46 protein-coding genes and 3 pseudogenes are annotated in these 48,114 nt (G+C 64.8%); 23 read left to right on the top strand and 26 right to left on the bottom strand.

The window, feature by feature from the left end:
• Positions 1–707: 707 nt before the first annotated feature.
• From L1892_RS22415 to L1892_RS22400, 6 genes and pseudogenes are all read right to left on the bottom strand, one after another.
• Positions 708–1,316 carry a hypothetical protein gene (locus L1892_RS22415; protein WP_235725991.1) on the bottom strand — a complete coding sequence of 203 codons (609 nt, stop codon included), beginning with the start codon at positions 1,314–1,316 and terminating at the stop codon, positions 708–710.
• A gap of 919 nt (positions 1,317–2,235) precedes the next feature.
• A pseudogene (locus tag L1892_RS25080) lies at positions 2,236–2,484 on the bottom strand (hypothetical protein); the annotation flags it as partial.
• 170 nt (positions 2,485–2,654) lie between these two features.
• Complete coding sequence (locus L1892_RS22410) at positions 2,655–2,918, bottom strand: hypothetical protein (protein ID WP_235725990.1); 264 nt, start codon at positions 2,916–2,918, stop codon at positions 2,655–2,657.
• A gap of 112 nt (positions 2,919–3,030) precedes the next feature.
• Positions 3,031–3,651, bottom strand: coding sequence for a hypothetical protein (locus L1892_RS22405; protein ID WP_235725989.1), 621 nt, complete (start codon positions 3,649–3,651; stop codon positions 3,031–3,033).
• Positions 3,652–3,662: 11 nt separating this feature from the next.
• The gene (locus L1892_RS25110) at positions 3,663–3,752 is read right to left on the bottom strand and encodes a phage upper tail fiber protein (protein ID WP_435948563.1); all 90 of its coding nucleotides are present in this window, start codon (positions 3,750–3,752) and stop codon (positions 3,663–3,665) included.
• A 217-nt stretch (positions 3,753–3,969) separates the two neighbouring features.
• Positions 3,970–6,282 (bottom strand): BamB-related PQQ repeat family beta-propellar protein, encoded by a 2,313-nt coding sequence (locus L1892_RS22400; protein ID WP_235725988.1) that lies wholly within the window; start codon positions 6,280–6,282, stop codon positions 3,970–3,972.
• Positions 6,283–7,129: 847 nt separating this feature from the next.
• Here L1892_RS22400 and L1892_RS22395 point away from each other — a divergent pair.
• Positions 7,130–7,585, top strand: coding sequence for a sulfite exporter TauE/SafE family protein (locus L1892_RS22395; RefSeq protein WP_235725987.1), 456 nt, complete (start codon positions 7,130–7,132; stop codon positions 7,583–7,585).
• A 236-nt stretch (positions 7,586–7,821) separates the two neighbouring features.
• Here the strand turns inward: L1892_RS22395 and L1892_RS22390 are convergent, their stop codons facing one another.
• Positions 7,822–8,655: a hypothetical protein gene (locus L1892_RS22390; RefSeq protein WP_235725986.1), complete on the bottom strand. Its 834-nt coding sequence runs from the start codon at positions 8,653–8,655 to the stop codon at positions 7,822–7,824.
• A 94-nt stretch (positions 8,656–8,749) separates the two neighbouring features.
• Between L1892_RS22390 and L1892_RS22385 the strand changes: the two genes are divergently transcribed.
• The 5 genes from L1892_RS22385 (at position 8,750) to L1892_RS22365 (ending at position 12,219) form a co-directional block, all read left to right on the top strand.
• Complete coding sequence (locus L1892_RS22385; protein ID WP_235725985.1) at positions 8,750–9,193, top strand: hypothetical protein; 444 nt, start codon at positions 8,750–8,752, stop codon at positions 9,191–9,193.
• Positions 9,194–9,250: 57 nt separating this feature from the next.
• A complete protein-coding gene (locus L1892_RS22380; RefSeq protein ID WP_235725984.1) occupies positions 9,251–9,868 on the top strand; it encodes a hypothetical protein in 618 nt (205 codons plus the stop codon).
• A gap of 69 nt (positions 9,869–9,937) precedes the next feature.
• The gene (locus L1892_RS22375) at positions 9,938–11,287 is read left to right on the top strand and encodes a hypothetical protein (protein WP_235725983.1); all 1,350 of its coding nucleotides are present in this window, start codon (positions 9,938–9,940) and stop codon (positions 11,285–11,287) included.
• Positions 11,288–11,313: 26 nt separating this feature from the next.
• The gene (locus L1892_RS22370) at positions 11,314–11,883 is read left to right on the top strand and encodes a DUF2716 domain-containing protein (RefSeq protein WP_235725982.1); all 570 of its coding nucleotides are present in this window, start codon (positions 11,314–11,316) and stop codon (positions 11,881–11,883) included.
• 36 nt (positions 11,884–11,919) lie between these two features.
• The gene (locus L1892_RS22365) at positions 11,920–12,219 is read left to right on the top strand and encodes a hypothetical protein (RefSeq protein ID WP_235725981.1); all 300 of its coding nucleotides are present in this window, start codon (positions 11,920–11,922) and stop codon (positions 12,217–12,219) included.
• Positions 12,220–12,270: 51 nt separating this feature from the next.
• Here L1892_RS22365 and L1892_RS22360 read toward each other — a convergent pair whose 3' ends face one another.
• Positions 12,271–12,564 (bottom strand): hypothetical protein, encoded by a 294-nt coding sequence (locus L1892_RS22360; protein WP_235725980.1) that lies wholly within the window; start codon positions 12,562–12,564, stop codon positions 12,271–12,273.
• Positions 12,565–12,968: 404 nt separating this feature from the next.
• On the opposite strand from L1892_RS22360, the gene L1892_RS22355 reads away from it, so the two are divergent.
• Both L1892_RS22355 and L1892_RS22350 read left to right on the top strand, forming a co-directional pair.
• Positions 12,969–13,400 (top strand): hypothetical protein, encoded by a 432-nt coding sequence (locus L1892_RS22355; RefSeq protein WP_235725979.1) that lies wholly within the window; start codon positions 12,969–12,971, stop codon positions 13,398–13,400.
• Between the two features lie 33 nt (positions 13,401–13,433).
• Positions 13,434–14,084 carry a hypothetical protein gene (locus L1892_RS22350; protein ID WP_235725978.1) on the top strand — a complete coding sequence of 217 codons (651 nt, stop codon included), beginning with the start codon at positions 13,434–13,436 and terminating at the stop codon, positions 14,082–14,084.
• A gap of 4 nt (positions 14,085–14,088) precedes the next feature.
• Here L1892_RS22350 and L1892_RS22345 read toward each other — a convergent pair whose 3' ends face one another.
• The 3 genes from L1892_RS22345 to L1892_RS22335 are packed head-to-tail and all read right to left on the bottom strand — an operon-like array spanning position 14,089 to position 18,484.
• Positions 14,089–16,653, bottom strand: coding sequence for a polynucleotide kinase-phosphatase (locus L1892_RS22345; protein WP_235725977.1), 2,565 nt, complete (start codon positions 16,651–16,653; stop codon positions 14,089–14,091).
• Entirely contained in the window at positions 16,650–18,029 is a 1,380-nt protein-coding gene (locus L1892_RS22340; protein WP_235725976.1) for a 3' terminal RNA ribose 2'-O-methyltransferase Hen1, read from the bottom strand. Before L1892_RS22340 ends, L1892_RS22345 begins: the two co-directional genes overlap by 4 nt.
• Before the next feature lie 56 nt (positions 18,030–18,085).
• Positions 18,086–18,484, bottom strand: coding sequence for a hypothetical protein (locus L1892_RS22335; protein WP_235725975.1), 399 nt, complete (start codon positions 18,482–18,484; stop codon positions 18,086–18,088).
• Between L1892_RS22335 and L1892_RS22330 the strand changes: the two genes are divergently transcribed.
• A complete protein-coding gene (locus L1892_RS22330; protein ID WP_235725974.1) occupies positions 18,483–19,130 on the top strand; it encodes a hypothetical protein in 648 nt (215 codons plus the stop codon). The genes L1892_RS22335 and L1892_RS22330 overlap by 2 nt on opposite strands.
• An 8-nt stretch (positions 19,131–19,138) precedes the next feature.
• A complete protein-coding gene (locus L1892_RS22325; RefSeq protein WP_235725994.1) occupies positions 19,139–19,495 on the top strand; it encodes a hypothetical protein in 357 nt (118 codons plus the stop codon).
• 546 nt (positions 19,496–20,041) lie between these two features.
• Here L1892_RS22325 and L1892_RS22320 read toward each other — a convergent pair.
• The 4 genes from L1892_RS22320 to L1892_RS22305 all read right to left on the bottom strand — a co-directional run bounded on the left by L1892_RS22320 (position 20,042) and on the right by L1892_RS22305 (position 22,073).
• Positions 20,042–20,665 (bottom strand): PIN domain-containing protein, encoded by a 624-nt coding sequence (locus L1892_RS22320; RefSeq protein ID WP_235725973.1) that lies wholly within the window; start codon positions 20,663–20,665, stop codon positions 20,042–20,044.
• Positions 20,662–21,477, bottom strand: a complete 816-nt coding sequence (locus L1892_RS22315) for an ImmA/IrrE family metallo-endopeptidase (protein WP_235725972.1) — start codon at positions 21,475–21,477, stop codon at positions 20,662–20,664. The genes L1892_RS22320 and L1892_RS22315 overlap by 4 nt, the downstream gene beginning before the upstream one ends.
• The gene (locus tag L1892_RS22310) at positions 21,474–21,815 is read right to left on the bottom strand and encodes a helix-turn-helix domain-containing protein (protein ID WP_235725971.1); all 342 of its coding nucleotides are present in this window, start codon (positions 21,813–21,815) and stop codon (positions 21,474–21,476) included. Before L1892_RS22310 ends, L1892_RS22315 begins: the two co-directional genes overlap by 4 nt.
• A 99-nt stretch (positions 21,816–21,914) precedes the next feature.
• Positions 21,915–22,073 carry a hypothetical protein gene (locus L1892_RS22305; RefSeq protein ID WP_235725970.1) on the bottom strand — a complete coding sequence of 53 codons (159 nt, stop codon included), beginning with the start codon at positions 22,071–22,073 and terminating at the stop codon, positions 21,915–21,917.
• A 758-nt stretch (positions 22,074–22,831) separates the two neighbouring features.
• On the opposite strand from L1892_RS22305, the gene L1892_RS22300 reads away from it, so the two are divergent.
• On the top strand, positions 22,832–24,259 hold the full coding sequence (locus L1892_RS22300; RefSeq protein ID WP_372475409.1) for an HNH endonuclease: 1,428 nt from the start codon (positions 22,832–22,834) through the stop codon (positions 24,257–24,259).
• A gap of 152 nt (positions 24,260–24,411) precedes the next feature.
• The gene (locus tag L1892_RS22295) at positions 24,412–25,551 is read left to right on the top strand and encodes a flavin-containing monooxygenase (RefSeq protein WP_235725968.1); all 1,140 of its coding nucleotides are present in this window, start codon (positions 24,412–24,414) and stop codon (positions 25,549–25,551) included.
• Positions 25,552–25,558: 7 nt separating this feature from the next.
• Here the strand turns inward: L1892_RS22295 and L1892_RS22290 are convergent, their stop codons facing one another.
• On the bottom strand, positions 25,559–26,626 hold the full coding sequence (locus L1892_RS22290; RefSeq protein WP_235725967.1) for a helix-turn-helix transcriptional regulator: 1,068 nt from the start codon (positions 26,624–26,626) through the stop codon (positions 25,559–25,561).
• A 189-nt stretch (positions 26,627–26,815) separates the two neighbouring features.
• Between L1892_RS22290 and L1892_RS22285 the strand changes: the two genes are divergently transcribed.
• A complete protein-coding gene (locus L1892_RS22285; RefSeq protein WP_235725966.1) occupies positions 26,816–28,336 on the top strand; it encodes an FAD-dependent oxidoreductase in 1,521 nt (506 codons plus the stop codon).
• Positions 28,337–28,367: 31 nt separating this feature from the next.
• Here L1892_RS22285 and L1892_RS22280 read toward each other — a convergent pair whose 3' ends face one another.
• Positions 28,368–28,868, bottom strand: coding sequence for a hypothetical protein (locus L1892_RS22280; protein ID WP_235725965.1), 501 nt, complete (start codon positions 28,866–28,868; stop codon positions 28,368–28,370).
• Positions 28,869–28,917: 49 nt separating this feature from the next.
• Complete coding sequence (locus tag L1892_RS22275) at positions 28,918–30,126, bottom strand: hypothetical protein (protein WP_235725964.1); 1,209 nt, start codon at positions 30,124–30,126, stop codon at positions 28,918–28,920.
• Between the two features lie 380 nt (positions 30,127–30,506).
• Between L1892_RS22275 and L1892_RS22270 the strand changes: the two genes are divergently transcribed.
• Positions 30,507–32,147 (top strand): DUF6777 domain-containing protein, encoded by a 1,641-nt coding sequence (locus tag L1892_RS22270; protein ID WP_235725963.1) that lies wholly within the window; start codon positions 30,507–30,509, stop codon positions 32,145–32,147.
• 292 nt (positions 32,148–32,439) lie between these two features.
• Positions 32,440–33,186: an MSMEG_1198 family transcriptional regulator gene (locus L1892_RS22265; protein ID WP_268900573.1), complete on the top strand. Its 747-nt coding sequence runs from the start codon at positions 32,440–32,442 to the stop codon at positions 33,184–33,186.
• Positions 33,187–33,200: 14 nt separating this feature from the next.
• Here L1892_RS22265 and L1892_RS22260 read toward each other — a convergent pair whose 3' ends face one another.
• The 3 genes from L1892_RS22260 to L1892_RS22250 all read right to left on the bottom strand — a co-directional run bounded on the left by L1892_RS22260 (position 33,201) and on the right by L1892_RS22250 (position 36,242).
• Positions 33,201–34,916: a plasmid pRiA4b ORF-3 family protein gene (locus tag L1892_RS22260; RefSeq protein WP_235725961.1), complete on the bottom strand. Its 1,716-nt coding sequence runs from the start codon at positions 34,914–34,916 to the stop codon at positions 33,201–33,203.
• A gap of 139 nt (positions 34,917–35,055) precedes the next feature.
• Positions 35,056–35,196, bottom strand: coding sequence for a hypothetical protein (locus tag L1892_RS22255; protein WP_235725960.1), 141 nt, complete (start codon positions 35,194–35,196; stop codon positions 35,056–35,058).
• 131 nt (positions 35,197–35,327) lie between these two features.
• The gene (locus L1892_RS22250) at positions 35,328–36,242 is read right to left on the bottom strand and encodes a manganese catalase (RefSeq protein ID WP_235725959.1); all 915 of its coding nucleotides are present in this window, start codon (positions 36,240–36,242) and stop codon (positions 35,328–35,330) included.
• A 278-nt stretch (positions 36,243–36,520) separates the two neighbouring features.
• On the opposite strand from L1892_RS22250, the gene L1892_RS22245 reads away from it, so the two are divergent.
• Both L1892_RS22245 and L1892_RS22240 read left to right on the top strand, forming a co-directional pair.
• Complete coding sequence (locus L1892_RS22245) at positions 36,521–36,832, top strand: GlsB/YeaQ/YmgE family stress response membrane protein (protein WP_235725958.1); 312 nt, start codon at positions 36,521–36,523, stop codon at positions 36,830–36,832.
• 138 nt (positions 36,833–36,970) lie between these two features.
• Positions 36,971–37,183, top strand: a complete 213-nt coding sequence (locus L1892_RS22240) for a dodecin (protein ID WP_235725957.1) — start codon at positions 36,971–36,973, stop codon at positions 37,181–37,183.
• A gap of 2 nt (positions 37,184–37,185) precedes the next feature.
• Here the strand turns inward: L1892_RS22240 and L1892_RS22235 are convergent, their stop codons facing one another.
• Genes L1892_RS22235 through L1892_RS22225 form a run of 3 tightly spaced genes read right to left on the bottom strand, consistent with a single transcriptional unit; the run spans position 37,186 to position 40,177 of the window.
• Positions 37,186–38,763 carry an FMN-binding glutamate synthase family protein gene (locus L1892_RS22235; protein ID WP_235725956.1) on the bottom strand — a complete coding sequence of 526 codons (1,578 nt, stop codon included), beginning with the start codon at positions 38,761–38,763 and terminating at the stop codon, positions 37,186–37,188.
• A 60-nt stretch (positions 38,764–38,823) separates the two neighbouring features.
• Positions 38,824–39,642 (bottom strand): NAD(+) synthase, encoded by an 819-nt coding sequence (gene nadE, locus L1892_RS22230; RefSeq protein ID WP_235725955.1) that lies wholly within the window; start codon positions 39,640–39,642, stop codon positions 38,824–38,826.
• Position 39,643: 1 nt separating this feature from the next.
• Positions 39,644–40,177 carry a CinA family protein gene (locus L1892_RS22225; protein WP_372475417.1) on the bottom strand — a complete coding sequence of 178 codons (534 nt, stop codon included), beginning with the start codon at positions 40,175–40,177 and terminating at the stop codon, positions 39,644–39,646.
• Between the two features lie 114 nt (positions 40,178–40,291).
• Between L1892_RS22225 and L1892_RS22220 the strand changes: the two are divergent.
• Positions 40,292–40,393: pseudogene (locus tag L1892_RS22220) on the top strand (dodecin domain-containing protein); the annotation flags it as partial.
• A 39-nt stretch (positions 40,394–40,432) separates the two neighbouring features.
• Here L1892_RS22220 and L1892_RS22215 read toward each other — a convergent pair.
• Together L1892_RS22215 and L1892_RS22210 are read right to left on the bottom strand one after the other, a co-directional pair.
• Positions 40,433–42,397, bottom strand: a complete 1,965-nt coding sequence (locus tag L1892_RS22215; protein WP_235725954.1) for an FUSC family protein — start codon at positions 42,395–42,397, stop codon at positions 40,433–40,435.
• 30 nt (positions 42,398–42,427) lie between these two features.
• Complete coding sequence (locus L1892_RS22210) at positions 42,428–43,615, bottom strand: alpha/beta hydrolase family protein (RefSeq protein ID WP_372475416.1); 1,188 nt, start codon at positions 43,613–43,615, stop codon at positions 42,428–42,430.
• A gap of 265 nt (positions 43,616–43,880) precedes the next feature.
• Between L1892_RS22210 and L1892_RS22205 the strand changes: the two genes are divergently transcribed.
• The 5 genes and pseudogenes from L1892_RS22205 to L1892_RS22185 all read left to right on the top strand — a co-directional run.
• Complete coding sequence (locus tag L1892_RS22205; RefSeq protein ID WP_235725953.1) at positions 43,881–44,255, top strand: PLD nuclease N-terminal domain-containing protein; 375 nt, start codon at positions 43,881–43,883, stop codon at positions 44,253–44,255.
• A 72-nt stretch (positions 44,256–44,327) separates the two neighbouring features.
• Entirely contained in the window at positions 44,328–45,167 is an 840-nt protein-coding gene (locus L1892_RS22200; protein ID WP_235725952.1) for an ABC transporter ATP-binding protein, read from the top strand.
• Positions 45,168–45,169: 2 nt separating this feature from the next.
• Positions 45,170–46,354, top strand: a complete 1,185-nt coding sequence (locus L1892_RS22195; RefSeq protein WP_235725951.1) for an ABC transporter permease — start codon at positions 45,170–45,172, stop codon at positions 46,352–46,354.
• A 102-nt stretch (positions 46,355–46,456) separates the two neighbouring features.
• Positions 46,457–46,816 carry a PadR family transcriptional regulator gene (locus L1892_RS22190; protein WP_235725950.1) on the top strand — a complete coding sequence of 120 codons (360 nt, stop codon included), beginning with the start codon at positions 46,457–46,459 and terminating at the stop codon, positions 46,814–46,816.
• Positions 46,816–48,000: pseudogene (locus tag L1892_RS22185) on the top strand (permease prefix domain 1-containing protein); the annotation flags it as partial. The gene L1892_RS22190 and the pseudogene L1892_RS22185, both read left to right, overlap by 1 nt.
• Between the last annotated feature and the right edge of the window lie 114 nt (positions 48,001–48,114).

Genomic DNA, 48,114 nt, shown 5'->3' with positions numbered 1-48,114 from the left:
GAGCATCTACGCGGCATCGCCCTCGGATTCCGCAACCTCGGCCACTACATCTTGCGGTCCCTGATCCATTCCGGACAGCTCGCCGAACGCCTGGATGCACTCTGAATCAGGAAGAGCCGGTTTGAGAAGTAGGGTTCCTGAGCGTGAAAACACCGTCCTCGGCATCGGGTACGACGAAAAGGCGCTTGACTAGAGAATCAGCGTGCTCGTGACCGCAAGGACAATTGACCACCTGGAGCGGGCCCGGGTTCAGCCAGCCGGCCCCTGGCCGTGGGATGCGATCTGACATGTTGAGCGTTCCGCGGATCGATCACGGAGGGGTTGCGAAGCTCCGCATTGGCCGCAGGAGCGAATCGATAATCATCAACTATCGGGCCGACCCCTTCTCCCGATCGGGACCGGACGAAAGCCTCCCGGGCGCCCCGCCGGACCGACCCCGACTGGTCCGGCGGGCTCTCTCTTGAGCTCGCGTGGGTCGGCTCGGATAGCGTGGCGCGGCTACGTTGCTACCGGCCTCTCCGTGATCAGGTCAGGAGTGGTCAGGCTCTGCGGGCGAAGGCGTCGCCAGCAGAAGATCCTGGCGCCGTTCGATCTTCGACACCGCGGCCTGCTCGGCGATCACCGGGTTGACCGTCTCGCGTAGTGGCGCATGACCGAGGCGGCACCTGCCGAATCCCGACTCGGCGAAGGCGGCACCATCCGGCAATTCAGTTCCAGCTCGCCAGGCGGCCCGACTGGGCCCTGTACATCTTGGCGAGTTCGTCCACAACGTCGCTCGGCAGTTCTTGTCCTCCGAAGCCTTGAGCTGACACCGCGACGACGACGCCCCGTGTGTAGCCGCCAAGACCACACAAGATGTTCTTTCCGTGCGACTTCTTGCAGAAGCCTGAGGCGCGTGGGGGCGCATTTTCCAGTTCACGAACAAGTTGCTGATATGAGGGTTCGATGCTCACACAGTTGACATAGTAGGCATTCAGATCCATCCTCTTGCGAACTGACCCGATCTGTATTCTATATTGATAGTCAGGGTTGTCGCTATCCACTTTCACGCCAGCTTCGTAAGTTAACCTCAGGTCGCATTCGGAATTCGAGGGTTCCTCAGCCTGCGTTACCTGTTCGAACGTGTACTCGCCCGCGGGCAGCGGCGGAAGCGCAGAATGCGCGACAACCATATCGTCTGCTATGTAGTCGAGATCTGGCAACTCGTCGTGGTCCACAGGTCGGCCCTCTCCAACCACCGCGACCGGGCCCGCGCCGCTGCAGCCCAGGATCAGCATCGCGGCTATTACCGGTAGCACTAAGGCGAAGTTCTTCACGCCGATAACTCAATTGTGATTCGAGTCCATGCATTGCCCTCGTTGTGGAGTGAGCAACGCTTTTTCGGATATGACCCAAATAAGGATGCAACTCCAGACATCCCCAGCACGTGACCTTGCCTGATTTGCCGTATGCAACTCGACGTGCCCGGCCCGCGCCTCACGACGATCCGAAACCCCCGAACAATGATCCAAGACCGGATAGACCAAAGGTACCCGCCGCAGGGGCATTCTCGGTGAGGTGAGGTGTACCCGAGGACGCGCCGAGCACTGTGACAACCTGCTTGCCATTGGCGAAACTGCTACATGCCCACCACGTCGAGTAGTTGCCGGCCGGAACCCCGGCCACCGTGAAGATCTCGGTCGTCTTCGGCGGAATCCTCTTGCGAGGCGTCGTGTATTTGACGCGGCCGCTCAGGAAGGCCTCGCAACTTCGCACACTGTCCGTCAGATTCGTGATGCGATAGACGATTGTGTTGTTGACCGAAGAACTGATGGTCCCAGACGAGTACGGTGCGGCAGCCGCCGGAGATGCCGCCACGGCCACAGCCGCGCTGACTGAGCACATACCGATTCCGAAGCGAGTCAATGTTCGCATTGCATACCACCTTAAGCGATTTGTGTTGCAGCCCAAGTATTTCAAATACATCATCTCGAGTCCATGTTGCCGTCCGAAGTTCGTCCTAATCGATGACAGCGGCGCGCGGCGCCGTCTGCTCACGCCGGATGAAACCCGTAACTGGATTGGTTATGGTAACGCGAATCCTCTGCGTGGCAACACTACTGACTCGGTTCCGGGTTGTTGCCACACACTGTGCTCCGTCCTTTTCCGTTCCAGGGCCTTGTGTCGTACGCCCCCCGATAACAACTGCACCCCAACGCTTTTATCCGCACAGAGATGTTCGGGGCGAACCCACGCCTACGGGGTCCCCTGCTTGGCCAGACGGCGTGGCTGCCAGTCGATAGCTACCCCCCCATACTTGGTCGACGCATCGGGGCCGGCAGTGGCGCTCACCAGCTTGGCGAAACAGTGATCAGGATCGAAACCCTCTGTTCGGCACCAATTGTTGGCGGCGTCCGGGCCCGGGAGGGTGACCGCAACAACAGTCACCCACCACCGGCGGTAGCTGAACACATTCCACTCGACGCTGTACAGAAGCCGCACTTCTTCGAGGTCCGGGTTGCCGGACAGTCGGCGGTCGCGTTGTTGGGACGAACGAGTTGGTGCCGGTTACCGCCGAGCCAGATGTAGGTGTAGTTGTTCGCGGCCAGTGATGTCATCGGCGCAATCAGTTGTGCCTTGACGTACTGGTTCTCGGTTAGGAACGAACCGCTGTGCTAGATGATGCTCCGCGACCGGGACGTGGCTTGGGACAACGTCTGCATCTGCGTGCGGTTGGAGATCAGTTGCGCCTTGCGGGTATCCCCGGAATATGGCGTCCACGGTGTGCTAATCGGGTTCTCGTTGGCACGGTTGAAGTCGTCGGTGTACAGCGCGCCGGTCCACGAGTTGTCCAAGATCAAATTGGTGCCCCGATACAGTTTACCGATCTCCTGGGTACCGTGAAACTTCCTGCCGACCTGCTGTGTGCCCAGTGCCATCTGTCATCCGTCCCAGGATTCTAAGAGATTGGCCTGCCTGTTGTAGAGGGTCACGACATCTTCAGCCGCGCGAGCACGACACACAATGACAACCATCACACGAGCGATCATTTCACTTCTCCTTCGTCAACTCGAACGACCCGGCCCCGTTGCAATCACACTCCACGGTGCCCTTCAGAAGTCCAGCGTCCATGTACATCTCGAATGTCGCGGTTGGGACATCATCACCGCTTTGACAAGCAAATCGCATGGTGACACGCACCGAATCGTCGTAAGTGAGGATTGCTCCGGGTATCGAACGGGATATGCAATCGTTGTCGCCCCAGTCGAACTGGGCCACCATGCTCACAGAATCGTCGTCCCGCACCACGAAGTCGGTCATGGTCAGTCTGACATTCAGGTCCGAAGAATCTGAATCATCATGCTTCAGCACGCCCCTCCACGTACCGTCCTCGATCTTTGACGAGGGCGACGGCTCGTCCAGGTCATCAAACAGGTCGTCAACCGCGTTCTTCGCTGGGTAATACACGACCAGCCACCACACGAAGCTGATGGTGAGCACGGCAGCGATGACGGCACCGACAGTCGCAAGAACAACCAGGACGATCTTGTTGGAGTCAGGCGGTGGCTTCGCTGGTTTCCTGTTCCAGTTCGAGAAGTCAACCCGATCCGTATGTTCAGGCGGAAGGGCAGACTGGTTCGGGTCTTCGGGCAGATTCGGGTCCTGTTCCACGATTGATCACCTCATAGATAGATGTTGTACTCGGTGGCGGTGTCTTTGGTCCCGATGGCGTCGCACTGCGCTCGCGTCCCGTACCACTGCACGGTGCTCACCGGGGTGCGGTCGCATTCGGTGGATTCACACTGCCCACACCAGCGCCGCCTGTTGGCATCGACATACGCTTTCACCGATAGCTGAGTCGGGATCAGAGACGCGGAATTCGGATACTGATGGCACCTCACGGTTTATCTACGCCATGACAATCCGTGGGCGGGCTCACCACGACGTGCTCCCCCCTTCTTGGCCAGACGGCGTGGCTGTCCTCGATAGTTACCCCCAATACTTGGTCGACGCATCGGGGCTGGCCGTGGTGCTCACCAGCTTGGCGAAACAGTGATCAGGATCGAAACCCTCTGTTCTGCACCAATTGTTGGCGGCGTCCGGGCCCGGGAAGGTGACCGCAGCGACGGTCACCCACCACCCGCGGTAGCTGAACACATTCCACTCGTCGCTGTACAGAAGCCGCGCATCCTTGAACCTCAGACGTAGCGCCAGGAACTCCTCGAGAATGGCCCGGCTGTCCCATGTGCGTCCGTCGGCGAACAGTCCTGGTCGTTTGGAACTGAGTTGAGCAACCCAGCGGTTGTTCAGATTCGCGAGGATGAAGGCGCGATCGGAATCGGCTTGCAGACGCAACGCGTCGATACTCGTCGCCGACGGGTCTGCACCGTCCGGCAACGACGGACCGGTGGCAGCCACCGGTGGCGCGTCCCCTCCCACATCCCGCACCGACAAGCGAGGCGCGACACCGGATGTCACACCTGGGTCGCATTCGACGAGGAAGCGGGTTGCACTGGCACTACCGTTCGGCGGCAGCGTGTCCGGGAGGCGAAAGAACGTACCCGCCGGATAGGTCAGCACGATCGTCGTCGCCGACCCAGCTCCCTGGGGTGGCGGCACCACCACCGGAACCGGCGCGAGGTCGAACGTTCCGGAGGCAACGAGGTGCCCACCATCGGTGATGCTGATCCGGGTGTGCGGCCCGTAGAGGACATCGCCGCCCGGGCATTGCGCGGTGACAGTCATCTCGACGTCCAGTCCGTTCGGCGAAGTCCGAAACGATTGTGGCGTGAAGATCGGCGGTGTTCCGCACGGGGTTACGTACTGATCGCCGCCGACGGCCCCGCCCGAGCCTGCCGATTCCGACCGCGCCGTACCCGGCACGACCGCCGTTCCTCCTGTTGCCGCGAATCCGGTGATGGTGGTTGTGGTTACCGTCACCAGGTGATCGCCGGCGGCAAAGGTGAGCACCGGCCCATGCTCGCTGTCACCGACGCTCGATGCGTTACCGATCGCGGCCGGCGAGCGCACCCACACCGGCGCGCCGGTGGCCAGATCCACGGCGGCCAGCCCGCCATCTGGTGTTGTTGCAATGATGCGTTCGCCATCGGTGACCGCAAAGCCCGACGACCGGTAGCTGTCCGAGATCGGTGATCGCCAGAGTTCTGCACCGCTGGCGGCAGACAAGGCGACGAGGTCGCCGGCCTGCAGATCGACGACGATCAGTTCCCTGTTATCGCCGAGCACCGCTGCGCCGAACCGCTCGCCGGAGGCACTGTCGGTTGTCCACAGTGACCGCCCATCGGTCAGATCGACATAGTCCGTGTCGACCAGGACACGGTTCTGCTGCTCGGGCACGGCCACATGTGGGACCACCACGGAGCCACCGGGCGTGTCATGGACCGTTCCGTCCGGGCGAACCACCGTCACCGTGCGGTTGGTCACCACCTCGTTCGACACCTGACCGGTCACCAGACCGAGTGCGCCATCGAGCAGCCGAGCGACGGTCCAGGATGCGGGCCTGTTGAGTAGTACTCGCCCGTCGTCGGCGGAGATAACGACCCCGTACACCGACGCGCTCGCGACGAGGTCGGCGGTCGCGGTGAACGTGGAGGCGTCGCCGCTGCCCGGAAATTGCTCAGGCAACACCACCGATCGCTGCCACTCCAAGCCCTCGGGGGTCACCTTGTAGAACGTGGTGCTGCGGTCTGTGGACGAGTAGGAGTGCAGGAAGGCCGCCGAACCGTTGTAGGCGATCTCATAGGAGGACTGCGAGATCGGCAGCGAGACAGTTGCTGTCAGAGTCCCGGTGCGGGTGTCGATAAAGTAGACGTCCGAATCACCGCGGCACGCGATGCTGTGCTCGACGATCGTGTCCGAACAGCCGCGCACGGTGCGATCGAGTCGCCACGTCGTGCCGGTCGAGGCGTCGACTCCGAGGACCCGGTGCGAGGGACCGAGCGTGGTGAAGGGACCGCCCACAATGGTTACGATCGTCTGGCCGTCGGTGACCGCTCCGAGGGCGCCGTACTGGCCCTCGGTCGCCAGGCCCGACACGAACCGGTCGCCGCCCATTTGCTCCGCGGTGACCGTCCACGACGGGTTCGGCGCCGTCGGGAACGAACGGGTTAGCTGTCCGGCCAGCAACGAATCGTCTGCGGGCGACGAACGGTGTGTGAACCACACCAGGCTGAGCGCACCGAGGGCGATCACCAGCAGGAACACCAGACCGCCGACCAGCCAGGTTAGGCGCGACGCGCGTCGTCGGGGCGGTGGGGGCGGCGGGCCGAGCGACCACGTCATCGGCGGCATGCCAGGCGGTGGTAGCCCGCCCGTGGGGATGTGTGATCCCGGCATCATCTGCTGGGACGGCGGGTAGCCGAACCCGGGCGCCGCCAGGGGTTGCGGCGCCGTCGGAAATGCACTCGTCGCCGCCTCGGGCGGCTGTTCGTCGTCCGGGCGCCCGCGTGGGCCATCCGATCCCGGCGGAGGCCCAGGAAACGACTCCGCCACTACTCCAGTAAAGACCTCGGCGGTCACTTCGCGCGTCGTGCATCTGGTCGAATATTTCGGACTGCTCTCCGCTCTGCGATCGATCGAGATGTGAACACCTGTGTTCGCTTGCCGCCCAATGTGATAGTTGATGAGGCAAACAAAGAAGCGGACAACGAGATCTCGCGCCCCTTTGGCACCGGAGTATGAGTAGGGATCGCGGGAACTCGGGTCCGCCACGATCAGCCGGACTCAAACGAGCATCAGGCAGGTTCTTCTCGGTCGAAGCGCTGGCCATCTACGCAACGCCTTTCGCGAACCGACGCCGGGTATCTGCGGATTTCGTAGCGACTCACCAGGTCACGGATCGGCGCGACCTGAGGCCGAGTCAGTCCGCTGCACCGCATCGCGGACGTCCTCAAGTCTCAGCTTGCGGCGCGTTGGCATAGAAAGCCCGCCAATCCGACACCAACCCGGCAGTGGCATGATGTTCCGCGGAACGTTGTGCGCTCAACAACGCTTGGGACGTACTCATCGAGGACTCTTGCCGGGGACACTTCTGGCCACTTCGCGTGCCGGCGAACTCGACGGCGAATGTCTTGGTCGGATGGGGCCACAGCGGCCCCACGGTCGAGGTCGGGGTGCCGGTCACCCGACGGTGCTGCAGATCCGTGAACCCCAACCTCGACCGGAGTATGCAGGTGAATTTTCCGGCAAAGGTCGGCACACGGCCAAGCGACTGGTCGGCACCGACCTCGCCCAAGCCGTCCCCCTGGTCATCGCGGCCGCCGCCGGCCACCTCCTGTTCGGCGACGTCGACTGGAGCGTGGTGCTACCTCTGCTGGTCGGCAGCATCCCCGGCGCCTACTTCGGGGCCCGCCTGTCCTCGCGGGCATCGGCCGGACTCGTGCGCCGCGCCCTGGCGCTGGTGCTGCTGCTGGTGACCGCGGGACTGAAGATGCTGGGTGTCAGCAACCTGTTCACGCTCGTCGGGTTTGGCGGTCGCGCTGGTTGGTGGGACCGTCGGGTGGATGCTGGTACGCACCCGCTACGGGCTCAAGGCGACAAATTGGCAGGATCGGCGGGTCACGGTTCGCAGCCAGGGTTCGTCTGACTGAGCTCGCGTTTTCTCGCTGGTCACAGCATTGTTGGTCCCGAGTCTCGGCGTCTGCCGCATGGGCGAATCGAAAATCAACTATCGTTGAGGTTCAGGCTTTCGCAGCCGGCCCCTTCTCTCCCGATCGGGACCGGACGAAAGCCTCCTGGGCGCCCCGCCGGACCGACCCCCGACTGGTCCGGTGGGGCTCTCTTATTTCTCGCGCTTTTCAGCCCGGATCGGGTGCCGCCGCGTCACTGCCGGCGTTCATCTTCCATGATTTCGAGTGTTCGCCGGTTGGCGACGGCGTGGTCACCGCGGAATATGCCGATCGGGGCCGCGAGGATGTGATCCGCACCGGATTCGGTCACCCCGAGGAGTTCGACCAGCGTCGAGCGTGCCCCGCGTTCGCTGTCCGCGCCGGCGATGGCGGCCATGACCCGGTCAGGCTGAGAGTGTGCGGCGATCAGCGCCCGCAGGGCCTCAATGCGCTCGGTCTCGTCGTCTTCGTCGCTGCGACGGGTCCCTCGGGTCGGACGCTCATCGAGAACCGGCCCGTCCCATTCGAACAGCGAGTCGGGCAGCGTCTCGGGCACGCTCAGTCCGTCGACGGTGAGGGCCACCCTTCCGTCGGGTGTCGCCAACCGGATCAGCACGCCCGTGGCGTCGTCGAAGGTCATCTCGATCGGATCGCGCTCCGGGGCGCGTAGCCGGATCGACCAGGCGGCACGTCCGCCGATGGTGCGCTGTTCGGCATCACCCTCCACGGCCATCGACGTGCTCATCTTGTGGATCAAAGATTCGCGGCCGAGGAGATCGAGCGGGCTGAACCGGGCACCGAGCATCGGCAGGCGGATGTCACCGTCGAGTCGGCGCATGTGGCCCTCGACCCGCACCACCGCGGTGGCGCCGGACGCGATGTACACGGGTTGGCCCTCGTGTTCCACGCACCACTTGCCGCCGGGAGCGTGCTGGAAGTCGACACGTGAGGCCTCGTTCTTCTCGGTGGCGGTCAGTGTTCCGCTGAGGCATATCGCTTCTGCGGCAGCGTTGCGGCCGGCCAACTCGATCCACGACGGCGTCCCCATGGGTCAGGCTAGATCGGTAGTGTAAGTTCCCAAGTCAACCGGCCTCGATGAATATTCGATTCCCCGATCGCAACTCCAGCCCTACGGTGACGGGATGTCGTCAACAGGAACCGTCGAGACCTGGCATCAGGAGCTGGGTTGGGGTGTCACCGTTTCGGCGGATACGCCGGGCGGGACGTCGGCGGACTCGTGCTCGTTGAGAGTGGAGGCCGTCGCCGAGCTGTCCGAACCCGGGCTGATGGGTTTGCGCCCGGGCACCGCCGTGGAGTTCGAGTGGTCGGCCGTCGTCCCGCCGGAGAACGGCTGCGACTATGTCGCGGGGTCGGTGTGGCCCGCCGGGACGACTCGGCAAGAGCGCCCGCAGGCGCCGTTTATGACGTGGCTGTGGCGCAGCGTCGGCGATCCCGGACCGGACGGCTTGACGACGATGCGCGAGTCCGTCATCGATGACTTCGACGTGCCGCGAACCGAGCCGCCGGCCCTGCCGACACCCACCGGCACCGTGCACATCCGGCGGGGTGGAGGGATACGACTTTGAGGCGTTCAACGTACGTACCAAGCCGAGTGAGGACGGGTCAGTAGCAAAGGAGTGACGATGACCGTGCACGCATATCGTGAACGATCCCCAGCCGACTGGCTGTTCGGTCCGGAGCAGGACTGGGCGCACCTGGCCGTCCTCGCTCCGGTTGGCTACGAGCGGTATGCGCGTCTGCGCTTCATCCCCGACCCCGAGTTCCTCGGCCAACGCGAAAGTGACGCCAACATTCCCGACCGCGGCGGTCCTGATCCGTCGGAGATCTGGCAGATGGGTGTCGCGGTAACGCATCTCGCGCGTCACACGACCACTCCTGACGACTGCTTCTACCTGATCTGGGAGGGCTGGCCCAAGGTCGCCGCGCTGAGCACCGGACTGGGCGCCGCCACGATCGACCTCGCCGACGACCGCGGCTCGGTTGTCCGTTCCTACTACCTGTACCGCGGCGACACCGATCTGATCGGATGGGATGACGACGAGGGCGAGGGACTCGGATCACGGCTTCCCGTGCCGGCGTTCGTGTGGCCGGCCGACCGGGCGTGGTGTATGGTCCGCGACGTCGATCCGCACTTCGCCAGCATCGGGGCATCGTCGGCGGGAATCGCTGATCTACTTGATGATTCGCGCATCGACGTCGTGGAGGACGAGTTCCCTCGAGAGCCGCCGTGGTATGCGTGAGCGTGGTAGCGCACGCACGAAGCGTTGACAGCACTGCTACCGTGATGTGGTGACTCGACCGAAAGGCGCATGAGCGCCGCGTGTTTTGGGCGGACGACGTTTCGCCCCTCCGAAGTGTTCTTCAGTGCCGGCTATGTCTGGGTGCTTGATGCCATCCAGCCCGTTGCCGCGCTGTTCGATCCCGCTACCCAAGAGGTCGTCCGGCTGGTGTCGTGGCCAGAGATGGCGTCGGATCTGCGGCGACCTTTTCGTCGTCGGATCGACGTAGACGACCAGGGATTCTGGATTCAGTACGCGCCCGACGAACCATTGGGACGCATCGGTCCAGACGGACTGATATTCGCGACCTACACTCACGGCGCGGAACTCATCTGCTGTGGAGTCGACGGCGCCTGGCTCAAACCACCAGCACCCAAGCGCAACGACATCTCCCCTACGCCGGACCGACCCCCGCGGCGAGAACCGAAATCGACACTGCTGCACGTTGACCGGACCGGCTCGATGTCCACGATCCCCGTCGACGGCATCGTCTTTCACGCGCACGCCGAAGAAGGCACATTGTTCGTGTCAGTACACCATGAGCCATGGACTCGCGAACTCGTTGACTACGGAGATACACCACCGCCCACCGGTGGTGATCGCTATCGGGTGGTGTGGGCGAATTCGGGGTTGTCGGTGCGGCTGGACGCCCCGCACCCCGACGCCCTGGTGCGCCCCGACCACATCGCGACCACCTGGTCCAAGGACACGAGCTACACCCAGGACTATGCCGACCCGACCTACAACGAGGCGCACCTGCGCAAGCGGGCAGTCGGATATGGCGTGCGGTGGCACTGGGGACGCCGCACACCCGGTAAGGAGCGCACGATCGTGCGCGCGTACACAGACACGGGAACTGACCCCGAGCCGTTGTGGACGAAGGAGATCGACGACCGGTGGGTCATGCGCGGTGCCGCAGAGCACCACCGCGCTTGGTTGTTGACCCGAGGGTCCACTCGTTCAGGTGGGCGAACCCGGCTCGAGGTGTGGGATGCGGATGCGCAGTCGGTCTCAATGATGTCAGCGATCGACGACATCGACATCTCTGCACACCGTTGGCCGCTCCGACCGCGGCCCGTCGACCACGACTCGTATGCGCAGTGGTGCGTGACCTTCTTCGACGGAACACGGTTCGCCCACCAGGTGTCCGATGTACAGGCGGAGTTCGTCGGAGACTGGCCCGACGGAGTCGTCGAACTCACCTACCGGCACATCGCATATCCGGGACTTTTCATCCGCTCCCGGGTCGGTATCTACGACGCGCTCGGGCGCAAACGACAAGAGCCGTTCGGCTGGATAGTCACCGAGCTACTCGAACAGGCCGGCACCCATGCCTATCCATCCGCGTCACTGGCCGTCGACGGGGTGTTGTACGCATAAGCGCCGTAGCTGGTAACAATCGTCTGATGATGCGCTGGACGCTCGACCACGGGACCCGGTTGCCACCGGGGTGGAGTTACCTGCCGCGGACCGAAGAGGATCGGGCGTGGGAGTTGTTCATCGATCGATTCACGACATTCCGTCCGAGCGTCGACCCGAAGGGCTGGCCGGCCGTAATTGATCCGACTCCGTCGGTGACCTTCGATCTGTCTGTCCCGGAGAACTCGCCCGGTGTGTGGAGCGCACAGTTCGACGCGATCAACGCCGAAGCACAGCGTTGTTTCGTGAGCGTGTTCGACGATCACGAGTGGATCGTGCTCGACTGGCAGCACCGTGGGTATCGGCTCGATGACAAGGTGCATGCCGACACGTTCGACACCGAGTGGCCGGTGACGGTGTACCCGAACGGCGACTACTACATCTTCGCCCGTCCGGATTTCAGCACCGGAACGTTCGGGCACCCGTGGGAGAAGACGCTGTGCGTGTTCGGCAACGAGTTGGTCCACACGCTGGGACGGACGTTGGCGACCTGGCTGCCGCGGAAGCGGTTGAACGGCAACGCGGTTTGGGAGGAGAAACATGATGACGCACTGTGACGCTCCGATGATCGCGCGATCCACGGCCGGTGAGTCATGAACGTGCTACTCGCCGAGGCTGGACTATCCGAATGCGGCAGAGACGCGGCGTGTAGCGCGGATTTGAACCGACTGTTCTACACCGCCATTGCGATGCTCGTCCTGTTCTCCGTCTGGTTCACCCTGTCGATGTTTGCCACCGTCGACGTCATCAGCCGACACATCGGCTGGCGGCGCAGCGTGATGTGGCTTGGCGTCGTGTGGATCATTCCGATCGTGGGTGCTGCCGCATGGCGATTCGGACCGTCCCGCCGAACTCCAGCACCATCGAGTAATGACATGGCTGAGATGGATTAGGGGCTCCCGATCTTCTGCATCCGTGGACCACACCCGCCGCAGCGGCCCCGCCTACTCCACAGCCACGGAGATGAGCTTTCCGACCGCGTACAAGCTACCGAGTGCCGGATTGGCCGAATCCGCCGTCACCTGATCGACATGCCCCGTCGGCCAGGTGGGCGACCAGAGGTAGCGCACCTCCTCAACCACTCCGGCGAACTCAGGGACGCTTCGGCGTAGGAACGGCTCCAGGTATTTGTCCTCGTGCGCAACGCCAGGGCTTTGCGCCCACTCAACAGACGGCATACCCAGGTCCGGACCGACGTCCGGATACGCTTCGAAGTCTCGGCCCTGACCCGAGACCACGCGCGGAACACCCTCGCGTTCAACGACAGCAACGGATGGAAGCCGTGTACCGAACTCGGCTGGAATCATCGATCCGGTCAACGGTGCCCACCGACACGTCAACGACACCGCCCGACCAAGATCTACCTCGGTCGTCGGCGGCTCATCGGCCAAGAGAACCGATGTTGTCCGAAAGCGAGATCAACTCTCCAGGAGTAATCTTGCGCTGCGCGACGGATACCTCGGCAGCGACGGAACTCGATGGTCAAGGCTTTGTCTCGGTGTATTCCGATTCCGAACCGGCCAACGTTCGCGCTTCCGAGACACTCTGCTCGTGAAGCTGTAGGGCCAGATGTGACGACATCGCGGCGTCTACATGCGGCTCGATGACCGGTATGCGTTGGCGGGTCGCATAAGGTTCGCCCATGGCAAAGGTTCGCGCAGCGTGGACCGTCTTGGCGCTGCTCGGTGTCGGCCTCGCAGTGTGGGCGGCCTTCGGGCCGGTGGGATCAGTATCGATGTCGTGTTCCAAATCGGGCGAGCTGTACCTGCCGAACATGCCCACCGGCGCTACTTGTGATGACCCCATGTACTCGGTGGTGGGAATCTGGCCCTTGGTGCAAGTGGGCGCACTACTGGCAGCCGCACCGTCGCTCGCGGCGGCGATCATGCGGTGCAGCGTCTCGTGGTTGGCGGTCGCCGTACTGGCGGTCCTGTCCGGATTCGGGCTCGGCCACTGGAGTGGCTTCTGGGGGCTGCTGCTGGCCTGCATACCCATGACCATCGTCGCGCTTGTCATTGCGCTGTGCCATACGGCCGTGGCAACGCCGACGCAACACGCCCGCCCACCACGCTGACTCACGCCGTCGGGCGTACGGCAGTATGCACACATGGGTCGACTCTGCGTGACGTTGATGTTCGCGGGAAGTGTGATCGCGCTGCTGGCGGCAGCCCTGTTTCAGGGAATAATGACTCCGGGCGACGGTTCGTACATGGCGATTTCGTCGTTCGGCGGCGGCAGGGTCGCCCTGTCGGAACCGATGCGCTATCTCGCTGTAGCCGCGGCCGGTGCGGTAGTAGGAGCTGTGACCGCCGGAATGCTGTATGCGGCCGGTGCGCGCGTGGATCCGCAGCGGCGGATCGGCACGACCGTGGTGGCCGGCCTGCTCGGGTCCGCGGTGGGCGTAGCACCCGTCCTACTCGCGGTTGCGTTGATGGTCGACCTGTCTGACTGGCTGTCGCCGCTGGTGCCGTACGCGATCAGTGGCGCTGTGGCGTACGGGCTTGCAGTTGCCGCGGTATTCCTGGCCCTGCGGGCCGTCGATGATCCCGCGACAAGCCAGACTGTTCAGGCTGTGGCTGCGGTGCTACCCGTCGGCGCACTGCTGGCCACGATCTGCGGCGTGGCCGGTGCGTGGGCACTGGGCTTTGCGACGGTCACCTCGACGTGGATCGTCGTGATCGCCATCGTCCTCATCGTCTTGTCCGCGACCTTCGCGGCAGGCCGCGCGATCGGTCTGCGCCAGGTCACCGACAACTGAGACCTCACAGCCGAGTGTCGGTCGGTTCGGATTCCAACGCCAACACACCGAACACACATTCGTGGATGCGCCACAGCGGGTCTCGATCGGTGTAACGCGCCAGGGCTTCACGGCCCAACTGGTACTCGCGGAGTGCCAGCGACCGTTTGTGGGTCAGGTCGCGCGAGCGCAAGCGCTCGAGATCACGCTGGTAGCCCGGACCGTAGATGATGCTGAGGTAATCGGGTCCGCGCACCTTGATTCCGGGCGCCACGATCCGACCCTTGTTGTCTCGGACGAGGTTGCCGGACGGCTTCACCACCATGCCCTCTCCCCCGCGTGCCACGATGTCGCGCCACCAGTCCACCCCCTCGGCACGCGACATCTCGTCTGTGGTGTTCACGACGCGATGCGCGGTGGGGACGAACAACGACGGGTCCGCTGTGGCGAGCTGATTCACCCGCTCCAGATGCCACTGGTGTGAACGGGTTTCGAGCGTCATCGACTGATCGGAGTTACCGCAGGCCAGGATCTCGAACGGCGCGATCCGCACGTCGTCGATCGTGGCGCCCACCTGGACATGCCGGCGGTAGGCGTCGGTGAAAGCGTCGATGTCGTTGCGTTGCTGCGCAGCACCAGCACGCAGCGCATCGACGTCCAGGTCGCGTTCGGCCGCGCGGTCCAACTCCGCCGACAGCTGCGCCAACTCCGGCACGGCTGCTGCCGAGACAGAGGCGAACTCGTCACGGATCAAACCCTCACCCTTGATGTTCCATGGCAGCAACTCGGCATCGAGAATCAGCCAGTCACAGTCGAGTTGGTCGAACAGCGTCCGAGACGCCGCCCGGGCTTGTTTCAGCGTGGCGGCCGTCGTTGACGGATCGAAGAACGATCGGCCGGTGCGCGTGTACAGCGCACCGGACCCGCCGATGACACCGAATGCGCGACGCGCCGCGTCGTCGTCGCGCGTCACCACGAGCACCGCCCGCGATCCCATGTGTTTCTGTTCGCACACCACCTCGGTCACGCCGCGGTCGGTGTAGAAGTCGAACGCAGCCTGCGGGTCCTCGAGCAAGGCCGGATCGGCGCTGCCCACGGGACTCATGGTGGGCGGCAGGTACCGCAGCCAGCGCGGGTCGATGGCGAACCGCGACATCACTTCCAGCGCCGTGGCCGAGTGGTCCTCGGTGACGAGCACCGACGGCCCATAGCGGGTGAGAATGCGACGCTTGCCCGTGACGTCGTCGAGGCGAACCGCTGCGCGCACCCGCGCATCGGCGTCGGACTCGCCGTAGCCCATCGGCCGCTCGGGAGCCCAATACGTCTGGCGGGCCGCCACATCGATCAGGTCCATCTCCGGGTAGCGCAGCGCGGTGAGACGTCCACCGAAGACGCAGCCGGTGTCCAGGCACAGCGTGTTGTTGACCCAGCCGGCCGCCGGCACCGGCGTGTGTCCGTAAACCACGCGAGCGCGACCGCGATAGTCGCGGGCCCAGTCGACCCGTACTGGGAAGCCCCAGCGGTCGGTGCCCCCGGTGGTCTCGCCGTACATCGCCAACGACCGGACTCGCCCTGAGGTTCGGCCGTGGTAGCGCTCGGCCAACCCGGCATGGGCCACCACGAGTTGCCCGTCGTCGAACACATAGTGCGAGACCAGCGAATCCAGGAATACCATCACCTCGTCGATGAACTCCACGGGCTCCCGGTCCAGTTGTTCGATCGATTCAGCCAGACCGTTGGACAAGGTGACGGAGTCCCGGGACCGGCCCGATCCGCGTCGCTGTCGCAGTGCGCGTAGCAGCTTCTCCTCGTGATTCCCGCGTACGCAGATCGCTTGGCCTGCTTCGACCATCGCCATCACCAGGCGCAGTACTCCGGCGGTGTCGGGGCCGCGATCCACCAGGTCACCGACGAACGCGACTCGCCGACCGGCCGGGTGATCGTCCATGCCGCGGACGGTGCCGTCCACGTCGCGGCGCGGCGACCAGCCGAGATCGACGAGCAGATCGCACAGTTCGTCGCAGCAGCCGTGGATGTCACCGATGATGTCGAATGGGCCGTGGTCGTCGGTGCGGTCGTTGAACACTCGGGTCCGAACGAGCGCCGCAGCATCGATGTCGTCGACTCCCGTCAGCGTGTGGACGAAGCGGAAGCCCTCCTTGCGCAGGTTGCGTGCCTGCTTGAGCAGTGTGTGCTGGCGGCGCACCACGCCTTCGTCGACGTCGGAGCGCCCGGCGACACGCCGCACCAGTTCGGTGACCGGGACGTCCAGCACGATCGCGACGGCGAATACGTCGTGCTCTTTGGCCAGCTCGACGAGTGCACGACGGTCCTCGGCGCGGACCGATGTCGCATCGACTACCGTCAGCAGCCCACGCCGCAGACGCCGTCCGGCCACGTCGAACAGGGCAGCGAAAGCGTCCCCAGTAGCCGACTGGTCGGCCGGATCGTCAGCGACCATGCCACGGAACGCATCCGACGAGAGCACCTCGGTGTCGCGGAAAAGTCGGCGCGCGAATGTTGTTTTTCCCGAGCCGGATACGCCGATCAATACCACCAGGCACAGATCCGGGACCTCGATCGCGGTCATCGGCGGCCTCCTTCACTCGAATTGAGTTGAGGCGAGGAGTCGTCGCGAGTGAACACCGCACACTGGGTGGGCGCGCCGAGCCCTTCGACCGGCTCGCCGACTCCGTCGATCGTTACGCGGTAGCGGTACTCCTCGGCCACCGAAGCGCACCACTGCGCGAAGTCGGCGCGCGTAAACTCGAACCGGTGGTCGGGGTGACGCCACTGCCCGGCCAACCCATACGCTTCGTTGTGGTCGTGGTTGGGGGTGGTGATCACGACCGTTCGGGGGGCCATCTCGTCGAAGACCGACGACATCGCGGTCGGCAGCCGATCGAACTCGATGTGTTCGATCACTTCCATCAGCACCACGGCGTCGAATCCGCGGCAGCGCGGGTCGGTGTACATCAGCGACGACTGCCAAACCGACGTCCCACGCCATCGCTGGAGTCGCTCACGGGCGCGGTCCACCATGGCCGGTGCGACATCCACACCCGCGATCTGCGCACCGGGCAGTGCCGTGACGAGCTCGGCCAGCAGTCGGCCTTCCCCGCAACCGGCGTCGAGAACCGATCTGGCGCCGGCACGTGCGAGGCTCTCGACCACCCATTCCCGACGGTGCCTCGCCAGTGACGCCCGGCGCTCGGGCACCGCGTTGGCATCGTCGGCGGGCTGCGCCGTTGTCACATCCCCGGCCAGACGCATCACCGCCTCGTCGGTCAACGAACGGACATGCTTGACGTAGCCGGCTGCGATGTCATCGCGCCGTGGGTGGGTGTCCAGCCAGCCATCGCCGAGGCGCTGCAGCTTGTCGACCTCGGCGTCATCGACGAAGTAGTGCTTGGCTCCCGCCAGAACCGGCAGGCATACCGATAGGTGCCGCAACGCATCTCGGACAGTGTGCACACCAGAGAGCGAGATCGTCACGAACTCGGAGTCACCCCACTGCGGCGGCTCCAAGGGTTGGGCCGAGGTTTGCACAGTCCAACCAAGTGGCTCGAACAGTTCCGCTGGGCTACACCGGCCGCCGGTGGGGACCGACGGCACGGTCAGCGTCATCGGCCAGCGATTATCCACCAGTTCGGGCCGGGTGGCGCAGCGACCCGCGAGCGCGTCACCGAACACCTTGCCCAGCACCACCACCAGACGCGACGACGCGGCGAATGGCACCACATTCACATAGCGACCCATCCCCTCGGCGCGATCCACCTTGGCGCCGACCCCATCGACGTGCAGCACCACGCGGCACAACTCGGGTGACGCGGCCGGAAAGAACACCGTTGCGCCGCCCTGCGATGTTGCGAACTGCTGCACGCGATCGGGGTGTTTGTACAGCAGGAACCCGACATCGGTGGCCGGGACCTGCGCAGTTCCGGCAACCTCGATGGACGTCAACACCACTTCACGGTATGGCACAGCGCAACTGGATTGTCAGCGGCAAGGAGATACATCGCTCAGCTCGGTGAGAACCCACCGACATCCATCCCGATCCACAGCAGCGCGATGATCGGGAAAATCACAGTGAAACCGGCCCATAGGAACCCCACGATCCACCGACTCGCCTTCCACCGCCAGAACATGATGCCGCCGATCCCGTAGATCAGTGTGGGAGGAAGCGCCCAGATCAGCCAGTACATGATGGGCGGGCCGGGCAGCTCCCCGGCACGTTCGCGTGCGGGCACCGCATAGGCGACAGGTAGGTCGGGCGTCGTACGCAGCGCCCACACGGCCGAGTAGAACGCAAGGACACAGCCACCGACGAACACCATCGCCTGCAAGACGACGATCACGATATGACGCACTATCCACCAGCGGTGGAGGCGCGCGACATCCGCCTGGTCGTTGTCGGCCATGACGCAACGCTACTGGCCGCGGCAACAAATGCGCTCGGCCACGCAGACCGCAGCCGTGTCCACACGACGGCGCGTCGAAAAGGGCTGGCACGAAGACTGCCACAACTGGGACGATTACATCCATGACGAGTCCAGACCTCCATCGGCGGTGGCTGTCATGACTGACTATCCGTTCGACGTAACCGACCGATGGACCCGTACCTGGCGAACACGACACTGGGACGGAGCTACCGAAATCCCTTCACGATGGGCGAACGCGGTTGCTGCCGTCGAAAATGATCTGAGCTGTTGGACCCGTAAGAAGCCATTGCCGGACTTCACCGACCATGAGTGGGACGTCTTGGTCATCGACTCCGACAACGTGTTGTTTCAGCTACGGCAACGCGATTCGACCGGCTGGGGCGGATACCTGATGACGGAGAACCCGCTGGAGACAGACCGACCGGCCGCAAGCTGCATCGTATTCCTCGCCGACGAAGTACAAGGCAATCTGACGGGCCACCGCAGGATCGACTGGCCGTCGGCCGGGTGGGACGTTCTCGACCCAAGGGTCGTCGATGGGACTGCGATGTGGTGTCGAACGCGTGATGCCACTCCGATCGCACGCGTGGGTGCACTGTGCACTGACTGCACCACGGGGTGGTGAGTACATCTATGGACGCCATCGCCACCCGCCAGCGTAACCAGCCGGCGCCGCCGTCGGTCGTCTTCGAGGATCTGGTGACGCCGAATCGGCAACCGGGCCGACCCTGGCTTCACCTGCTCGACGATGAGATCGCGCCGGTCGTTGTCGAATCCGCCCCTCCCACCCGGGTGGTCTGGTCATCGCTGTGGATCAAGCGGCCAGACGCCCAGATCGTGTTCGACCTGAGCCCTGGTCGCGGGGGCACCGATCTGCGGTGGACGCTGCTCGTCGATCCGCCCGGCCCCGATGACCGCCAGTTCCGCCATCTGTGCCAACGCATCGGCACCTTGATCAACGCCAACCTGCGATACACATATGGTCAATAGGGAAAGCGGCTACCGTTTGCACATGGATCACTATGTGCGCCAGGAACCGATTCCTGAACCAGAACCGGTGCCGCCCCCACGTGGTTGGCGTGCACGACTGCGGGACTGGCGACACCGACTGTTCGGCTCGGAGCCGAGCGCATATTCGTCGATCTCTCCGCGCAAGCCCGACGGCAGTCGCGGCCCGATCTTTCCGTTCAACTCCAGCGGTGGCGGAGGCGGAAGCGCGTAGACGGGGCTGTTTGAGGCTGTCGGGGCAGATGGCTATCCGAGGTGCGGCGTGGCTCCGGATTTGCTCCAGCTATGGGCGTCGCTCGGAGGAATCGCCCGATTTCTACTGCAGGTGTCTGACCCAGTGCTGTCCTGCGATAAGCGAATGCCGGTCTGGCGCGTGTTCTGATCAGGGGGCGCCCCGGCTGGCTGTGGATTGAGTGCTTGGAAGCGAGCGAGTGTCTCGTCCTTGCTCAACGAGTCGTCATCGATCCAATCTGTAGGCATTCGTCCAATTACGGCTCAATCTCCGCGACTCGCGGCGACCGCGCCACGTCACTGAACGACTTCCCAGAGCGCCGCGCCGAGGAGACCGGTTTCCGAGATGGGGACGAGCCCATCGTCGTGTTCGCGGAGTCGCTGGTAGATCGCGCGCATCGCCGCGCGATCAGGAAGGTGTTTTCCGCCAGCTGCCCGCATGAGGATCGTGGTGGTGTTCACCACAGTGATCGCGCCGACCGATTGGCCTTGATTGCGGAGGCGGTCGAGGCGAGCGCGTTCTGCTTGTGCAAGTCGCGCGCCTTGTTGATCGTCGATAATGACTATTACGCGTTGTCCAGAAAAGGCACGGACCGCAGCGTGTGCGACGACCATGGTCTCGCCGAGGTCACGCGAGGATCTCTTCCGCTCAGCAAATGGTAGCCCGGTTATGCGGGCTACGGCGGCGATGAGTTCGGGTGTCGCATCGTCGGACAGGATCTCGAGATACTTTCCGGGTAGCTTGTTCCAGACTGCCGTCACCGCGGTGAAACGGTTGTCAGTGCGAGCCTTCTGCAAGACCTCGTCACGCACCGTTTCTGGTGTGCAGATCGGGCCGAGGACGTCGATGAGTAGTCGTTCTTTGTTGATAGCCAGAAAGTTCAGAGCGGGGCCGGCGTCGATGATCGGCCGACTGGTCATTGCTTGGAGTCCTCATCCCGATCCCAGTCGATGGGATCTACGGCGGGAAGGTCGTCGGCATCGCCCCACTCGACGGTGAGCGGCTTGGGAGCGATGCCTTGCTGCTCGAGGTCGGCGATCACCGCGGCGACCGGCTGCCCGAGGACGGTCGCGATTGTTTGGGCGGACACCACGTTGTCGATGTAGCCGGCAATGAGTCGGCTGACGAGTTTCTGGGGTGCACGTGGCCGATCGGACTGCGCCTGCAGCGTCTCGTAATGATCGAGCCACCCGAACCGGGCCGCGACTTGCGGAGTGGTCAGCACTTTCCACCGATCAACGGTGTCGGTATCAATGACACCGGCATCGCCCATGACGATCGCTGCGATCGCGGGGGATACTCCGAACAGCTGCACTACTCGGGACAGATCGGCTAGGCGCGCAGTCGAGCCATTGTCGATGGTGTCGGCGATGGACTCGATGGGCAGCAACAGGTGGCGGGCGAACGCGCGGGCACGCTGCTCCATGGAACTCGACGGCGACTCGCTCTCAGTGGTAGTCCAATCCTCGAACACCACGTGCGCCAACTCGTGCGCCAATGTGCTGCGTTGGCGCATGGGCGCACGGGTTTTGGCGACCGCGATCATCACGACGTGACGATCCGGATCGCGCATGGTGAGACCGTGCTCGTCGGGCCCGACGTCAAGCACCGCCACATCGAGTCCCGTTGTTTGCTCGATGACCGTGATGACATCGCCAAGCGGTTGCGTTCCCAGATGATGATCAGCGCGAAAGGCGGTTGCCGCGGAACGCGCTCGAGCTTCGATGCTCATGCAGCCGGCGAGGTAATGCCCTGGTCGTCAAGATAGGCGTCGAGTTCCAGAAAGTGCAGCAGTCGCGCGCGCATCTCATGCATCATCGCACCATTGGTGGAGCGCGACGCGCACTGCACACGGTCAGCCAGCGCGGATGAATTGGCGAGCTCGCCGACGGTACAGCCGGTGGCGTGGGCGATGGCCACGAGCTCATTCATCTTCACCGTTCGCTTGCCCGTCATGATCCGACAAAGCGTGGATTGGGAGATGTCAGTGATCTGCGCCAAGTCGCGCTGGCTCAGACCCGCTGCTGCCATTGCCCGCGTGATCGCTTGTGCCGTCTCCTCACCTGGCATCGCCCGCACCTCCTGAATCAAGATCGAAAAGAGTGATTCAACTGTAGGTGCTCGGGTTGCTGCTGTCGAGTTCCACCTCAGCGGCCGGGGGGCTGATCCCTACGTCGGCGCCCCGCGTGAACCCTCTGGCACCGCGACGGTCGCGGAGTCGTGGGGCGTGCCGTCGGGTAGGAACTCCACACGTCGAACCCGGTCGGGGCCGTCGACGACGATGGTGCCGCACAGCGCTCGGTCCGGCGGCAGGGTGCGGATGACCATCGAACCCCGTCGGTGGCGTCGAGCACCGACGCTTTGGTGGCCAACACGGCGGTGCGAAAGGTGTCGCCAGCGTCGCCGAGGGCGTGCCCGCCAGCAGCGGTGCCCGCAGTGAGCCACGGATCTGCGCCTCCAGGTTGCGGCATTGGTCGCGTTCGGCCACCGCGGCGCGGGCGGCGTTCTGGCCCACGGCTCGCCTGCGGAGCTGTCAGTATTTGGTGATTTGCATCACATTCGGCATTTCGCCAACCGCACAGTACTGGATCTTATGTGCGGCCGTTCCGACACCAGGCCCAGGCGGACGCTTCTCAAGGCCGCCCATAACCGTCGTCAACGACCGCATCGTGCACCAATGAGAACGAAAGTTGCTGTGTCCAAATATGTTTAAGGTGGAGCCCGCATAACTCGAACGCGAGAGGGCGAAGCCATATGATTCCGATACACGACAAACGACCGCATGCTTGGCGTTGGGCCCCGACCGTGCTCCAAGCGCTCAGGCTGCTCTACGACGTTGCGCGGCACGGCTGGCCGTGGTGACACGTCGCAGCGAAACTCCGCGCAACCTCGAAGACCATCTTCGGCGTGAAGACGTAGGTGGTGACGCGTACGGGGACGGAATGATAAGCGGAAGCCTCTTTCCCTGACAGCCACCTCCGCCGACCCTCCACAACCACACCGTCAACGTTCCGCGGAACGCTCAACGTGTCAGAGTCCGTCGATACATTGATCGGTAACCGGTTCACGTCTGTCAGGGGGTCATGATGTCGGTTACCGCAGTGCCGTCGTCCACGAACGAGCCATCACCAACGAGTAAGTCGTCCAGCATCTTCGACCACGTGGCCACCGATGACCTGACCACCGAGGAGATCGGGACTCGGCTCGTCGGATACGCCAGCCAGATGGCGGCATTGACGGCGCGGTTCCTCGAGTTGCTTGCGGAGTTCGACCGCCGCGGCGGCTGGAGCGGCGAGGGCATCATGTCGTGCGCGCACTGGCTGACTTGGCGCACCGGCCTATCTATCCGGACCGCGCAGGAACATCTGCGCATCGCCCATGCGCTGCCGGAACTTCCGCTCCTGCGCCAGGCCTTCGCCGAAGGACGATTGTCCTATTCGAAGGTGCGGGCCCTGACCCGGGTCGCCACACCGGAGCGCGAAGAAGAGCTCCTCAACGTTGCTCTGTCGGCCACCGCCTCCCAGGTGGAGCGTCTGGTCCAGTCCATCCGCAACGTCGATCGCCACAAAGACGAATCCGAGCGCGGCACCATCGATTCCAGCAGCTCGTGGAGTTGGAACTTCGACGGGTCGTTGTCGGTGAAGCTACGGCTCTCACCGCTCGACGGCGCCCGATTCCTGGCCGGCGTCGTCCGCGCCGAGTATGAGCGCACCCGCACCGCCGGCGACCCCGACCTACCCACCGAGCCCGCCCCCGACGAGGACACTCCCGACGTCACCAAGAAGTCGCCTGGCCACCCGGGATCGGCAGACCTGTGGCGCAACGTGCCCTCCGACATCACACCGGCGGTCGTCGCGATGGGCGACACCATGCAGAGCACGATCTCCGTGCCGGAGTTCGTGCCCGGTGCCGAACTCGTGGTCCACACCCACGACGATGCCGACCCCCACCTCGACGACGGACCGGCGCTCGAGGACGCCGAAGTCGACGAAGCCGCCTGCGGCGGAGCTGTTCGGAAGGTCAAGCACGGCAAGAAACGCAAAGGCGCACGCGGAATTGTGCTCAACTACGGCCGCAAACGTCGCATGCCGACGCGAAAGGTGATGCGCGTGCTATTCGAGCGGGACCGCTGCTGCCAACACCCCGGCTGCGGCCGCACCCGCCACCTACACGCACATCACGTGCAGTTCTGGTCGCAGGACGGCCCCACCAACCCCGACAATCTGATCCTGCTGTGTTCGGCCCATCATCGCGCCCTGCACCGCGGCGAGTTCGCGATCAAAGCCCGCGGCAGACAACAGTTCAGCTTCCACAGACCCGACGGATCGACCATCGAGCGTGCACCCGCAGTCCACAAACCCGACGGTTGGCAACCGGATACGGCTATCGACGACGACGCAGTGCTACCGATCAGTCCCGGACGTCACCTCAACGCCGGCTACGCGACCGAAGTCCTGTACGCCGCGTGGGCATGGAAGGCACGCCAATCCGATGCCGATCTCGCGGCCGCATGACGTTCCGCGGAACGCTCCGGGCCGAGTCACGGACGTGGGGTGGCCCGCCGAACACCCCCTAGCTGGGGGATGGTCACGCACCCGTTCCTGCGATGCACTTGATGCAGACGACGAATCCAGGTCCAGAGCAGGATCTGGCGGAGGTGACGACCATGACTGACGCACTGGTGATCGGCAGCGGCCCCTCGGGGCTGGCAACGGGTGCCGAGTTGGTGAAGCGAGGCATCGACGTGACCGTGCTCGAGCGCGGCGAGCGGACGGCCTCAGCCTGGGCTGGCAGATACGACGGATTGCGGTTCAACACGAGCCGCTGGTGGTCGGCGTTGCCTGGCGCACCTTTTCCGCGCACATACGGGTGGTTTCCCACCCGCGACCAGTACGTCCACTATCTCGACGACTACGCCGCCGCACGACACGTGCCGGTTCGCCACAGCGTTGCGGTCGAGCGAATCGATCCCGCGCCCGAAGGTGGATGGAATGTCACCGCCACTGGCAAGAGCTTCCACACTCGCCACGTCGTGGTGGCCACCGGTGTGTTCAATGTCCCCTGGCTGCCGGACTGGGCGCGCGGTGATCGCACACCACCGAAAGTTCTGCACGCGAGTGACTACCACAATGCAACGCCATACCGAGGCCTTCGCGTCCTCGTGGTCGGCGCGGGCTCGACCGGCATGGAAATCGCGCGCGAACTCGCTGACGGCGCGGCCCAGGTGTCGCTGTCGGTCCGGACCGCCCCGAACATCCTGCTGCGCAGTAGCGGCGGACTCCCCGGGGATCTTGCCGTACCGCTGATCCTGCGTCTGCCAACCGATCTGGCCGACTCCTTCCTGGCCACAGTCCAACACGCAACCATCGGCGATCTCTCGCCGTACGGGCTCACCTCTCCACCTGCCGGGGTGATCGCGCAGCTGCGTGAACGTGGCGCCGGAACTGCCGTCGTGGACAAGGAGGTCATTGACGCCATCCGGGACGGAGGCATCCGCATCGTCGCTGCGGTGGACGGACTCGACGAACAAGGCGCCCAGTTGGTCGACGGGTCGCATGTGGGAGCCGATGTCGTCATCGCTGCAACGGGATACACCACCGGACTGCGCGAGATGGCCGGGCACCTCGACGTTCTCGACGCACGTGGTCTGCCCCGAGTTGTTGATGGCGGTGAGGTGATGACCGGCCTGCGATTTGTCGGCTATGTTCTGCGTCCGGGGCTGACCGGCTACACCGGGAAGCTCGCTCGAGTGGCCGCTCGGGGCATCGCCGCCGCCCGCGATGACATGGCTGCGGTGGCGAGCTGAGGCAGCGTCAGCCCGACGGGGCGACATGCACCCGCGGCTGATGCTGCAGCCGAGCCAGGAGCTCGGGACGACTACTCACTCCGAGCTTGGCGAAGATCGATTTGATGTGACCACGCAATGTTTCTGGTGTGATCCAGAGTTCCTGTGCGACGTCGGCGGTGTCCATGCCGGTGAGTAGTAATTGCGTGACCTCCTGCTCCCGCGGCGTCAACTCGTGCAGGTGGAGCAGCAAGGGAGCGATGTCGGCCCTGCGGGCCGGTTCGAGGACGACGGCCGTACTCGTAGTGTCCAGCCGCATCCCGCGGACCAGCAGCCACTCGCCGGACGCTCCCTGCGTTCGGGCAAATGCCGGCGGTCCAGCGCGCTCACTGTCGGCCAGCGCCCGGGCCTGGGCCGCGACCTCGTGCACGACAACCGAGGCGTCCAACCGCGTGCAGCCGATCGAACCGAGCCAGCGCTGCGCTCGGTCCGTCGCGGTCATGACGCGTCCCGCGTCGTCCAGAACGACCATCGCGAGCTCCTGATCGGCCGAGAACTCGAGGTGATGCAGCAGGAGCCCGGCCCGGAGACCGTGCGCGATGTGCGGAGACAGGCGCGCGATGATGTCGACCTCACGGCCGGTGAACCACGGGTCGTCGGCCAACCGCGTCATACACACGTGACCCCACGTGATCTGACCCGCACGGAATACCGCACGCAACTCGTCGCCGTATCCTCTCGGCCGGTAGACCTGAGCCCACCGTGCACTGCGATCGAGATGGCCGTCGGTCGCCGCGCTCAGCGACGACGCGGACTGCGACCCTCGGGCCAGGTCGACGAACTTGTTGACATCGTCGACGGTCAACTCCAGTTCGATCAGCGCCAGATGCGCCTCACGGGGAACGTCCTGTTCGTACACCCCGGTGATGAGCAATGTGTCCGGGTCGACGAGCAACCATCCGGCCACCGCATACGGGACGTGCCGCCGAACGGCACGCGCCACGTGCTCGAGCAGTCGGAGCGGTTCATCGGTGCGCGCACAAATCCCCGCGACCTGCTCCACCAGCCGGTCGTCTGCTCGGGTGTGGCTGACCATGGTGTATCCATGATGAACCCCCGCGGCGTCTATCGCACGAGATTTCTTGCCGGCAGATGACCCCCGCTACGTCGACAGCCGCGATGCCTGCCCACGCCCGATCCGGCTGCGAGCATATGCCTGTTTGCGGAGGCTCGCCAAACCTCGGTGCCAGGTTTGACACCCCAGCCGGCGGGCAATGTCCGCTGCATGAGTTCCTTGTGGTTCCAGACTCCCGATGCGGCGTCGGATGATCGCACAGTTGCATCATCACCCGACCTCGCCGATAGCCGCTATGACCATGTCGTGGTGGGCGGCGGCATCACCGGCCTCACCACGGCGTTGTTGCTCGCCCGCGCCGGCCGGAAGGTGGCGGTGCTCGAAGCTCGGCACCTCGGGGCGGCCGCCACCGGGAACACCACCGGGAAACTGTCGCTGCTGCAGGGCACCCGCCTGTCGTCGATCTCCCGCAAGCACGGACAGACGGCCGTCGACAACTACGTGGAGGCCAACCGGGAGGGTCAAGCGTGGCTCACCCAGTACTGCCGGGCCCGCGGCATCGCGTTCGAGGAACGCACTGCGGTGACGTTCGCGACCACCGACTCTGGCGCAGCCAAGGTCCTCGAGGAGGACGCGGCCTGCCGTGCCGCGGGACTACCGGTCGAGGCCGCCGACTGCGCCGAACTGCCGTTCCCGGTGCAGGCGGGTGTCCGGCTCGACGGACAAGCCCAGATCGACCCGATGGTGGTGGCGCGCGCGTTGGCCGACGACGTGCGTGAGCACGGTGGTCAGATCTACGAGGGTGTTCGCGTGCGCGGGGTGGGTCATCGTCTCTCACCGCAAGTGGTCGACACCGACGCCGGGAAGGTGCACGCGGACTCCGTCGTGATCGCCACCGGAACCCCGTTTCTCGACCGTGGCGGATTCTTCGCCCGCGTCCACGCGCAACGGTCGTATGCGGCTGCGTTCACCGTGGACGGGCCCATCCCTCAGGACATGTATCTCGGTGCCGACGACCCGTCGGTGTCGCTACGCACCGCTCCCCGACCCGGACACGACGGCGAACAGTTGCTGCTGGTGGGCGGATTCGGCCATGAGGTCGGCAGGGTGGAGTCCGAGCAGGCCCACGTCAACGACATGCTGCGCTGGGCCGAAAGCACCTTCCCCACTGCCCGGCTGGTGGCTCGGTGGTCGGCGCAGGACTACACCTCGATCGACGAATTGCCCTACGTGGGAGCGCTTTTGCCCGGGATCGACGGCGTCCAGATCGCGACAGGCTTCGCGAAATGGGGGCTCACCAACGGTGTGGCGGCCGCGTTGGCCATCACCGGGCGGCTCCTCGGTTCCGCCCAAGGATGGTCGACGAGCCTGCAGCCTTGGCGCACTTCGGAACTGACGTCGGCACCGACTGCGGTGTCGACGAACCTGCAGGTGGCCAAGTACATGCTGAGCGGCTACCTCACGCTGGCCCGCTCGACCGACCCCGCGCCCGCAGAAGGTACCGGCAAGGTGGGACACGACGGCGTGGTTCCCCGCGGCGTCTGCACCGTGGACGGCACCACGACGTCGGTGGCGCCCTTGTGCACCCACCTCTACGGCGTGCTGCGGTGGAACGATGCCGAAAACAGTTGGGACTGCCCGTTGCATGGTTCACGGTTCGATCATCGCGGGAATGTGTTGGAAGGGCCTGCGACGCGGCCGCTGCCGGGGTCGCCGGCGGCGTCGTCCTGAGGTCGCGGACCAGGCAGAGCCCGTCAGTCCGTCAACTGAACAACAACTGCCCGATCTCGAATCCCGCCCGATGCATCTCCGGAAGCTCGGACTTGTTGCCCGCAGCCACAAGCACGCCCCCGCCGGTGGTGTCGAAGAAGATGCCGGTGGTGTTCGCGGTGATGAACATGAACACAGCGATGCCCAGGAACACCAAGCCCAGCAAAAGTCCCAGCCCACTACTCACACCGAGCGAGGCGGCCGTCGCGAAGAACATGAGTGCCAACACGATCGACACCGCGCCGTAGAACATTCGCCTGCCCGACGCCTTGGTCCCCAACGACAGCCGGCTCACGTGACGCAGCGGCGCCTCGTGCTGGATGAAGCCGTGGCGGAAGATCCCGAACAACAGGTGCGGGTCGTGCACGATGACCCGACGATCGGTGACGGTCACCGTCGTCTTGGCGTGCGTCATGAATGTGCGCGGCGTGAACTGCCCGTGGTATCGCACCACTTCGCCGGCGAGCAGCGCGGGCGGCATAGCTATGGTCATCGGGCACCTTTCCTGGCGGGTGTATGGAGCGCGGATGTGGGTGGGGTGGTCAGGGCAGATACACCGTCGTACCTGCCGGGCCGGACGTCGTGGAGATGAGCTTGCCCAGGCAGTGGTCGCGGTCGAAACCCTGCTGCGCACACCACGACACAGCCGCCTGCCCGGAGGGGAAAGTCTGCGAGGTGATGCTCACCCACCAACCCGACGAGGTGAACACCGGCCACTCGTCACTCCACAACAGACGCGCTCCGGAGAAGCGTTGATAGAACGACGCGAACTCGTCGAGGATGTCCTGGTTGGTCCAGACCTTGCCGTCGGCGACCAGACCGGGCTGTTTGGAACTGAGCTGCGCGACCCACCGGTCGGAGCCCGAGGTGAGGATCTCGGTGCGGTCGGCGTCGGCCTGCGCACTCAACGCCTGCGCGATGGCCTGTTCGGTATCAACCCCGGGCGGGACGTAGATCTGCGCCGGTGACACCGACACCGGCACGGCCGAGGAAGCCAGTTCCTGCGTGGTCGTCGAGCCGACCGGATTCAGACTGACCGTGAGACCTGCGGTGGCCGAACCGGGCAGACCGTAATAGCTGCCGGTCGGGAAGGTCATGGTGATTTCGCGTCCCGCCGACTCCGATACGGGCAGGGCGATCGGAGTCGAGGAGAAGTCGAACGATCCCGACGCCACCAGACCCGCCGACGACGACACTGCCACCTGCATCGCCGAATTGGACAGCACATCACCGTCGGCACAGGAACTGGCGGCGGTCACCGTGACGGCCAAGCCATCCGGAGTCAGGGAGGCGCTGCGCGGAGTCATGGTGGGCGGGGTCGCGCATGCGGTGACCGTTGCCGACTGTGAGCCGCCACTGGCAGCCTCGTCGACGACCCACCAGTCTTTTGCCGGGCCGACGGTGAGCGCCCACGTGGCCGCTGCGAGCACCAGCACGATGACGGCGACAACCGACCAGACGATCCTCGAGAACCGGTCGGGAGCTTGTCGCGGTGGCGGCGACCAGCCTGTGGCCGTGGGAGCGTTCCGCAGAACGTCGGTGGCCGAGTCGGATTCGGCTATCTCCACGGGTTTGGGTGTGAAGATGCGGTAGACGGGAGGCTGGGCGAACGACGTGGTTGTCGCCGCCTGCGGGTCATCGACCTCCACGGGTGGTTCGACGTCGGCGCGGTGCGCGTCGCCGGGATGCCACTGCATCCAGTCGAGTTGCAGAGTCTGGTTTGTCGGCGGTGTGCCCTCGGCGTCAGACATGCAGGCACCACAAGCGCACGACGCATACCCGTGGACCGTCCACCATGAATCGACGGTAGCGGCACGTGAGTGCGCGGTCTATCGACCATTTGTGTCAAAGATGAAGGTGTCGAGCGCCGCGTTACGCGTTCTGCCACCAGATTCCGCGGTTAGCACAAACGGATTAACGGCACATTCAACCAAAGGACTGAATCAACCCAACAACCGTTGAGCCGTATTGCGCAACCTCACTTTCGGTGCTTCGATCAGCCCAGACGTCGCCGCGGCAATCAATCATGGGCGTGAGATCAGAAGGTTCTCGGGGGTATCTCTGTCCGCCACGGCATCCCGCTGTACCGCTGTTCTGTCATGTCCCACTGTGCGCTGCAGAAAGTCGAGCGATGACATTCCCCGACAACCCGGGCCCCTATCCCACATTCCCGCCATCATCTGGTTCGCCGGACAACCAGCGCAAGAAGACCCTGATTTTGGGGTCCATTGTCGCCGTGCTGGCATTGGTCGTCACCAGCATCGTCGTGCTGTCGGTGAAGTCTGAGGACGGCAATCCGTTGACGCCGGCGCTGCGATTGTTCGGCGTCGGTGAGACGCAACCGGATCCGTTCACACCGTCGGTCGCACTCACCAACCGGGAGCTGCCCACCGACGTGCAACTCGCATCCACCCGGGGTGCGCAGGACCGCGGCGTTCGCGTGGTCAACGGCACCGAACAGGGGTTGTACGGGGCCGGTGGCACCGCCAGCTGCGACGTCGCGGCGCTGGGCAATTCGCTGGCCAACGATCCGTCGGCGGCACGTGCGTGGGCGAGTGTCTTCGGCATCAACCCCAGCGACATCCCCTACTACCTCAACACCCTGACGCCGGTGGTGCTGACCGCCGACACCTGGGTCACTAACCACTCCTACCGCAGCGGTAGCGCTTATGCGTTCCAGTCGGTCCTGCAGGCCGGCACGCCGGTGCTCGTCGACGGTTCCGGTGTGCCCCGCGCGATCTGCTCCTGCGGCAACCCGCTAGCACCGCCCGCAGCGGCACCGGTCGGCGGTTATCGGGTGGTCGGCGCCCCATGGCGCAGCTATCACACGCACAATGTGGTGCGGGTGGCCTATCACACCGAGAACGTGACGGTCGTGAACAATACGACAGTCGTTGCACCTGCAGCCGATCCCACCGCGACGTTGGCGGCCGCCGCGCTATCGCTGATCAACGTCGACAACGCGCAACTGTTCACGCGCACCGTCGGCAACGTACTCAACCTCACCGGCGTACCGCCGCAGACCGGTCCCCTGCCCACGCCCGCCGACCTGAACGTGCCGTTCACCGCCACCAGCGACGAGGAAGCCGAGCAGAACGGTCTGGCCGAGGCCGGCAGCCCGCAGCCCGCGGAGGCCGTGGTGGAGCGTGCCGCCGAAGACGGCAACTCCCCCGAGATGGAGCTCAGCGCAGGCCAATCCGCACCGGCCATCGCCGGCGGCGAGTCCGCGCCCGCGGGCGGGGAATCTGCCGCAGCTCAGTCGGCGTCGGCAGCGGCATCGTCGCCCGACTCGTCCGAGCGTCCGCGCCCCACCACGTTCACCGGCTCCGGCGAGCAGATCGGCTCGTTGACCTTCGACGACGATGACACCTCGGTCAGTTGCACGGTGCCGGCCGAACCGACCACCGCCACCCGACTCACGTTGGACTGCAGCGACTCCGTGGCCCGCGAGGTCTACGCGTCGTCGCTACTGAGTACCTCGGTCGACTCGGCCACCAATGCCGAGGGAGTGTGGTCGGTCTCGCTGACCCCGCCGAACGCGTCGGCCGTCGACGTCGACGTGGCCACCGCGGTCTGGCGGGCACTCCCGGAGGTCACCACGCCGACGACCACCGATCCCACCACGCAGGCGCCTGCGCCGGCTCCCGAGATCACTCAGGAACCGACGGTGGAGACCACGACACCGGAGATAGTGACGCCGACCGAGGAACCGACGGTGGAAACGACCACACCCGAGATAACGACGACCACGACCACCACGCCGGTCGCCTGACGGTTCTATTTCTGCACGCACGTTTTCGTCGTTTTGGCCTAAAGATGTGGCCACGCCCGCTGCGTACGCTGATCCCATCGACACGCAATCGCAGCAGCCCGCGCGGCAAGAATGCGGAACATGTGGGCGACCGCTGGTGCCCTGCCCGGCCTGTGATGGGCTGGCCGGCAGCTACGGCATCGCCGGTCGCCTCACGTGCCTTTCGTGCGACAGCACGGGGCGGCAATGCCCGACGCATGGGAAATCCTGGCGTCACTGATTGTGAATTGCGCGTGCGATGACCCGATAGGGCATGATTGCGCACGTGCCTGCTGGTTTACGAATCCTCATCGCATCTCCACTCGGACACATTGTTGCCGGTCCTCTGGAGTCGGAATTCGATGACGTCACCGTTGTGGTCGCCCGCGATGACGTCGAATTCCGCAATGCAATCGCCGCCCGTGTGCGGTTCGATGTGGTCAGCGCCGACCTGATCTTCAATCGGCCCGATCTGGAATGGACCTTCGACGGTCTCGACGTCATCGAAGGATTGCACACGGTGAATCGATCGGCGCCGGTTCTGCTCGCAACTCAGGGCCATTCGATGGAAGAAGACCACCTCGCCGAGGCGCGATTGCGTGACGACGTGTCCGGCGTGATCGCGAAGTCGGACGGTCTGCGCGCACTCATATCGGCGTTGCGCACCGTAGCGCTCGGGCAACGCCTACCCACCACGGTGCCCCGCACTTCGCGTCCCGCGCTGTTCGAACTCTTCGACAGCCGTCGCGGCACCACAGCAGCGCGACTGGCCGGGGCGATCGCCTCCGGAAGTGCCTCGGACAACGCCGGATTGGCATCGGTCGCGAAGGTCTCGCAGAACACGGCGAACAAAGTGGCGAGCAGCTACATCGGACCGATGATGCTCGCGCGCAACGAGCACGACGAACGTCTGCCGCTCACACAGGCTTCCGTGTACCGGTGGTGTGGGTTGCACGCGCGCTATATCGTCAGTTGGTGCCGTCGACACGGCCACAGCGATGTTCTCGGGTCCGCGGTGTAGCTGACCGCCCTTGATCAGCTAAACAACCGCCGCAGTTGCCGATTCACCGCCGCGAGGTCAAACGCAGTCGGATCGAACGATTGTCCCGGCGCCAAGCCGGCCCACTCGCGTCGTTCGGCGTGGTCGGGGTGGCGCGGGTCGCTGACCGCAGCAACGAAGTCTTCCCACCCGGGCGGACCGCCGACGTCCTCGAGCGGTGCCATCCCCTCTCCATCGAGGACCTCTGGATGTCGCTCGTCGGGAGCCGGCTTGATGTCGGACACGGTGATCAGGTGCGACCACCCGTCGCCGAAGTCGTACTCGTAGATCATCTGCGCGCCGGGCGCACGGAGGATGTCGCCGACCATGACGTCGTATTCGCTGTGCAGATCACCGCGACCCTCGCCGGTCAGCGCGCGCTCGTCCATCCACCGTCGGCCACCGGCGATGAATTGATGCAGATGACTGTTCTCCCAGTCGAACACCGTCTGCAGGATGTCGTGGAATTCGGTCAGCGTGGTGAGTGAGTTGACGACGAGCAGCCGCCACACCGGCGGGCTCACCCCGTCGAGCTCGATCCGCACATGCAGGTCACCATCGATGGGGGCGTCGGTGAACAGGGCGTCGTCGTTGGCCGCCTGCATCTGGCCCAGTTGCGGTATCGCGGGCAGCACAGCCGGCCGGAGCGCCTCGGGCACCACGTAGGTGTCGGCTTCGAGCGTCAGCCATCCCTCCTCGATGCACGAGGCCAGCCGGCCGTGCAGCGCACGCACGAGCACTTCGCTGTATCCCAGCTTCTCCACCCAGCCGTCGATGTCGGCGCGCGTGTTCGCGAAGTTCGTGCAGCCGGCCATGATGATGGCAGCCAGACTCTCGTAGAACTGTGCGGAGAACTCGGTGTCGACGTCTTCGGGGAACATGCTGTCGATCCAGTTGGTCAATGCGTTGCGAGGAGCCTGCACCGGCGCGGCTTCCCACTCCGCCGCACTCACCACCGGCGTCGCCCGCACCGTATTCACCTTGATCAACCCCATCGCCTGCGCATAGAGCCACAGGTGGCGGAGAGGTGCGAAATTGCTCATGGAGGTGCGGCCGGCCGGCATCTCGAGGCCGAGCGCTTGGGCGAGTTCACGGGCGGCTGCCGGTTTGAGCCACCGATTCGGCGTGGTGGGGCGGCCGTCGCCCAGCCAGCCCAGCAGCACCGTGATCCGTGCCAACGGTTCGGTGGCCATCAGTGCCGCTCGTTCGGCGTCCTCGTCAACGGGTCCGATCTCGGTGGTGCCCATCATCAGCCCGACCGCAGCGGGGAGTCGCTCCTGGGCGAATGCGGGCGCATCGGGGTCACCGGCCCACCGGCCGTGCTCCGTCAAGAACCTCGCCAACGTCATGCCCGCGTAGGCGATCACCCGCGCCTGGTCGACCGGGATCGATTCTTTCTCGATCATGAACTCCAGGAAGCCACCCATGGCCTCGACGTCGTCCATCGTCCACGCGGTGGCGTCGAACTCCGGATGCACACCGGCCACCGCCTGCAACAGGATCTCGAGTTGTTCGGTGAACCCGTCGGCGGGCACCTCATCGTCGGAGAAGAGCTCGGTCGACACCCACTCCTGAAATCCGGCCGGGATCAGCGAGGATGGCGTCGTCATGGACTGCGGGAACAGCGGGACGACGTTGGATTCGCCGCGCGATGCCCGCTTGGCCTTGCGGCGATCGCGGTTCTGCTGCTTGCTCGACCTGTTCTTCGACATCACATCGCAGGGTAGTCGGACGGGCATCGCGCCTCAGCTATGCCGCCGTGGTGTGCGCCACCTGTGGACGGAACTCATCGACACAGGTGGCACACCGGCATAGCACGAACGTGCTCCACGTAACGGTTGCGCCGACTGGCTACGCGAAGAACATGCCGAAGGTCAGCAACGCACTCGCACCGAAAGATGCGCCTATGACGACGGCGGCCCGTGCGTGATCGATCACCGAATCGATTGTCTGCGACTCACGCGCGACGGCCGTTTCCTGTGCTGCTGACATCGTGGCTTCTCCCCTCGCGGTCCCGAACTCGTTCTCAACGCTAAGGAGGTGCGAGGCCGTCATCCACCGCGTCCACGACATCGTGCCATCTTCGCGACCATGGTAACGTTCCGATAACGGCCGCACCTCGCCTAGCCCGTCGGATCCGGGTCGACAGCGTCCTTGATCTTGCCCATCACACCCTTTTCGGTACCAAAAGCAGGCTTGCTCGGCTCACCCAACGCGCCGTCGTAGGTGGCGTACAACTTGGGGTCCGGCGGCGGACCGGACTGCTTGTCCCCCAGGGGCTGCGGATCGGCCAGGAAACCCATCTCGTGCTTGCCGTCGGGCGCGGTGCCGTGGGCCCATCTGCCCTTGTCCGCGTCGGGGCCGTCGGACAGGTGCCACAGGCTCGTCGCGTGTTCGGTGTGTTCCTCGTCGAGCAGATCGTCGGGCGCGATGGTGTCTTCGAGGCCGTCGGCTTTGAGTTCCTCGATGGCGGCCAGCCACAGATTCTGGTGATAGGTGTCGCGAGCCAGGTTGAACCGCAACATGTCCTTGACGCCCGGGTCGTCGGTCATGTGGAACAGCCGGGCAGTTTGCAGCCGGCCCTGCGACTCCACTGCAGCATTGGAACGGAAGTCCGCCAGCAGGTTTCCGCTCGCGACGATATAGCTTCCATTCCACGGCACACCGTTGCTGTTGGCCAGCATCGCTCCGCCGCCGGACACGATCGCCTGCTGCGGATCCATTCCACCCAGCACAGCTGCAACCACCGGGTCTCCGGCCGCGTTCTTCGTCGAGTCGGTGGCGGGTGCACCTTCCAGCAACCGTGCGATCATGGTGGCGATCATCTCCACGTGGCCCATCTCCTCGGTGGCGATGTCCATGATCAGATCTTTGTACTTGCCCTTCATGCGGCAGTTCCAGCCCTGCATCAGGTACTGCATCGTCACCGTCATCTCGCCGTAGGCGCCGCCGATGAGCTCCTGCAATTTGTGCGCGTAGACGGGATCGGGCTTTTCTGGCTTGACGTCGAACTGCAGGTAGTCGGTGTGGCGAAACATGTTCTCTCCTCAGATGTGCAGTCATGCTCAATGCCGACGCGTTGCTGCGAGGAGCGCATTGCTGGTTCGCACCTGGAGACCGCGGTCGGCGAGGCCGCCACGGCGGAGGGTTGAACCGCAACGTGACGTCGGAATGCCCCCGTAGGCACAACCCCAAACGTCGGTCCGAGATACCGCTGCGCGGTTTGAGTTTCCATCCTCGGGGTATTCGAGGACGCCTCGTGCGAGGGCGACAGAGTTCGCACAGCGGAAAGCACGAACGACAGAGAGGTTGCGACGTGAGCGCGTCAGACGTGGTGTACACAGTGGTGGCCGAGCGGTCCACGACAACGACAGCGGTGGGCTGGATCGGCTACATCATCATCGGTGGGATCGCCGGATGGCTGGCCAGCAAGATCATGGGCACCGACGCCCAGATGGGCATTCTGCTGAATGTGGTCGTCGGCATCATCGGTGCATTCCTGGGCGGATTCCTGCTCAGCTTCGCCTTCGACACCGCCAGTGGCGGATGGTGGTTCACCTTCTTCACCGCCCTGCTCGGGTCGGTGATCTTGTTGTTCCTGGTGAAATTGGTGACCGGTAGACGCTGACCCGATCCGAACGTGCGGCACAGTGACTGGGTTTGAGGTGTCACCGGCCCGGTAACCCTGCTGCCGCGCACAGCGATGTGGAGTGGTTGCCCGAACAGGTGCCGCCCCACGTCAACCATCGACGTCATGGAGGATCCGATGAGTGACAATGTGTACCGCGTGACCGAGATCGTCGGTTCGTCGACGACCAGCATCGACGACGCGATCAAGGGAGCCATCTCCCGGGCCGGCGCGACGCTGGAGCACGTGGAGTGGTTTGAGGTGGTCGAGACCCGTGGCCACGTCGAGAACGGTCAGGTAGCCCACTTCCAGGTGACCTTGAAGGTCGGGTTCCGTCTCAACGAGGCCTGACCTCAGCCGACGCTCGTCGCCGACGGCGGTGCGGAACCACCCTCGCTTGCCTGGGTGCTCATCAACCGGATGACCGCACGCCGATCGGCGTCCGACGGCAACCCCATCCCGGGCTCGTACCCGTAGACCGCGTCCAGCGGCGTGGAAACGGTGCGGCCGGTGAGGATGTCGACGGAATCGCAACCGATCAGGCCGGGATGCTCGACGCCGCACGCCTGCGCTACCTTGAGCAGGTCGCGACGCAGCGTGCGGATGTAGTTCGCTGCCCGTTCGGCTTTTACCTCGGGAACCAGACCGCGCGCCAGCCAATCATTTTGCGTCGCCACCCCAGTGGGGCAGGTGTCGGTATGGCACTTCTGTGCCTGGATGCATCCGATCGCGAGCATCGCCTCGCGGGCGACGTTGACCATGTCGATACCCAAAGCGAACGCGACGATGGCATTTTCCGGCAGGCCGAGTTTGCCACCGCCGATGAAGGTGACTTTATCGCTCAGTCCGCGTTCGGCGAAGATCCGATACACCTGCGCGAAGCCGATCTGAAACGGCAGTGACACACTGTCGGTGAAGATCAGCGGCGCTGCACCCGTACCGCCCTCACCGCCATCGACGGTCACGAAATCCGGTCCACGGCCGGTGGATTCCATCAGCTCGGTCAGTTCGTACCAGAAATCGAGGTCGCCGATCGCCGCCTTGATGCCGACGGGCAGCCCCGTCTCTTCGGCGAGCAATTCGATCCAGTCGAGCAGACTGTCGGTGTCGGAGAATTCGGCGTGACGCGACGGGCTGACGCAGTCGCGGTCGCGCGGGATGCCTCTGGTTCGGGCTATCTCGTCGGTGACCTTGGCCGCCGGTAGCAGCCCACCGAGACTCGGTTTGGCGCCCTGACTCAGCTTGATCTCCAATGCCCGCACCGGCGCCGACGCGACGACGTCGCGCAGGAGCGTGAGATCGAAGCGGCCGTCGTCGTCGCGACATCCGAAGTAGGCGGTGCCGATCTGAAAGATCAGCTCGCCACCGTGCCGGTGATATCGGGAGATCCCGCCCTCACCGGCGTTCTGCAGACAACCGGCCAGTGCCGCACCCCGATTGAGTGCCTCGATCGCGTTTCCCGACAAGGAACCGAAACTCATCGCCGAAATGTTGACCACCGACTCCGGCCGAAACGCGTGTCGACGATCGTGCGCCTGCCCGATCACCTTGGCACAGGGCACGATGGCCGAGTGGCCGGCCTGCGGCGTCGATTGCGGCACCGACCGGGCGAAAGTCCGATGCTTGATCACCGCGTAGCCCGACGTGAACTCGAGGTCGTTGTCGGTGCCGAAACCGAAGTAGTTGTTCTCCTTCTTCGCCGACGCGTACACCCATCGGCGCTGATCACGGGTGAACGGGCGTTCTTCGTCGTTGGCTGCCACGATGTACTGCCGCAGTTCGGGGCCGATCGACTCCAGCCAGTAGCGGGCATGACCAAGCAATGGATAGTTGCGCAGCAGCGCGTGTTTACGCTGGAAGAGGTCGCGGGCGGCGACCGCAGCGACTGCGGACGCGGCCCCGGCGACGATGGCCGACACCGTCCTGCTCATGACTGCAGGATTCCCATAGGTCGGCTACCGAAACCCTGGTGTCGCGGGCAAGCGAGCACCTCAGTTGCGCCACCAGCTGTCGTACGGATCCACCGGCAGCGCCCGCTTGTGGCGCGTACGCAGGTAGGTGGATTCGATGACGTCGGCGGCCGCGGCCTCGACATCTTCGCCCTGCAGGTAGCGGTCGATGTCGGCATAGTTGACGCCGAGGGCTTCTTCGTCGGGCAACGCCGGGCGGTCGTCTTCGAGGTCGGCGGTGGGCACCTTGGTCCAGGTGCTCTCCGGCGCTCCGAGGTGGCGAAGAAGTTGCGCACCCTGACTTTTCGTCAGCCCGGCCAGCGGGTTGACGTCGCTGCCGCCGTCCCCATATTTGGTGAAGAATCCGGTGACCGCCTCGGCCGCGTGATCGGTGCCCACCACCAACAGGTTGCGCTCCCCCGCGATCGTGTACTGCGCAACCATTCGTTGGCGCGCCTTGATATTGCCTCGGACGAAGTCGCTGATCTGTTCGACCCCAAGGCCCTGCGCGGCGGCTGACGACGCCGCGTCCACCATGGACTTGATGTCGACGTTGCAGGTGAGGGTAGGTGCGATGAACTCCAGCGCGATGTCAACGTCGGCTTGATCGGACTGCTGTCCGTACGGCAGCTGTACCGCGACGAACTCCGCGTCACCGGAGATGCGTTCGACGGCAAGGCGGCTGAGCCGTCCAGCCAGGGTGCTGTCCTGCCCGCCGCTGATGCCGAGGACGTATCCGCGTGCCGGAGTAGTGCGCAGGTAATCGGCCAGGAATGTGACGCGCCGTTCGACCTCGTCTGCGGGATCGATGGTCGCGGCCGGGTGCAGTTCGCGTCGGATCTCGTCGCGGAGGCCGGTCATGTCAGCGTGTCCCTTCCGATCGTGTGTCGCTGGTTCGGGAGTTGTCGGCGAGCTCCAGCAGCAGGTCCAGGCTGCGTCCGATGGTCTGCGCCAAGACGCTCTCGGGTTCACCGTCGAAGACGTGGTGTTCGGTCCAGACCTCGCCGCGACGGTACATGCCGAACCACACCGTGCCGGGCGGCACATCTTCCTGGCACTGCGGTCCCGCTTCCCCAGTCACCGCCAGCGCCACATGAGCGTCCATGAGTTCGGCGACACTTTTTGCCATCGCTCGGGCGGCGTCCTGACTCACCACTGGGCCGGGCGGTGCGTGCAGCACGGCATGCTTGACCTCCTTGCGATAAGCGACGACGCCTCCGCAGTACCAGTCACCCGACGCCGTGGCGCGGCCCAGATGGGACGCGAGATTGCCCGCGGTGAGTGACTCGGCGGTGGCCACCGTGAGCTCATGACGTCCGACGAGTTCTGCGAGCTGCTCACATCGTTCGTGCACCTGTTCGTCGGTCGGTACACGATCTTCGGGTTCGGTCACCACATCCGCCTCCTCATCGATCACGGGTTCTAGCGGATACCCGCTGCGCGTCGGCAGCGAAACCTGCCGGGTGTGTCGTGCTCCCGGGATGTCCGCAACGTCACGCTGGAGCACGTGGAACGGTTCGAGGCGGTCGAGACCCGTGGCCACGTCGAAAACGGTCAGGTCGCACACTTCCAGGTGACCTTGAAGGTCAGGTTCCGTCTCAACGAGGCCTGACCTCCTGGTGCACCGGTTCCCGGTCTTTCATGATCGGTTTCATCGGGATTCTTCGCCGTCGCGGTCTCCGTCGTGATGCAATGTGGCGCGAAGCGTGTTCACGCCGGCGGCGACTGCACTCAATCGATCGTCGGTGACCTCGACGGGGTCCGGAGAGTCTCCGCGTCCCAGCTGGAGAATGACCGCGGCCACCACACCGGCACCTGCTGGATTCGGTGGTGCGTCTGCGTTCACGCGATCGTCGGCATAGGCGGATACCGCATCGGCAAGCCTGCTGGTCGCCGCGATCGCCGGAATCCACGCTCGTGCGACGGTTTCTGCGGGCGGAGGCTCGGACAACGCGCGCTGCATCCGGATGTCGAGATCTGACAGCGCGCGATAGGCGGTCCGCCGGGCGGAAACCAACGCGGTGTGACGTTCGGATGCCGCGCGGGCATCGTCTGGGATCGGGGTGGCTGCGGTGGTGAGGAACGCAGCGATCCTCTCAGTCGCGGTGGCGAAGGTCGCCGCGACCCACGCCTGTCGACTGTGCGGCCAGATCAGGTATCCGAACACGAGCACGATGGCCCCACCCAGGACGGTGGCCGCGATACGCTGCCAGGCGTCGTTCACCGACTCCGTACCCGGACTGATGAGATCGATCAGCAGGATCACCACAGGTGTGATCGCCACGGCCTGCAGCGCATAGGACCGCAACATCAGATACGGAACAGCGGCGGCGAGCACGCCGATCGCGATCCCGATGCCGACGCCTTTCGGGACGACCACGATGATGATGCTGGCGACCGCCGCGCCCGCGATGGTGCCCAGGACACGCAGGATTGCCCTCGAGAACACCGATCCGAAGTCCGGCTTCATCACCAAGCACACCGTCAGCGGCACCCAAAACCAATGGGTCGACGGAAAATACAACTTGGCGGCCACCGCGATGCCGAAACAGAGCGCGAGCCGGCCGGCGGCCGCCACCACCTCGCCGCCAATGGCCGGAACAGTCACGGGGTGCCGTACCATCCGACCGTCGTGACCGTGGCGCACAGCCTCCGCCAGTTCGGTCATACTCTGCTCCAGCGGAGAGGGGTGCGGTGGTGGGCCGCCGGGAATGCTGGTCGCGCCTTCGGTCGCCGTCGTCGACGTCGCGTCCTTCTCTGCGCTGACGACCGTGGTCAGCGCGTCCAGCTGTCGAGCAACGGCGTCGACAGCGCTCACACTCCGCTCTCCGATCAACAGCGCCTCGACACGTTCGGCGTCGAAAATTGCTGCGCTGGTCAGCCGCCACGTACGCGACGAATCGATGCCCGGAATCGTCAACTCCGCGATGCGCGTCACCGCGGTTCGGCGCGCGGACTGGCACGCCTCCCGGGCCGCCCCGCACCGGTCGCCACCGTCGCGGAGGTCAGCGCTTCGGGCATGGGCCAGGCCCGCCAGGCTGTGCAGCATCTCCTGGAGGGCCAACCGCTGGGGCCGTCGCGGTGTGATCACCATTTCGACGGCCAGCAGTGCCGCATAGATGATTCCGCCGACGAAATACAGTGCCAGCGGTATCCACCAATTGGAGATGCTCGAGACACCGATCGCGATCGACGCGATCACCAGAAACTGCATCCCGGCGACCGAGAATGCGGGCCCCAGACCGGCGATCAACCCGCATCCGAGAGCAAGAGCAACCATCACCAGGATCATCGCTGCCCACGGAATGTGCTGCAGGAAACCGAGAACGTATCCGGTGGCTGCGATCGGGGTGGAGATCAGAATGATCGCAAAGTTCAAGCGGTAGGTGCCCGCACGCTCGCCCGCTGCCAAGAGCAGCCCTGCCAAAGCGATCCACATCCCGGTGAGGACGTCGTCGATCAGCACGCCGACGATGAACGGGCCGCCGACGACGATACCGCTTCGAATCATGTGCCCCACCGGCATTGTGGCCGGCTTGAGACGGACCATCTCCCGAATCCACGCAGCCGGATGAGCTCGGGAGACGTCGGCTGTGACGGGAGTTCGCGAGCGCACGGTCACCTCCTCAGGGTGGCAAGCAGCCGATCACCGGAGAATACGAGCGACGAACGGCGTTGAGTCCGGCATGGATGCCAGGACCGCGCTCGAGTGATCGTCGTCGGGGTACACGCGGAGTTCGACCGGCTGATTGTTGGCTTTCATCTGCGCATACAGGGAGAGCGCCGACGGTGCCGGAACATCGGTGTCGCGCAAGCCCTGCCCGAGGAAGATCGGTCGGTCGTAACCCTTATAGGGCGTCGACATGTAGCGGTGGAGTGCCGGTACGAGCCCGGGAAGCGATGCCAAGGGGGCAGAGAACCAGGACGCGACGTGGTCCCCCGCCAGAGCATTCTTCAGGATGGGATAGCAGGTCTCCCGGCCTTCCGCGAGCCGCGCAACACCTTTCGGGGTCATGACCGAACTCACCCGCAGGTCGGGCCGAGCCTCGTCGAGGCCGGCGAGAATGTAGGCCGTATAGGCGTTCAGGCCACCCGGAAGAGCAAAGGGTGGGACCGCAGGACCCAGATTCTGATACAGGTACTCCAAGTTCGCCGGAATCCCAGTGGCCACCACACCTCGATAGTCCAGTTTCGAGCCGGCGCTGAACTCGGTGGCGTAGCGCGCGCCGTTCAATGCTGCAGCCGCGCCCTGGGATTGGCCGATGATCGCCCATCGTGGCGACAGCGGGAGATCCATCCGATGCGAGGCCATGACGGCATCGACGATTGCGTGGGCAGCCGTGACCCCGTTCAGATAGCTCATCAATCCCGGCGTACCCAGTCCCACGTAGTCCGCGGCAACGACTGCGTAACCCTGGTCGAGCCAATGGCCGAGGTAGGTGACGTCGCGGGCGCTCCGTGGAAACGCAGAAGGGGTGCACGCGTCGGCCATCCCGACCGTTCCGTGCGCCCACGAGATCACCGGCCATCCGCCAGCAGGTGCCGACCCCTTGGGAACGAACACCGCACCGGTACTGGTTGCCATCGCACCATGCTGATTCGGGGTCGAGAACTGGATGCGGTAGGCCTCGGCAGCCGCCGGCAGAGTCAGCGATTCGGCCAACGGGACCTGCGCGATCAGTGTCCCCGACCGCCCGGGTATGGGGCCTGAGTAGTCGGTGACGTCGAGCCCCGACCAGTTCGGCGTACCCACCGACACGTCGTCGTCGCCCCGGGCATCACCTGATGTGCCTGCACTGGCGGCCACTGCCAACAGCACTGCCAGCACAACGATCCAGAATCGTGACCTCGCGTTCACTCTCACGGGTCGGGACAGTAGCCGGTTGCGTCTCGAGCGGTGGCCACTGATGAGACTTCCGCGGAGATCTGTCAGCAATCTGCAGGCAACTGGCACGTTTCTTGCGTCGCGAGTTCCCATCTGTGCGTGCTCCAACGCAATCACGTCGCATGAGGTGTGGCACGGGATCGGTGTAACCATTGCCGCACAAGCAACGATGTGAAGGTCGGTGCTGTCCGGGACGTGAAGGAGGAGCGCGCCGATGCCGTATCTCGGCTTGATCTACCTGGTGATCCTCGTGATCGCGCTGATCGACATCATCAACACCGACGACGCGTGCGTCCGCGGCCTACCGAAACTGGCGTGGGTGGCACTCGTGGTGATCATCCCCCTTGTCGGCGCCTTGCTGTGGTTGGCGTTCGGCCGCCCGGCCGCCGATGAGTTCTCCCGCCGTGCTCGTGCCGGAGGCGCCAGCGAGTTCCCCGAATACGACACTCCCGGTCGCTACATTCCGGCCGACCCAGAGGCCGATCGCGAGTTCCTCCAGCAACTGCGCGACCGCGCCGAGCAGCAACGACAGGCCGCGCGAGAACAAGAGCGCCAGAAGCGAGAGCGCAATGACCCACCTCACGACTGACGTGGTCGGCGACCGGAACGTGACGGGTGCGATGACGACCGATCACGCCGCGCGCCCGACGGTGTCCCGCCCATGACATTGGCTGCGAACGGCCTCAGCCGGACGTTTGGGCGCCACGTCGCGGTGGCGGGCGCTGACGTCTCGGTGTCAACGGGGTCGATCACCGGGCTGGTCGGGCCGAACGGCGCCGGCAAGACCACTCTGCTGCTCATGCTCGCAGGGTTACTGCGGCCCGATTCGGGCACGATCACCGTCGACGGGACCGAGATCGACGCGCCGCGGCTGCGGTCGATGGTCGGATGGATGCCCGACGTGTTCGGCACCTGGGACAGCCTGACCGCCGGCGAGATCCTGACCACCTTCGGTCGACTGCACGGGCTCTCCCGTGCCGACGCGCGACGTCGGGCCGTCGAACTGCTGGAGTTGGTGCACCTGGCCGAGTTCGCTGACCGGCCCGCCCACGAGCTGTCGCGCGGGCAGAAGCAGCGCTTGGGGTTTGCGCGCACCCTTGTGCATCGTCCGCGCGTACTGCTGCTGGACGAGCCGGCCTCCGGGATGGATCCGCGATCCCGGGTGGAGCTGCGTGATCAGCTGCGCTCGCTGGCCGATTCCGGTTGCGCCGTATTGATCTCGTCGCACATCCTCACCGAGCTGTCGGAGATGGTCGACGACGTGATCATCATGACCGAAGGCCGCACCCGCCCCTCCGAACTGTCGGCGGGACACCGCTGGCGCATCCGCGAGGCCAGTCAGCCGGCGGCGTCGGCGATCACGATGCGCTTCGCAGACGAGCAGGCCGCCGCTCGACATCTCGCCGAACTGATCACCGCGGGCCGACAGGTCGTCGAGTTCGCCCGCGTCGACACCGAACTCGAGGACGCCTACCTGGCACTCGACGCCGACAGGACGTGACGATGACCGCCACCAGTGAGACGATGCCGACTGCCGTGCCGCCGACGCCGCGCTCCCGACGGTTCCGGCAGTGGTGGACGGTCGTCAGCGTCCTCGTCGGCCTCGAGGTGCGCCAACGGGTACGCACCACCCGCTGGAAGATCACCCTGACGGTGGCGTTCCTCGTCATCTCGGCGGTGGTGTTCGGCTCGATGTTCATCGCGCTGAGCCCGGCGGGCGCCGCCTACCGCGACTGGGCGCAGAACCTGTACTCGATCGTGCTGGGCACCCTGCTGTTTCTGGGAATCGTGCTGGCACCCACGTTGACCGCGACCGCGATCAACGGTGACCGCAAGGACGCCACCCTCGCCGTGGTTCAGGCCACCGCGATCAGCAACTGGCAACTCGCCGTGGGCAAATTGATCGGCAATTGGGTGAGCTGTCTGGCGTTGCTGATGGTCGCGCTGCCATATCTGGTGTGGGCGATCGTGGCGGCGCCCTATGGCATCGGACCGGGCATCGTCGGCGTTGTCGTCTGCGCCCTGTTATTCGCCTGCTATTGCGGTATCGGACTGGGGTTCTCGGCGCTGACCTCGCGCCCGGCCGGGTCGGCGGTGTTGACTCAGGCGACAGTGTTCTTTCTGCTGCTGGGACTTCCGGCACTGTTCGGGCTGCTCTACACCACCACTGCACAGGAGCATGAGGTGGTTCGCGCACAGTATTCGTGGCCGGACGAATTTTCCGAACCGGTCCGGACTCCCCCGCCCTGCGCGGATGTCGAGGTGACGGAGACCTTCCATCACACCGAACGCATCTGGTGGCTGCTCGCGCCGAACCCGGCGTTGATCGTGCCCGATATCGTTGCTCCGCACGACAATCCGCAGGTATATGGCTGGGCGTCGGACACCTCCCCGGCCGGCCCGACCCTCGCCGCGCCGGTCGCGGAGATGCTGTCGTCGACGCGCATGGGCCCCTACGTCGATGCACCGAAGTGCGCCGAGCAGACCGTCTACTACAGCAGCTCCGGCGACAACGGGCCGAGCGCGTTCTATCGCGATCAGCGTGCGCACCAGCACGCCCGCGTCGGCGACAGCTGGTATATCGGGCTGCTCATCAACGTCGCGTTCGGCGGGATCGGGTTGATCATCGCGGCGCGACGCCTACGGGTGCCGGCCGGAAGATTGCCCAAGGGTGTACGCATTGCCTGACGCGCGTATGACCGATGGATATGTGACCTCCTGGATCGAAATGATCGCGTGACGCCCCGTACCTAGAGCTGCTACCCTAGCTGCTCTAGGTATAGGAGCCGGATGTTCATCGACAAGGATCTCGTGGCCGCCTCGGCAACCCCGCTGGTGTTGGGGATTCTCGCCGACGGCGAATCTTATGGTTACGCGATTCTGAAACGGGTCAACGAACTCTCCGGCGGCCAGTTGCAGTGGACCGACGGGATGTTGTATCCGTTGCTGCATCGCCTGGAGAGGCTGGGACTGGTGTCGTCGTCGTGGGGTGTCTCGGAGACGGGGCGTCGGCGCAAGCACTATGCGATCAGCCCCGCCGGCCTCGAGATGTTGGCGCAACGTCGTGCCCAGTGGGATGTCGTCGCCGATGCGCTGGATCAGGTGTGGCGCAGTATTGCGCTGCCACCGCCCGCTGAAGGGAGGGCCTGATGGACGCCGGCGCAGAATTGGAATCGCAGATCGGACAGTGGCGCGGGTTCGTCGAACGCCACCAGGCCATATCCGCGGCCGACGTCGATGAGATGGAAGACCATCTGCGCAATCAGATCTCAGACTTGTCGGCAAGCGGCCTGATGGATGACGAGGCGTTCCTGGTGGCGGTCAAACGGATGGGCGACGTCGACTCGATCTCGCGAGAGTTCGCCCGAGAGCATTCCGATCGGCTCTGGAAGCAACTCGTGCTCATGCCCGAGACCGACCGTCCCGGCGATCACCCGGCCCGTCGTGACCTGGTCGCGACGATCGGATTCGCCATCGTCGCCGGAGTTGCCGTCAAGATCGGGTCGACGATCCTGCCCGAGAACGACTTCGCCCGTAACGTCGGCCTTTTCGTGCTGCCGTTCCTCACCGGGTACTTCGCGTGGAAGCGACAGATGAGAGCGCGCACCGCGGCGGCGCTCCTGTTGCCGTTCGCCGTGGCGGCAGTCGTCCTGAACGTGTACCCCTTTGCCGAGGGCAACGCCACGGAGATCATCGCGGCACTGCATGCCCCGGTCGTTCTGTGGTTCGTCGTCGGCGTCGCGTATGTCGGCGGTGAATGGCGATCCGACCGCCGGCGGATGGATTTCATCCGCTTCACCGGCGAATGGTTGGTCTATCTGGCCTTGCTCGGCCTCGGCGGCGGGGTGCTGATCGCCCTCACGATCCAGGCGTTCGACGCCCTCGGCATGGATGTCGAATGGGTGGTCGAAGGCTGGATACTGCCGTTCGGCGCGGCCGGCGCGATGATCATTGCGGCCTGGCTGGTAGAGGCGAAACAAGCTGTCGTGGAGAACATCGCGCCCGTCCTGACGCGTGTCTTCACCCCGCTGACGACGGTCATGCTGTTGGTGCTGCTGGTCGCGCTCGCGGTGCGAGGCAGCGTGGTCGACGCCGACCGTGATCTGCTGATTCTGATGGACGCCATCCTGGTGCTCGTCTTCGGCCTACTGCTGTACGCCATCTCGGCCCGCGATCCCCTGCTGCCGCCGGATGTGTTCGACCGTCTGGTATGTGCCCTGGTCGCCAGTGCACTCGCGGTCGATGCGCTCATGCTGGCAGTGATGCTGACCAGGATCACGCAATCGGGTGTCACCCCGAACAAGGTGGTCGGCTTGGGCATGAATGCGGCTCTTCCTGATTGACGGTGCGTGAAACAGGTTCTGGCGACCACAAGATGTGGGGTGAGGAAGATCGCGTGATGTGGGCGGTGTGCCTGGAGAGGTAGGTGGGTCCTGCGGTGTAAGGGT

It is taken from the genome of Gordonia tangerina (assembly GCF_021556435.1).
Classification (GTDB): Bacteria; Actinomycetota; Actinomycetes; order Mycobacteriales; family Mycobacteriaceae; genus Gordonia; species Gordonia tangerina.
Note: the sequence above shows the minus strand (reverse complement) of the source record. Positions and strands in the feature narration are given on the sequence as shown.

What these genes read in the sequence shown, in the direction of transcription:
- L1892_RS22335 (WP_235725975.1), bottom strand. Translation starts at nt 18,484, where the DNA reads ATGGCCGACAACGACCAGGCGGATGTCGCGCGCCTCCACCGCTGGTGG.
- L1892_RS22390 (WP_235725986.1), bottom strand. Translation starts at nt 8,655, where the DNA reads ATGGGGACGCCGTCGTGGATCGAGTTGGCCGGCCGCAACGCTGCCGCA.
- L1892_RS22255 (WP_235725960.1), bottom strand. Translation starts at nt 35,196, where the DNA reads ATGTCAGCAGCACAGGAAACGGCCGTCGCGCGTGAGTCGCAGACAATC.
- L1892_RS22290 (WP_235725967.1), bottom strand. Translation starts at nt 26,626, where the DNA reads ATGGTCAGCCACACCCGAGCAGACGACCGGCTGGTGGAGCAGGTCGCG.
- L1892_RS22410 (WP_235725990.1), bottom strand. Translation starts at nt 2,918, where the DNA reads ATGGCACTGGGCACACAGCAGGTCGGCAGGAAGTTTCACGGTACCCAG.
- L1892_RS22235 (WP_235725956.1), bottom strand. Translation starts at nt 38,763, where the DNA reads ATGAGCAGGACGGTGTCGGCCATCGTCGCCGGGGCCGCGTCCGCAGTC.
- L1892_RS22305 (WP_235725970.1), bottom strand. Translation starts at nt 22,073, where the DNA reads ATGGTCATCCGCACCCTGCCGCCGGACCGAGCGCTGTGCGGCACCATC.
- L1892_RS22385 (WP_235725985.1), top strand. Translation starts at nt 8,750, where the DNA reads ATGTCGTCAACAGGAACCGTCGAGACCTGGCATCAGGAGCTGGGTTGG.
- L1892_RS22350 (WP_235725978.1), top strand. Translation starts at nt 13,434, where the DNA reads ATGGGTCGACTCTGCGTGACGTTGATGTTCGCGGGAAGTGTGATCGCG.
- L1892_RS22195 (WP_235725951.1), top strand. Translation starts at nt 45,170, where the DNA reads ATGACCGCCACCAGTGAGACGATGCCGACTGCCGTGCCGCCGACGCCG.
- L1892_RS22325 (WP_235725994.1), top strand. Translation starts at nt 19,139, where the DNA reads ATGGACGCCATCGCCACCCGCCAGCGTAACCAGCCGGCGCCGCCGTCG.
- L1892_RS22310 (WP_235725971.1), bottom strand. Translation starts at nt 21,815, where the DNA reads ATGCCAGGTGAGGAGACGGCACAAGCGATCACGCGGGCAATGGCAGCA.
- L1892_RS22400 (WP_235725988.1), bottom strand. Translation starts at nt 6,282, where the DNA reads ATGACGTGGTCGCTCGGCCCGCCGCCCCCACCGCCCCGACGACGCGCG.
- L1892_RS22280 (WP_235725965.1), bottom strand. Translation starts at nt 28,868, where the DNA reads ATGACCATAGCTATGCCGCCCGCGCTGCTCGCCGGCGAAGTGGTGCGA.
- L1892_RS22250 (WP_235725959.1), bottom strand. Translation starts at nt 36,242, where the DNA reads ATGTTTCGCCACACCGACTACCTGCAGTTCGACGTCAAGCCAGAAAAG.
- L1892_RS22190 (WP_235725950.1), top strand. Translation starts at nt 46,457, where the DNA reads ATGTTCATCGACAAGGATCTCGTGGCCGCCTCGGCAACCCCGCTGGTG.
- L1892_RS22240 (WP_235725957.1), top strand. Translation starts at nt 36,971, where the DNA reads ATGAGTGACAATGTGTACCGCGTGACCGAGATCGTCGGTTCGTCGACG.
- L1892_RS22370 (WP_235725982.1), top strand. Translation starts at nt 11,314, where the DNA reads ATGATGCGCTGGACGCTCGACCACGGGACCCGGTTGCCACCGGGGTGG.
- L1892_RS22295 (WP_235725968.1), top strand. Translation starts at nt 24,412, where the DNA reads ATGACTGACGCACTGGTGATCGGCAGCGGCCCCTCGGGGCTGGCAACG.
- L1892_RS22330 (WP_235725974.1), top strand. Translation starts at nt 18,483, where the DNA reads ATGACGCAACGCTACTGGCCGCGGCAACAAATGCGCTCGGCCACGCAG.
- L1892_RS22260 (WP_235725961.1), bottom strand. Translation starts at nt 34,916, where the DNA reads ATGTCGAAGAACAGGTCGAGCAAGCAGCAGAACCGCGATCGCCGCAAG.
- L1892_RS22345 (WP_235725977.1), bottom strand. Translation starts at nt 16,653, where the DNA reads ATGACCGCGATCGAGGTCCCGGATCTGTGCCTGGTGGTATTGATCGGC.
- L1892_RS22275 (WP_235725964.1), bottom strand. Translation starts at nt 30,126, where the DNA reads ATGTCTGACGCCGAGGGCACACCGCCGACAAACCAGACTCTGCAACTC.
- L1892_RS22380 (WP_235725984.1), top strand. Translation starts at nt 9,251, where the DNA reads ATGACCGTGCACGCATATCGTGAACGATCCCCAGCCGACTGGCTGTTC.
- L1892_RS22355 (WP_235725979.1), top strand. Translation starts at nt 12,969, where the DNA reads ATGGCAAAGGTTCGCGCAGCGTGGACCGTCTTGGCGCTGCTCGGTGTC.
- L1892_RS22205 (WP_235725953.1), top strand. Translation starts at nt 43,881, where the DNA reads ATGCCGTATCTCGGCTTGATCTACCTGGTGATCCTCGTGATCGCGCTG.
- L1892_RS22365 (WP_235725981.1), top strand. Translation starts at nt 11,920, where the DNA reads ATGAACGTGCTACTCGCCGAGGCTGGACTATCCGAATGCGGCAGAGAC.
- L1892_RS22285 (WP_235725966.1), top strand. Translation starts at nt 26,816, where the DNA reads ATGAGTTCCTTGTGGTTCCAGACTCCCGATGCGGCGTCGGATGATCGC.
- L1892_RS22265 (WP_268900573.1), top strand. Translation starts at nt 32,440, where the DNA reads ATGATTGCGCACGTGCCTGCTGGTTTACGAATCCTCATCGCATCTCCA.
- L1892_RS22200 (WP_235725952.1), top strand. Translation starts at nt 44,328, where the DNA reads ATGACATTGGCTGCGAACGGCCTCAGCCGGACGTTTGGGCGCCACGTC.
- L1892_RS22320 (WP_235725973.1), bottom strand. Translation starts at nt 20,665, where the DNA reads ATGACCAGTCGGCCGATCATCGACGCCGGCCCCGCTCTGAACTTTCTG.
- L1892_RS22270 (WP_235725963.1), top strand. Translation starts at nt 30,507, where the DNA reads ATGACATTCCCCGACAACCCGGGCCCCTATCCCACATTCCCGCCATCA.
- L1892_RS22375 (WP_235725983.1), top strand. Translation starts at nt 9,938, where the DNA reads ATGAGCGCCGCGTGTTTTGGGCGGACGACGTTTCGCCCCTCCGAAGTG.
- L1892_RS22300 (WP_372475409.1), top strand. Translation starts at nt 22,832, where the DNA reads ATGTCGGTTACCGCAGTGCCGTCGTCCACGAACGAGCCATCACCAACG.
- nadE (WP_235725955.1), bottom strand. Translation starts at nt 39,642, where the DNA reads ATGACCGGCCTCCGCGACGAGATCCGACGCGAACTGCACCCGGCCGCG.
- L1892_RS22315 (WP_235725972.1), bottom strand. Translation starts at nt 21,477, where the DNA reads ATGAGCATCGAAGCTCGAGCGCGTTCCGCGGCAACCGCCTTTCGCGCT.